Consider the following 55,384-nt stretch of genomic DNA (forward strand, 5'->3'; position numbering starts at 1 on the left):
CCGAACTGGTCCTCGCCCGGGACAGCGCCTGCTGATCACCCGCCAACCGACCCACCAGGCCAGCACGCCCGAACCCCAATTTTCCCCGAGACCGTAAGCAGGAATCTCCCGGCTTCCGCCGGGAGAGCACTTCAAACGGTCAGCCCCCGCACCAGCAGATCCAGCAGCGCGCACACGAACAGGGCGATGCCGATGAAGCCGTTGACGCTGAAGAACGCCCTGTTGAGGCGGGTCAGGTCGGTGGGCCGGACGATGGTGTGCTCGTAGACGAAGGCGCCGGCGACGATCAGCAGCCCGAGCCAGAAGACGGCGCCGGCGTCGGTGGCGAGGGCGTACCAGACGAAGAGGGCGGTGGTCACCGTGTGGCAGGCGCGGGCGCCCCAGACGGCCGCCGGGACGCCGAAGCGGGCCGGGACCGACTTCACGCCGACCTCGCGGTCCGTCTCGACGTCCTGGCAGGCGTAGATCAGGTCGAAGCCGCCGATCCAGATGCCGACCGCGAGGCCGAGGATCACGGCGTCCCAGGACCAGCTGCCGGTGATGGCGAGCCAGCCGCCGATCGGGCCCATCGCCTGGGCGAGGCCGAGGATGGCCTGCGGGAAGTTCGTGAACCGCTTGCCGTAGGGGTAGACCACCATCGGGATCACCGCGATGGGGGCGAGGGCCAGGCAGAGCGGGTTGAGCAGGGCCGCCGCGCCCAGGAAGACGACGAGGGCGATCAGCGCGCCGGTCCACGCGTGCCGGACCGACATGGCGCCGGTGACCAGTTCGCGGTGGGCGGTGCGCGGGTTACGGGCGTCGATCTCGCGGTCGATGATCCGGTTGACCGCCATCGCGAAGGTGCGCAGGCCGACCATGGCGACGGTGACCAGGAGCAGCCGGCCCCAGTGGATGTTCTCGTCCCACTCGTACATCGCGGTCAGGGCGGCGATGTAGGCGAAGGGCAGCGCGAAGACCGAGTGCTCGATCATCACCAGGCGCAGGAACGCCTTGGTGCGCCCCGGCTGCCGCGGCAGCGCGGCGGATGCCGACGTCACAGTCCGTACTCCTTCCAGCGGCGGTCGACCTTCGCCGCCGTCTCCGGGTCGGACAGCACCATGTCCGGCCAGCCCCCGTCGCGCGTGTACCCCTCCTCGGGCAGCTTCCGCGTCGCGTCGATGCCCGCCTTGCCGCCCCAGAACTGCTGGTAGGAGGCGTGGTCGAGGTGGTCGACCGGGCCTTCCACGACGGTCAGGTCGCGCCCGTAGTCGGTGTTGCCGAGCGCGCGCCAGGCGACCTCGTGCAGGTCGTGGACGTCGCAGTCGGCGTCGACGACCACGATCAGCTTGGTCAGGGACATCATGTGAGCGCCCCAGATGGCGTGCATGACCTTCTGGGCGTGCTTGGGGTACTTCTTGTCGATCGAGACGATCGCGCAGTTGTGGAAGCCGCCGGCCTCGGGGAGGTGGTAGTCCACGATGTCCGGGACGATGATCTTGAGGAGCGGGAGGAAGAAGCGCTCCGTCGCCCGTCCCAGAGGGCCGTCCTCCGTCGGCGGGCGGCCGACCACGATCGACTGGAGGAGCGGGCGCTTCCGCATCGTCACGCAGTCGATCTTGAGGGCGGGGAAGGGCTCCTGCGGGGTGTAGAAGCCGGTGTGGTCGCCGAACGGGCCCTCCGGCAGCATCTCGCCGGGCTCCAGCCAGCCCTCGATCACGACCTCCGCCTGCGCGGGGACCTGGAGCGGGACCGTCTTGCAGTCGACCATCTCGATCCGCTTGCCCTGCACGAACCCGGCGAACAGGTACTCGTCGATGTCGCCGGGCAGCGGCGCGGTGGAGGCGTACGTCACGGCGGGCGGGCAGCCGAAGGCGATGGCGACCGGCAGGCGCTCGCCGCGCCGGGCGGCCACCTGGTAGTGGTTCCGGCTGTCCTTGTGGATCTGCCAGTGCATGCCGATGGTGCGATTGTCGTGCCGCTGGAGCCGGTACAGGCCCAGGTTCCGGATGCCCGTCTCCGGGTCCTTGGTGTGGGTGAGGCCCAGGTTGAAGAAGGAGCCGCCGTCGTCCGGCCAGGTGAAGAGGGCGGGGAGCCGGTCCAGGTCCACGTCGTCGCCCCGCAGGACGACCTCCTGGACGGGCGCGCTGCCCGGCTTCACCTTCTTCGGCGGCACGTGCGTCATCGTGCCGAGCTTGCCGAACGCCTCGCGCATCCCGACGAAGCCCTGCGGCAGCTCGGGACGGAGCAGGCCGCCGATCTTGTCGGAGATGTCGCCGTACGACTTGAGGCCGAGGGCCTTGAGCAGGCGGCGGTCGGTGCCGAAGACGTTCATCGCGAGGGGCATGTCGGAGCCCTTCACGTTCTCGAAGAGGAGGGCGGGGCCGCCGGCCTTGTTCACCCGGTCGACGATCTCCCCGACTTCCAGGTACGGGTCCACCTCGGCCTTGATGCGCTTGAGGTCGCCCTCGCGCTCCAGCGCCCTGAGCAGGGAGCGAAGATCGTCGTAAGCCATGCGGTCCAGTATCCCCGAGCGGCTACCCTGACCCTGTACCTGGGGGCCATGACGCGTCCCCGCCCCCTCGCTCCCCTAGCTTCCGCTGGAGATGCCCATGCTCCGGGTGCTGATGTTCCTCGTACCACTGGCCCTGAGCGTCTACGCGTTCATCGACTGCATCAGCACGAAGGACGCCGACATCCGCCACATGCCCAAGCCGCTGTGGGCGATCCTCGTGCTGGTGTTCCCGCTGGTCGGGTCCATCTCCTGGATCATCGCCGGCAAGAAGCGGCAGCCTGCGGGTGCGTCGCCCCGGCAGGGCGGCGGCCGGCGGCAGTGGGTCGCGCCGGACGACAACCCCGACTTCCTGAAGTCCCTGGACAAGGACACGGACAACGACGGGGACTCGGACGGGGCCGGGGACGGGGACAGGAACGGCGGCAAGGACCGGGACGCCGGCAACGACGACCGGCCGGACGGGGAGCGCGGCGGGGCCTGACCCGTCACGCCCCGCGCCTCACCCCCGGGCCCAGCGCTGGAGCGCCGAGCCGTCGCACGTCTGCATCATGATCGTGCCGCTCACCGTCGACTCCTCCATGCGCTTGCCGGTGTTGGTGGCGACGACGGAGTCGCCCGAGCCGAGGCGCCACTCCTGACCGCTCTGTGAGCTGCAGGCACCGCTGTGGAGCGCGCCGTAGCTGCTCAGGCAGTTGCCGGACGCCCTGTGGACGATCCGGTAGGTGCCGGAGGACGTGCCGCGCAGGTCCCAGACGGCGGCCTCGGCGGTGCAGGAGCCGGGGCGGACGCCGCCCGCCGACGCGGTGACGCAGCGCCCGGTCGATCCGTTGCGCAGGACGGTGCCGCCCGTCGACGGAGCGTCGGTCTCGGTGTCGTCGCCCGAGGAGGAGCCGCCGCCACCGGCACCGCTGCCGGCACCGCTGCCGCTGCCGCCGCTGCCCCCGCCGTCGTCGTCGCCGCCGGAGCCGGTGCCCGAGCCGGTGCCCGAGTCGCCGTCGCCTTTCGCGCCGGCGTTGTCGGTGCCCGCGCCGGAGCCCGCCCCGGGTGCGGTCGCCGACTCCTTCGAGCCGGGCTCCGGCTTCTTCGAGGAGGACGCGCCGGTGGACGGCGACGGCTTCGCGGACCCGTCGGCGGCGGTCCCCGACGGGGACGTGGTGGCGGAGGCCGTGACCGACGAGGAGGGGCCCTTCGGCCCGGCGGCGTCGCTGGAGTCGGTGACGTAGGGCAGGAGTTGGAAGGCGAGGGTGCCGCCCGCCACGACGACCACGACGGGGACGAACACGGGCAGGATGCGGCGGCGGCGCTCCTTGCGGGGCGGCTCGGGCTTGCGTGCGACCTCCGGTGGCGCCTCGGACGGCGTCTCCGGTGGCGCCTTTGGTCCCGCCTCCGGTCCCGTCTCCGGTCCCACCTCCCGACCCGCCCCCGGTCCCGCCTTCTGTCCCGCCTCCGGACCCGCCTTCGGTCCGTGTTCCGGCTTCAGGTCCGGTTCCGTCGCGGGCAGCGCCAGGTCGGCCGGTTCCGGGGTGCGGGCCGCGAAGGCGGCCCGCTCGGACAGCCGCTCGGTGATGACCGCGGGCCACAGCGGTGCGGCCGACGGGGCGTGGGACGCGGCGCGTTCGACCAGCTCGGCGGCGGTCGGCCGGCCCTCGTGGTCCTTGTCGAGGCAGGCCGCGACGACATCGGCGAGTTCGGGGTCCACCTCGCGCAGCGGCTGGAGGTCGGGCTCCTCGTGCACGATGCGGTAGAGCACGGCATGCCCGGACTCGTCGCCGAAGGGCGGCCGGCCCGAGGCCGCGTACGCGATTACCGAGCCCAGCGCGAACACGTCCACGACGCCGCTCGACGCCCGTTTCCCGGAGGCCTGTTCGGGCGACATGTAGGCGGGCGTGCCCACCACCATGCCGGTCCTGGTCAACTGGCTCTGGTCGGCGGCCCTGGCCACACCGAAGTCGATGAGGGTGAGGCCGTCGAGGGTCAGCATCGCGTTGGACGGCTTGAGGTCGCGGTGGACCATGTCCAGGGCGTGCACCGCCGCCAGTCCGGTGGCGGCTTCCCGGAGTACGAGCCACAGCGCCGCCGGGGGCAGGGGCCCGTGCAGGTCGACGGCCTCGCGCAGGGTGATGCCGGGCACGTAGGCGGTGGCGAACCACGGCGGCCGGGCGTCCCGGTCACCCGCGAGCAACGGCGCGGTGGCCCCGGCGGGCAGCCGGGCGAGGTTGTCCAGTTCGTGCCCGAAGCGGCGCAGGAAGTCCTTGTCCTCGCCCGCGACCGAGGTCAGGACCTGCTTGACGGCCGCGTACCGGCCCTCGTGGACGCCGAGATAGACGCGGCCCATGCCGCCGGCCCCGAGCCGCCCAAGGAGCGGGACCGGTCCGATCCGGCGCGGGTCGTCGTCCTCCAACGGCTCGGCGCCACTGCCCGTGAGGCCGACTCCGGCTTCCCCGCTCAACTCTCCCCCGTTCACCGGCTGCCACGCGCTCCCGTGCGGGACCTCGCGGCCACTGATTGAGAGCTACATCTTTAGCACGGCCCGCCCAACTGGCGCCTCGCGGAACGGTGGTGAGAACGCATCAGTCCTGTCACACGAGTCGGCCGACCTCGGCCGGAGGCAGCGCCCGGTCGAAGGCGCGTACGTCCCGGACGGCGCCGGGGAAGAAGTCGGCGGCCGTTCCGTCGTAGGAGGCCCGGCCGATCATGAAGGCGCCGGTGGCGGGGGCCGCGCCGGTGTCGTCGATCTCGGCCTCCCGGACGCCGTTGACGTACAGGCGCAGTGTGCGGGTCCGGCCGTCGCAGACTCCGGTCAGGTGGGCCCAGACGCCGGTGGCCGGTGCGGTGCTGCCGACGGCCCGCAGGCCGGGACGGGAGAAGGCCCAGCCGCCGTCCTCGCTGGAGTACTGGAGGTAGAAGCCGCTGGCGGTGTCGCTGTCCTGGCTGACGGCGGTGGCGAAGGTGCCCGGTACGGCGGACAGGCGGACCCAGGCCGCGACGGTGAAGCTCCGGCCCCCGCCGGTCTTCAGGACCGGTCCGTCGGTGACGATCTGGCTGCCGGTCCCGTCGAAGGCGGCCCCGCCTCCGTCGGCCTGCCACGAGACGCCGGTCGCGGTGCCGTCGTGTCCGCCCGCCGTGTCCCGCGCGATCTCGCCGCCGGCCTCGTCGAGGGGCCAGAGCCCGACCGGGCCCGGAGGCAGCGGGGTGGCGGTGGAGGGCGAGGGGGTCGGGGTGGGCGCGGGGGCGTCCGAGGCGGCCGGGCGGTTGAGCCAGAACCCGGTGCCCACGCCGAGCGCGGCGACCGCACCCGCGCCGGAGAGCAGGAAGGCCCGTCGGCTGCGGCGGCCACCGCCACCGGCCGCGGTGGTGCGCGCGCCCGCCGGTGCGGGCGGCGGCGGGGGCGGGGTGTCGCCGCGGGTGTGCGGGTGGGCCGGCGGCGGGGGCGGGGTGTCGCCGCGGGTGTGCGGGTGGGCCGGGGGTGGTGGCGGGGTGTCGCCGCGGGTGTGCGGGTGGGCCGTGCCGTCCGGTTGGCCGTACGGGCCGGGAGGCGGGACGACCATGGTGGGTATCGCGTCCGCGCGGGTCGGACGGGCCGCCGGCGTCCACTGGTGGGCGTGCGGCAGGGCCGTCGCGCTCTCGCCGCCCAGCGGACCGATCCGGGCGAGGATCTCGCGCGGGGTGGGACGGCGGGCCGGGTCCTTGGCGAGGCAGTCGGCGATCAGGGCGCGCAGGGCCGGGTCGGTCACCGCGTCCACGTCGGGGGCGTTGTGCACGACGCGGTAGAGCAGCGCGGGGGTGGGGCCGCCGCCGAAGGGGTTGGCCCCGGTCGCCGCGAAGGCCAGCACCGCGCCCAGGCAGAACACGTCGCTGGCCCAGGTGACCTCGTCCCCGTTGACCTGCTCGGGGGACATGAACCCCGGGGAGCCCGCCATGTGCCCGGTGCCGGTGGTGGAGTCGGCGTCGACGCTGCGGACGATGCCGAAGTCGATGACGCGCGGCCCGTCCTCGGCGAGGAGGACGTTGGAGGGCTTGAGGTCGCGGTGGACGAGGTGTGCGGCGTGGATCGACACCAGGGCCTCGGCCAGCCCGGCCGCCAGGGCGAGCACCGCCCGCGGGTCGAAGGGCCCCTGCTCGGCGACCGCGCGTTCCAGCGACGGCCCGGCGATGTAGCTGGTGACCAGCCAGGGCAGGGGCGCGTCCGGGTCGGCGTCGACGACCGGCGCGGTGAAGGCGCCGCTGACCATGCGGGCCGCCTGGACCTCGCGGCGGAAGCGGTCGCGGAACTCGGGCCTGCGCAGCAGCTCGGCGTGCACCACCTTGACCGCGACCAGCCGTCCGCCCGGGGAACGCCCGAGGAAGACCCGGCCCATGCCGCCCACACCCAGCCGGCTCAGCAACCGGTAATCCCCGACGGAGCGCGGGTCGTCCGGCTCCAGCGCTGACACAGATGCCTCCCGGCGTGCGATCCTGACCCCCGTCGCGGGACCAGCATAGGGGCAGGCACACCCCCCTCCTCGAACGCCCGTACGCCGCCGGACCGTGCGGAGGGTCAGCGCGCGAACGCGGCGAACTTCTCGACCGCGGCCGGGCTGACCGGGGTGAAGAGGTTGACCAGATTGCCGTCCGGGTCGCGGAAGAGGAGCGCGCGGTTGCCCCAGGGCATCGTCGTGGGCTCCTTGACGAGGTCCCCGACGACACCGGTCAGCCTCCGGTGCGCCGCGTCCACGTCGTCCACGAGGAACTCGACGATGACGCTCCGGTTGTCCGCCGGGCGGACGGAGCCGGGGGCGAAGAGCGGGACGGTACGGGTGCTGCCGATCGCGAGGGTGCCGGAGGCGGTACGCAGCTCGGCGAAGTCCTCGGTGGACCAGTCCGCGCGCACGCCGGTGACGCGCTCGTAGGCCCAGCTCGCGGCACGCGGTACGCAACGCCCGCCCTCCGTAGACCTCGTCGCCGAGGAAGAACGAGGCGGATATGTCCTGCTCACCGGCGGCGCGGAGCATGTCCGCCGCGAGGCGCGGCTTGGTCGCGAAGCCCAGCTCGTCGGGGACACCGGCAAGCTCGCGACGTTCCTCGTCGCCGGCCCACTCCTGGGTGAAGTACAGGCGCCGGCCCCGCCCGGTGCTCAACCGCCGCAAGGGAGCCGACCGGCGACCCAGCGCGCTGGCGCTGGAACAGGCGATCCATCAGCGGTCGCCTCCTGCCGGATCGAGCCCGGGCGGCCGCGGAGGTCGAGCGGTGGCACGGCGGCTCCTCGGAGTCGTCGGATGGTGGACGGGTCAGGAAGCGGTCTCCGGCTCGGGTGCGAGGGCCGGGGCGGTGGCGCGGCTGCGCAGCACGGTAACCGCGAGGAGCGCGCCCAGCAGGGCGGCGCCGGCCATGAACCACAGGCCGTAGGTCACGACGGTGCCGCTGTAGACGAAGCCCCCTGTCGGAGATCGGCGCGCCGCAGAGGCGAGGATGGCGAACAGGATGACCGGTGCCGCGCTGGCGAAGCCGCTCTGGAAGACGTGAACCATGCTCGCGATCGACCCCTGATGGTCCACCGGCGTCGCGGCCACCACCAGGTTCGGCACGCAGCCGTTGGCCAGGCCGGCACCCAGGCCGACGATCACCGCGGCCGTGATGAGCTGACCCAGGGTGTCGTGCCGGAGGGACCCGAGCAGGGCCCCCGTCGCCATCAGCAGCAGGCCGACGACCATCACCCGGTGCGCACCGACGCGGCCGACCGCCAGGCCGACGACTAGCCCGCCCAGCACCAGCATCAGACCCTGCGGTGCGGTGACCGATGCGTACCCCAAGGCACTCAGGCCGAGACCGTAGTCGCCACCGGCGCTGCGCGGGGTCATCGCGATCAGCGGCGCAAGCGAGGCGAACACCGCGGTGGCCGAGAAGGCCGCCGCGGCCGTCACCGCGGCCAGCAAGACCGGACGGCGGCCGAACACCCGCAGGTCCACCAGCGGCTCCACGCTGCGCAACGCCTGTCGGACGTACACCGACAGCAGGATCACGCCCACGGCGAACAGGGCGGCCGTCGCCGCACCGGGCAGCGTCCGGGCCAGGCTGATTGCGCCGAGCACCGCGGCGATGCCGCCGCCGAGCAGGGCGGCGCCGGCGTAGTCGACCCGGGACCGGACCCGGACCGGGGTCTCGGCAGTGGTGACGAACAGGAGCGGGCCCAGCAGCAGGATCCACGCGAAGTCGAAGGCGAACAGGCTGCGCCAGCCCCAGGTGTCGAGCATGATCCCGACCAGGAACGGCATGCCGACGGTGAATACGCCGATCCCGGTGTAGGACACGCTGGCCGCCATCGGGAGCACCCGCGCCGGGAAGACGTCACGCATCAGCGAGTACGCCAGGAACATCGACGCGATCACGGTGCCCTGTAGCGCACGGCCCAGGATGAGTACCTCGAAAGTCGGGGCGACGGTCGACACGAGCGCGCCCACCGCACCCACGCCGAGCGCGCCGAGCATGATCTTCCGCTTGCCGTGGACGTCTGCCAGCTTGCCCAGCAGCGGGCTCATGACCGCGCCGGCCAGGATGTAGGCCGTCAGCAGCCACGCACCCTGGGTCGTACCGAACTCGCTGGTGATCGCCCGAAGTCCCGTGGTGACGATCGTGTAGCCCAGCGCACTCGCCTCGATGATCGCGACCATCACGATCGTGGAGACGACCAGAGTTGGCGTCCAGCCGGAGCCGGCCGCGGGGGATGCCGCACGGTTCATCCTCGAACTCCTCGGTCCGTGACCGGTACCGACCGGTCGACGCAGCGTGCCCCGGTGGCCGTCGCCGGAGTAGACGGTAGGTAATGCGGCGCGACGCGGACACCAAGTTCCCGGTCACCGAGAACGTGATCTCTGGCGCGGACTTCGCGGCCGCGACCGACGCCCGGCAGTAGGAGGCGATCGCCGTGCTGCTCACCGACGACGCCGTCGCGTACGGCCCCCGTGACCCCGCCGCCGTCGTCGAGGCGGGTGCGGGCCCACCTCGGTGGGGTCGGCGCCACCTAGTGATCTGGTTCGGAGATGCGTGAGCAGTAGCGGCAGATCCGGTCGAGGATCTGGTCGGCGGTCTTGGTCCACTTGAAGGGCCGGGCTTCGTCGTTCCAGACCTTGATCCAGTTGTCGAGTGCGGCCTTGAGGTCGTCGAGGGAGCAGAACACTCCGCGTTCGAGGCAGCGCCGTTCCAGTTCGGCGAACCACCGCTCGACCTGGTTGATCCACGACGAGTAGGTCGGGGTGAAGTGGAGCTGGAAGCGTGGGTGGGCGAGCAGCCACTTGTGCACCACCGGTGCCTTGTGGGCGGAGAGGAAGCCCCTATGTTTCGTCAAGCCGCGGAAGGGACCCGGTTGGTGGCTCGGGGCTGGATGTGCCGGTAGAGCTCGCGGGCAACGTACCGCTTCAGACACCGGATGATCTCGTGCTTGGACATGCCCTCGGCGGTGCGTCGCCGCAGGTACTCTTGGGTGCGTTCGTCCCAGCGTATGCGGGTCTGCACGATGCGGTAGAGGGCGGCGTTGGCCTGGCGGTGGCCTCCGCGGTTCAGGCGACGGCGTTGGGTCTTGCCGGAGGACTGTTCGACCGGGCTGACACCGCACAGAGCGGCGAAGGACGCTTCGTCGACGAGTCGGTCGGGGTTGTCACCTGCGGCGATGAGGAGGACAGCGGCGCTATCGGGCCCGACGCCGACCAGGTCCAGCATCTGGGGTCGACAGACACGAACGGCCCTGGTGGTGCGGCGGGTTAGCTCTTTGACCTCGTCGGACAGGTGCTGGACCCTGCGGGCGAGCAGGCGCATCGTGAAGACGGCCTCGCCCCGGTCATCGACGTCGAGGTCCGCACAGGTGGCGACCAGCGCAGGGTTGCTCAGCCCGGTGAGGAGTTCACGCAGATCCGGGTCGATGGACATGAGGACAGCCTTGAGCTGGTTCAGCGCCTGGGTGCGGGCCTTGACCGCCGATTCCTTGGCCAGCCGCAGGACCCGCATGTCCTCTACGGGCCCGTCCGCGCTCTTCGGCACGGTGGTGGCCCGTCCGGACAGCACTGCACGAGCGGCCGCGTCCGCGTCGATGGCGTCGGTCTTGCCGCGCTTGCGCCGGGTGGCACGGTCGGGTTGGTTGATCTCGATGACGTCGATGCCCTCCCGGCGCAGAACTCGGGTCAGCGCGGCTCCGAAGGAGCCGGTGCACTCGACACCGGCCCGACGCAGGAACCCGAACGAATTTGCCCAGGTGATCAGTTGGCGATAGCCGATGGCGGTTGTCGGGAACTCCTGCTGAGCGAGCGAGGCCCCCAGGGGCGTGATGACCGCAGCGACATGGACATCCTTGTGGGTGTCCACCCCCAGGATCACGTCCTCGGCCTCCTCGGCCGGGGCGGGGACCCGCTGCGCTGGCAGTGTCGGCTGGGGCATGCTGGTGACGGTCACGAGGCTCCTTGGACTGGGTCTGGTGGCTGACACCGGTCCGGTGGGCGGTCAGAACTGTGACGGTGCTTTGTGCAGCAAAGCCCCTATCGGGACACGTTCACCGGGCCGGCGGCAGTACGCACCGCAGGAGGCCGGGGCCGACAGTTCCACTCCAAAGCAGCTGTGGCCAGTTGTCGCGCGGGTCAGGCTCCGGCCCCCTGCGGCACATCACGATCCTCACAGTTGTCGCAGATCACGTGGACTGCCAGGCCGGGCTCGGTCTGGCGGTCGATCTCGTCGAGGAAGTCCCGGAAGTCCACGGCCCGGTGCTGCGCGGACAGCTTCGTGATCACCTTGCCCGTCGCGGTGTTCAACGCGGCGAACAGGTCGACGGTGCCGTGCCGGACATAGTCGAAGCTCCGCCGCTCGGGCACCCCGGGCACCATCGGCAGCACCGGCGCGGTCCGCTCCAGAGCCTGGATCTGCGGCTTCTCGTCCACCGCGAACACCACCGCGTTCGCCGGCGGAGCCAGGTAGAGACCGACCACGTCACGGATCTTCTCGATCAGGAACGGGTCCGGGGAGATCTTGAACGTCTCGGTCCGCCACGGCTGCAGGCCGAAGGCGTGCCAGATCCGCAGCACGCTCGCCGGGGAGACCCCCACGACCTTGGCCAGTTCCCGCTTCGACCAGTGCGTCCCACCGGGCGGCGTCTCCTCCAGGGTGCGGACCACCACCTCTTCCACCTGGGCGTCGGTGATGGTCCGCGGCACACCTGGCCTCGGCTCGTCCGCGAGCCCGTCCAGCCGGTCCCGCAGGAACCGGGTCCGCCACTTGGCGACGGTGCCCCGGTTCACCCCCAGCCGGGCCGCGACCGCCAGGTTCGGCCCGCCCTGCGCGCACGCCAGTACGATCCTCGCCCGCAGAGCGAGCCCCTGCGCGGTTGTCCGGCGCTTGGCCCAGTTGTTCAACGTCTGCCGCTCGGTCTCGCTCAGGACCAGCGGCTGCAGCCTGCTGTCACCCACAGTCCACAGCAGACCGAAGCCGACCGGCACCCGTCAGCCAAACCCACCAACTTGGTACGCGAGGCAACACATGTGGTGCCCGACCGACTCACAACCAGATCACTAGCACCTGCTGGGCAACCCATCGCGTCGGGTTCGACGGGACCGGGCCCGCATGCTCACCTACGGGCGCATCCACCACGTGGGCGCCGGCCCGATGACGGGCTCGTGCTACGAGTGTCCCGGCGAGTACGACGACCCTTGGGTGCGCACGGCGACCGGCTGGCGGATCAGCCGCCGGCACTTCGAGATCCGCGTGTCGCTCGGCGACGTGGCCGTGTTGAATCCGGCGTGAGGGGGCCGGCATGACGCCGCACCCGACGGCCGAGCCGACCTACGCGGCCCTCGTCGAGCGCGACTCGTGGATCGCCGCCGACCGGCAACCGGTGCCGTGCCATCAGCCGGGGGGCAGGGCCGGGAACACCGGCCCGCCGCCGAACATCTCGCGCGGGCTGACCGGCCGGCCGCCGCCGGGCTCGGCGACGCCGTACTCGCGGGCGAGCTCTGCTGTGATCACGGCCGTCCCGGTGCGCCGGTGCAGGCCGGGGTCGGCCGCCAGGGCCGCGAGGACGCGGCCCTGCAGCTCGGGGGTCTCGGCGTCGGCGACCGGTACCCCGGCGACCGAGTCGACGCAGCTCGCGACCAGCTGGGCGGTGCGGACCAGCCCCGGCCACAGCGACAGTACCGTCACCCCGTACGGACGCAGCTCCAGCGCCATGTCCAGTGTCATCTTGTCCAGCCCGGCCTTCGAGACGCCGTACAGCGTGGAGTGCAGGTAGGCGCGCGCGCCCACCGACGAGACGTTGACAACGGTCCCCCGCCCCCGGTCGACGAGGATCGGCGCGGCGGCGTGCGCGGCGACGTAGTGGGCGCGCAGGCCGAGACCGATCAGCGTGTCCCAGTCCGACAATGGCCGCTCCCAGAACCGCGCGGGCCGGTCGTGGTCCATCCGGGGCCCGGCCCACACGTTGTTGACGAGCAGGTCCAGGCCGTCGTGGGCGCGCGCGACGCCGGCCACGAGCTCCTCGACCTCGGCGTCGACGTCGTGCCGGCATGTGACAGCGGCGCCGCGACCGCCGGCGGCGTCGACCCGGGCGACCGTGGCGTCCAGACGCCCGCGGTCGCGACCGGAGACCACGACCGTCCACCCGGCCTCGCCCAGCCCGACGGCGATCCCCTGCCCGACACCCTTGCTGCCGCCGGTGACCAGCGCGACCCGGCTCACGCGAGCTCACCGGCAATCTGGCAACCCTCCGCGAGCGGCCGGCTCATCGTCCACAGTGTCTTCACCTGGCAACGGGCGATCCTCCACGCGCCGTCCGCGGCGGTGTAGCCGTCGTCGTACTCGATGGCGCTGACCCGCTCCGTCCCAGCGACGGTGTCGACCTGCCGGAACCGCAGGGTCCAGCGACCGCGCGCCATGCCGGTGCCGGAGCCGGTGCCGGTGATCTCGATGTCGCCGTGCATGGCGTGGTGCATGTCGAACACCGTGTAGCGGCCGTCGATCCGGTTCAGAGCGACCCGCTCGAAGACGGCGACCAGCGCGTCGATGCCCTCGAAGCGGCCGATCCGCTCGCCGTAGTCGAGCACCGCGCCCTCGGCCACGAAGCAGGCACGGAAGGCCTCGGGGTCCTTGGCGTCGCAGGCCCGCAGGTAGCGGTGCTTAAGCGTCTTGATCTCCTCGATCGCCTCCAGGCGGGCCACCCGCTCGGCGAGGTTCACGTCCATCTCCAACTCCCTTAGATCAGAACCGGTCCACCGGTCGGAGGCTCGCCTCCGCGCCCCCGAACGACGTAGAGCACCTGCCCGGTGACATGCGTGAACCCGGGCGAGAGGAGGAACCCGACGACCCGAGCGACGTCCTCCGGCGACGCATGTCCGTGCAGCGGCATCGGCACCGCGTCGTCCATGACCTTCCGCATCGCCGGATCGGCCAGCAGCCCGGCGGACATCGGTGTGCGCACCACCCCGGGCGCGACGACGTTGAGCGCGATGGGTAGACCTGCCCCGCCCGCCCATCGGCGATCGCGGCCTCGACGAGCGCCCCCCGCAGGGCCGGGGTCGCCCCAGGGCCGCCCGCAGGCCCAGGGCCGGCGCGGTCGGTCCGAAGCAATTCACCCACGCCAGCGCGGGCGACGGCGCCGACAGGCCGGCGCAGGTGACTAGCCCGTCGACGATGCCGGCCTGCTCGAAGTACCGCGTCGACGGCGGCGGCACGGCCGTCGAGGGTGGCCAGGTCGGCGCAGATTTCGGCATCCTTAGGTCCACGCCGACGATCCGGTCCGCGCGCTCACGCAGCAGGGAACAGACGGCGGCGCCGATCCCCCGAGGCGGATCCGGTGACGACGACGAGACGGGACATGCTTCCTCCTGATCGGACGGGTCAGATGTGGGAGCCGCCGTCGACCCGCAAGTCGACGCCGGTCAGGTAGGAGGCGTCGGCCGAGGCGGCGAACGCGATGACGCCCGCGCCTGCTCGGGTTCCGCCGCCCCGTCGGAGGCGCGCAACGGGCGGGCGGTCGCGTCGTCGAACGGCCCGAGCCGCTCGTCGGACTCGGCGAACCCGGCTCGTTCCTCGACGGCCACGGGCGCGGGCTGCGGCATGGTCCCTCCAGGGGTTGTCGCCCGCCACGCTGCCACCGCGCCGTCCCCCGCGCTGCCGCGCTCCCGGTGAGCGGGAGCCTCTGGAAAGGTGCTGCGGCGCCGGTCACCACCCCGGCCACGAAGTTGAGCGTGGCCAAGGCCGCCGCCCGGCTGCCCAAGCGGGCCTGGCAGCGGATGCGGACCGGCGCGGGGCAGAAGGGCGTACGCGACTACGACTGGGCGATGATCGAGGTCACCGCCGACGACACCCCCGACGGCAACGACGTCGAAGCCGACGTCACCGGTGCTCCGGCCCTGGACTACGCGCTGAACGTGCACTCCAAGGAGGACGTCACCCGCGCCGAGATGATCGCCTTCCCGGTGCTCTTCGTCGTGCTGCTGCTGGTCTTCCGGTCCGTGGCCGCGATGGTCGTCCCTCTGCTCATGGCGGGCGTCACCCTGATGGCCACTCAGGCCATCGGCTACGGAATGACGCAGTTCACCGACGTCAACAGCCTGTTCACCAACATCGTGTCCATGGTCGGCCTCGCCGTCGCCGTCGACTACTCGCTCTTCATCGTCAAGCGCTTCCGCGAAGAACTGGCCGCCGGCCGCGCCATGTCCTTCACCAGCATCGCCCTGGGCGGGGTGGCGGTCTCCCTGGTCGCCGTGGCCATCGCCGTGACACTGCTGCCCGCCGTGCTGAGCCTGCTGGGCCACCGCATCAACTGGGGCACCCTGCGTCGCCGCAAGAACACCACCGAGACCGCCCCATCCCTGCAGGGTGCGCCACAGGCCGTGGACGCCGAAGACGTCTTGGACGGTGGTGCAGGCGTCGGCCAGGACCAGGGGGGCCTCGAGGGCGCGTTGGGCGAGTTCGGCGGGGTCGCCGATCGTGCGGCAGGCGTTCCAGGGATCGGTCAGAGAGACGGGGATCCGCTCGGGCGTGTGGAAGAGGTCCTGCACCGCCCGTGCGGCCGAGCGGAGTTCACCGCGCGCGGCTGTGACCGCCTCGGCCTCCTGCCGGAGCGCAGCGATCTGGGCGAGGGCACCGGCAGCCCAGGTGACGTCCAGCTTTCCGGTGGTCCCTTCGACCGGACCGGCCTGACCACGTACGAGTTGCGCGCCGACCCGGTGGGGGCGCTGCTGCGCGCCGACGATCCGCTCGCCCACCGCGCCGGCCTGGCGCCGGCCGAACTGGCCGACCGCCGCTGGTTCCGCTTCCCGGAGGGCACCGACCCCCTGTGGCAGACGTACTGGAACGGCGGGGAGGTGCGGCCCGGTCCGGTGGTGCGCACCGTGCGGGAATGCCGGCAGGCCGTGCTCTGGAACGGCACGGTCGGAATGACCCTCGTCGGCCACGAGCCCGGTGAGGGGCTCACCGTGGTGCCGCTGACCGGGCTGGCGCCGAGCCGCGTCCTGGTGGCCTGGCGCGAGGCCGACCAGAACCCGCTGATCCGCTCCTTCGTCCGGACGACGGTCGCCGCGTACGACGCCGGCCGCGGACCGTCGGGCGCGTCTTAGCTCCGCGTCCAGCGCTGGGACGCCGTTCCGGACTCGCAGGGCTGCGTGGAGACACCACCGCCGTAGGCCAGGTCCAGGCAGCCGCCGTTGGAAACGCTCTTCAGGGTGCTTCCGGAGCCAGGACGCCACAGGTGGGAGGTACCGGCGGAATTGCAGTCACGGGTGAACACGGCCTGGCCGAGCATGTTCGCGCCGAGGCAGGAACCGGTGGACTCGTTGATGACCTTGACGGAGCCGTCCGACGCGCTGCGGTAGCTCCAGGACGCGGCCGAGCTCCCGCAGGAGCCGTCGTCGGCGGCGCCGTAGACCTGGGTCAGGCACTTCCCGTTCTCACCGTTCTTGAGGGCGAAGGGGCCGGACTCGGGAGTGCCGGTGTCTCCCGAGCCGCCGCCGGAGCCGCCCCCGGACGACGATCCACCGGACCCGGACGACCCGCCCGAGCTGCCTGAGCCGCCCGAGCCGCCTGAGCCGCCCGAGCCGCCTGAGCCGCCCGAGGCGGAAGACGTACCGGAGCCGGCGGAGCCACTGTCCGAGCCTCCGCCGCCGGAGCCACCACCGCCAGTGCTGCCCGTACCGGCCCCGTCTGTTCCCCCGCCGCCGTCCCCGCCCCCCTTGGCTCCGTCGGTACCGTCTTCACCGCCCTTGCCGTCCTTGCCGTCCTTGCCGTCCGACGGTGACGGCGATCCGGCCGTTGTCGGTCGGCCCGTCGCCGGCTCCGACGGCTGCCCCGCCGGGCCCGCGGACGCCGAGACGGACGGGGAGGGCGCGGCGTCCGCCCTGTCCTGGGAGACGTACGGCATGAGCTGGACCGCGAGGGTCGCCCCCGTCGCGAGCACTACCGGCACCGCACCGAGAAGGACTCGGGTACGGCGACGGCGCCCATGCCGTTCCGGATCCCGGCCCCGGGTGACCGTGAGCTCGGGCCGGGGCTCCGGCTCAGGCGCGGGGAGGTCCGCCGCGTCCGGCAACTTCGTGACGAACGAGGCCCGTTCGGCGAGCCGCACGGTGACGGCCTCCGGCCACAGCGGCGGCTCGAAGGGTCCGTGCCGCTCGGCGATTCCGACCAGCTCGGTGGCGGTCGGCCGACCCTCGAAGTCCTTGTCGAGGCAGGCCGTGACCACCTCGGCGAGATCCGGGTCCAGCGCGCGTACCGCGTCGAGGTCGGGCTGCTCGTGCACGATCCGGTAGAGCACCGCGTGCCCGGACTCGTCACCGAAAGGCGGGCGGCCACTCGCCGCGTACGCGAGGACCGAACCGAGCGCGAACACGTCGACGGCGCCGGTCGAGCCCCGCGTCCCCGAGGCCTGTTCGGGGGACATGTAGGCGGGGGTACCCACCACCATGCCGGACCGGGTGAGCTGGCTCTGCTCGGCGGCACGGGCCACGCCGAAGTCGATGAGGGTGAGGCCGTCGAGGGTGAGCATGACGTTGGACGGCTTCAGATCCCGGTGGACCATGTCCAGCTCGTGCACCGCCGCCAGCCCGGATGCGGCCTCGCGCAGCAGCAGCCACAGCGCGTCGGCGGGCAGCGGGCCCTCGTGGGCCTCGATCGCCTCGGTCAGGGTGATTCCCGGGACGTAGGCGGTGGCGAACCACGGGGGCCGGGCGGTGCGGTCACCCGCGAGGAGCGGGGCGGTCACCTCGTCCGGCAGCCGCGCGAGGTTGTCCAGCTCGTGCCCGAAGCGGCGCAGGAAGTCCTTGTCCTCGGCGACGATCGAGGGCAGTAGCTGTTTGACGGCGGCATACCGTCCCTCGTGGACGCCGAGATAGACCCGGCCCATGCCGCCCGCGCCGAGGCGTCCGATCAGCGGGATCTCACCGATTCGCCGCGGGTCCTCGTCCTCCAGTGGCTCGGCACCACTGCCATCCAGCTCCAACACGCCTGCCCCGTCTCCCCGTTGTCCTGACGATCGCGGACCCGCGGCCCGCCCGATCCCCCTGAATCCGGGCGGACGCGCGCGTCCGACGGGGACATTCTCAGCCAGGAGGACGTAGAATTGGAAGTGCTTTCTAGAAAGAGACTCTAGAACGAGATCGGGAACGAGCCCCAGCACGCACGACGAGAACGGCCTGTCGATGAGCCCCAAGCAGCACCGCGGTGAGGTCACCTCCGACAAGCTCCTGGACGCCGCACTGCGCCTCTACACGGAGTCGGGCGAACAGGGCGTCACCGTCACCGCCGTCACCCGGACCAGCGGCGTCAGCCTCGGCAGCCTCTACCACCACTTCGGCAGCCTGGACGGCCTCCTCACGGCCCTCACGGAACGCTGGACGGGCAGGCTGATGGGGCAGATGGTCACGGCGCTGATCGCCACGGAGGGCGCACGGGCCGGAATCCGGGCGGTGGTGGAGGCGTACTTCGCCTTCGTCCGCGACCACCCGGGCGCGGCGCTGCTCCTCCACTCCCCCTACGCCGACGAGCGCATGATGCCCCGGGCCCAGGAGACGCGGGAGGCGCAGGCGCCGGCCGTGTCGGCGTTCGCCGCGTGGGCCCAGCCGCACATCGCCTCCGGCGAACTGGCCCCGCTGCCCCAGCCCGTGCTGGAGTCCCTGGTCCTGGGCCCGGTCGTGGCCGTCGCCCGCCGCCACGTCGCGGGAATCAGGGACCTGGACCTGGAGGAGGCGGCGCGGGTACTGCCGGACCGGATCTGGCGGTCGATCAGCGCGGGCGGGGTGTAGGACCGGCTCGGCTGCTGCGCGGCTGTCCCCCGTGCGAGCTACGCGCAGGTGTCCACCGCGGGGTGACGACCCAACACGGCCGCGACCATAGAGTTTTCACCAGTCGCCGAGCACGACAGGCCGACCGAGAAAGACCCCACGAACACGTCGCCCTACCCCCACCATGCCCCGCTGGAGGCCCCCATGTTCCGCACCCTCGCCAAGGCCACCGCCGCCATCGCCGTGGTCTGCACCGTCGCCGGTGCGGGACTCGTCCTCAACGAGGAATACGCCAAGGCCACCACCGACACCAACTCCGAGGCGGCCTCGACGGGAGCCACCTTCACCGGCACGAAGAAGCTCCGCATCGACGGCCACACGGTCAACGTCTCCTGCTCCGGCAACACCACCGACACCGGCACCGACAAGCCCCTCGTCCTTCTGATGGCCGGCGGCGGCGAGGGCCTGGACAACATGGCACCCCTCCAGAAGACGGTGAGCAAGACGACCCGCGTCTGCTCCTACGACCGCCTCGGGGAGGGCGCCAGCGACAAGCCCGCCCCGGGCACCCTCCAGACCATGGACGACACCGGCAGGCTCCTCACCAATGTCCTCGACCGCCTCGCCGGCGACCGCCCCGTGGTCCTGGCCGGCCACTCCCTCGGCGGCTACATCGCCGCCCGCTACACCCCCCACCACACCGACCGCGTCAAGGGCCTCGTCCTCCTCGACGCCACCATCCCCCACCTCACCCGCGACATGAACCGCACCATCCCCGCCGACGCCACCGGCATCCCCGCCCAGATCCGCGCCGGCGCCCTCGCCGTCAACGAAGGCCAGAACCCGGAGCAGTTCGTCATCGCCGACGGCAGGGTCCACTCCGCGGGCCGCATCCCCGTCGAGATCCTCAAGCACGAGTCCCAGTACGCCGAGGTCCCCCAGTACGGCCCCGCCCTGGAGCGCATGTGGGCCAAGGGCCAGCACGAATGGCGCAAGATCTCCCGCAACAGCCACGTCACCACCGCCAAGGGCGCCGGCCACTACATCCACACCGACCGCCCCGACCTCGCCCTCAAGGCCATCAACAAGGTCACCCACCGCGCAGCGAACGCCCGCTAGGGGGGGACGGCCCGCGCGCTCAAGTCGCCTACTTGGCGTCGCGGTTGAACTGTGCCGTCGACCAGCGGTAGCCGAGGAGCGTGAGGCCGAGGCACCAGGCAATGGCGATCCACCAGTTGTCGCCGATCTCGGTGCCGAGAAGGAGTCCGCGCAGCGTCTCGATGGCAGGCGTGAACGGCTGGTACTCGGCGATCGGTCGGAACCAGCCGGGCATGGTGTCGGCCGGGATGAAGGCGCTGGAGATGAGCGGCAGGAGGATCAGCGGCATGGCCATGTTGCCGGCCGCCTCGGGGTTCGGACTGGCCGCGCCCATCCCGACCGCGATCCAGGTGAGTGCCAGGGCGAACAGCGTGATCAGCCCGAACGCCGCGATCCACTCCAGTGCCGTGGCGTCCGTGGACCGGAAGCCCATCGCCACGCCGACGGCGCCGACGAGGACCACGCTCATCACGCACTGCAGTACGCCGCCGACGACATGCCCGACGAGCAGAGAGCCCCGGTAGATCGCCATGGTGCGGAAGCGGGCGGTGAGGCCCTGGGTCATGTCCACGCAGACGGACACCGCGGCCCCGATCACGGTGCTGCCGACGGTCATCAGCAGCAGGCCGGGGACGATATAGGCGATGTAGTCGGAGCGGTCCGCGCCGCCACCACCGATGCCGGCGCTCATCACGTCGCCGAAGATGTAGACGAAGAGCAGCAGCATCATGATCGGCGTGAGCAGCAGGTTCAGGGTCCCGGACGGGTAGCGCCACGCGTGCAGCAGGTTGCGGCGCAGCATTGTGTTCGAGTCGCGTACAACGTCAGAGAGGGAGCTCATCGGGCGGTCTCCTTGGGCTGGTTGGGGACGTTGGCGGGGCCGGTGAGGGCGAAGAACACGTCGTCGAGGTCGGGGGTGTGCACGGTCAGCTCGTCGGCCTCGATACCGGCCGAGTCCAGCCGGTCGAGGATGGAGCGCAGCGCGCGCTGGCTGCCGTCGCTGGGGATCTGCAGCGCGAGCGCCTCGTCGTCCCGGGTGACGTCGCGCAGTGCGACGGCGGCGCTCTGGTACGCGGACGGGTCGGTGAAGCGGAGTTGGACGTGGCCGCCGGGGATGAGCCGCTTGAGCTCCTCGGCGGTGCCCTCGGCGGCGATCTTGCCGTCGTTCAACACAGCGATACGGTCGGCGAGTTCGTCGGCCTCCTCCAGGTACTGGGTGGTCAGGAAGACGGTGACGCCGCCCGTGACCAGCTCGCGGATGATCTGCCACATGTTGTGGCGGCTGCGCGGGTCGAGGCCGGTGGTCGGCTCGTCGAGGAAGATGATCCGGGGGTCGCCGACCAGCGTCATGGCGATGTCCAGGCGCCGCTTCATGCCGCCGGAGTAGCTCTGGGCGGGCTTCTTGGCGGCCTTCACCAGGTCGAACCGCTCCAGCAGTTCGGCGGCGACCCGCCGTCCGTCGGGCTTGGACAGGTGGTGCAGGTCCGCCATGAGGAGCATGTTCTCCTCGCCGGTGATCAGCCCGTCCACGGCCGAGAACTGGCCGGTGACCCCGATCGCCGCCCGCACCCCGGCGGGTGCCTCGGCGAGGTCGTGGCCCGCGACCTGGGCCTGCCCGCCGTCGGCGGCGATGAGCGTGGACAGGATCTTCACGACGGTGGTCTTGCCGGCACCGTTCGGGCCGAGCAGCGCGAATACGGACCCGGCCGGGATTCGCAGATCGATCCCGTCGAGCACGGCCTTGTCGCCGTACGACTTGCGCAGGCCGACGGTGGAGACAGCGGCGGGCGCGTGTGATTCGCCGCCCGGAATGGATGTGGACATGACAGAAGAAAGCATGGGTCCTCCCGTTCGAAGGATGACTCGAGGAATGACTCGAAGGATGAAAAGGAAAGGGAATCGGGTTGAGTGGAGCGAGAGCCCGTCAGGCGCCGACGGGCGGCACCCACTCCACGATCTGGATCACTACACCGTTGGGGTCGAGGAGTTGCAGCACCCATTCACCCCACGGCTCCTGGCGCAACGGCATCGTGATCCGCGCGCCCTCCCGCCGCAGCCGCTCGTGTTCGGCGGCCAGGTCGGTGACCGTGAAGGACACCATCACTTCGGCGTGCGCGGCGGGCTGCTGCCCCGGATGCGGCTGCGTGTCGCATCGATCGCATCGCAGTACGACGAGGTCGGTGGCCGCGTCGTCGCGTGAAAGGTGGATGACACCGTCGGCCACCAGCACCTCCCGGAACCCCAGATGGCTGGTGAAGAACCGGCTCGACGCCGCCGGGTGGCCGACGGTCAGCAGCACCGCCGACGCAATGATGTTCATCCGCTGAGTTCCTTCCGCGTTGCCCGCTGCCGTCACGGTCAAGCATCGACGCTGCCGACGGGCGCATCAACGACGTATCGTGCAACGGCGGTTAACACAGCGATTCACGAATCGGGGGCGGCGGGCGTGGAGCTGCGGGAGATACAGATCTTCCTGGCCTTGGCGGAGGAGCTGCATTTCGGCCGGACGGCGGACCGGTTGCACGTCACTCCCGCCCGCGTCAGCCAGGTCATCAAGAAGCAGGAACGTGCCATCGGCGCCGAACTGTTCAAGCGGACCAGCCGCAACGTCCAGCTGACACCCGTCGGGGAACAGCTGAGAGACGGCCTGGCCGCCGGCTATCGGCAGATCCAGGAAGCGCTGGCCACCGCTGCCACCGCCGGCCGGGGGATCACCGGGGAACTCCGCGTCGGCTACTCCGCCGCATGGTGCGGCAACCTCGTCGTGGCGGCGGCCGACATCTTCCGGGCCCGTCACCCCGACTGCGTGGTCCACATTCAGGACTCCCAGCTGAACGACCCGCTCGGACCGTTGCGCGACGGCAGCCGCGACCTCCAGCTGATCGAGCTGCCCATCGACGAGCCGGACATCGTCAACGGCCCGGTGCTCTTCTCCGAGCCCCGCGGCCTCGCCGTCCCCGCCGGCCACCCGTTCGCCGAGCGGGAGACCGTCTCCCTGGAGGACCTCGCCGAGGCCCCGATGATCACCGTCACCGGACAGCCCCCGTACGTCCTCGACTTCCACTACCCCCACCGCACACCGAAGGGCCGGCCCATCCCGCGCGGTCCGTCGACCACCGCCTGGCAGGAAGTGCTCGCCCTGGTCGGCGCGGGCAAGGGAGTCTCCCCCACCTCCGCACGGGCGGCGCACTACTACTCCCGCCCGGACATCGCCTACGTCCCCTTCCGCGACGCCCCGCCGGTGGAGTACGGCCTCCTGTGGCCGGCCACCGGGAACACCCCGAAGGTGCGCGCGTTCGTCCGCACCGTCGTCGAAACGGCCGCCCTGCAGCGGGTGCGGCCTGATCCGGACGACATGCCCTAGCTAGCTGGCGCCCGCCCCCACATACCGGCCCTGGGCCGTGGCCTCCCCTGCCACGGTCCAGGGCCTCGGCGTGGGGTCACTCGCCTTCGAAGATCGCCTCAGCCTCGGACGCGGTCACGGCACGGGCCAGCCAGTGGCGGAGGACCTCGGGATCACCGCACTCCGTGATACGGGCGCGGACGTCGTCGGAGACGTCGAGGCCACGCTGTTCCAGAACCAGCAGGACGTCTTCGGCGCCACGCTGCGCACGGCCTTCGTCGCGGATTTCTTCGGAGATGTAGGACTTGTAGAAGGAGAGGTCCACGGCCACCAGGTTCCTCCAGAGGTGCTTGGCCGGGCGGTTGCCCAGTCCATGTGCGGTGAATTCGACGATGGGGTCCGCGACGTCTTGGGGCGCGTCCCGCAGAGCGGTGGACAGGGCCTTCAGTATCGCATTGACGACCGGTTCCGCAGCGTGCGTGATCGCCGCCAGGCTGGCCAGGACCAGGTCGGCGCGGGCCTCGTCCGGATCGGTGATCACCGGCATGTTGTGCGGGCCTGCGACCACGGGCTGCAGGGTGAGGGTGGGCAACTGAGGCAGTCCGCTGCTCACCGCTCGCTGGGCCCATTTGGCGGTGACGTGGTCCTGGCAGACGACGAGGAGCGCTGTGGGCAGCCGGTACTTCGTCCAGAGGTACGAGACGTAGTACGCCCAGCTCGCGGGCTTGTCCGGGTCCTTCTTGCCCTGGGCTTCGACGGCCAGGAGGAACGCGCCGTGCTCTGCCGTCTCGAAGCGCAGGAGCGTGTCCACGCGGCGTTCGACGGGACTGGCCTCGGTGAGGTCGGTCGGTAGAGCGGTCGCTCCGATGGGCTTGGGGAGGTCGATCCCGAGGAACCGCGAGACGCGGCTGAAGAGCCCGGGGTCGTGCTGGAAGATGCGGTGCATCGCCTCGTGGGGCGGGCTGACCATGGGATTCCTTGCTGGTTCAGGGGTGGGGGGCGGCTACTGTCCGGCAGCCGCGGCAGTGGGTTTCGGTCTCGGGGCCCCGGAAGCCTCGATCGCAGCCGTCGCAGTTCCGGATCGGGTGTCGGGGTGGCGGCGGGGCGGCTGCCACGGGGCGGAACGGGGCCGGGGGTGGCAGCTGAGCCGCGAGGCGGTGGGCCAGCAGGGCGGCCGGGCGGTGCAGGGGCTCGTCCGGCAGGTTGGCGGTCAGGGCGTGACGTACGGCTGTGGAGCGGACGTCCCGCTCCAGCCAGGCCGCGACGCCGGGCGCCAGGTGCGCCGTGTCGGTCGCGGAGAGCAGCAGGCGGGAGTCGTGTCGTCGCAGGTCGGTGAGCAGGTCGGTGGCGGCCCGGAGCAGCGCGGGGGCGGTGCAGCTCGGCTCCGGTACGGCGGGGAGCGCCTTGCGCACGACGGCTCTGCGTTCGGGCCGTACCGGGGCCTTCGGCCGGGCAGGGCAGTCGGTGGCCGCCGCCCTGTGCCGGGCCCGGGGGTCGTTGCAGGAGACGGTGCGGGTGACGATACGGCCGTCAGCCGCGCGCTCTCGCTCGCGCCGCAGGTAGCCGTGGGCCTCCAACTCGCGCAGCGCGGCGGCGATGCGGACCGTGCCCTCCTTGAAGCGGGCGGCCAGGCTCTTGATGTCCACGGAGGTGCCGCCGCGTACGGACTGGATGTGCAGGCCCAGCCCGATCGCCAGCAGGGAGAGGTCCGGGTGCTGGGCGAGGTGGTTGCCGACCACGGTGAAGTTGGCGGTGTGGCGGACGTTGTCGTGGATGACGCCCGAACGTGGGTGGTTGTCGCCAGTGGCGGACTGGGCGCGCGGGGGCGCGCTAAGGTCTTGGGTATCCATCAGGAAGGGGTCTTCTTCCTCGGTGGTCAGGCCCTCGCGGGGATCGCTAGTCCCCGGCGGGGGCCGACATATGTCAGCGGTTGTTGCGCTGAGCGTAAGGGAGTTGGGGGCTCCGAAATCCAGCCCAACCGGTGATGTTCACCCAAGCGAGTGAGTCGACGCCGTGGGCGGGAGGGGTGGGGCTTGGTGAGGTTCTTTCTTCCCCATCGTCCTTTGGGAATTACCGCCCGTGAGACCGGAACTCGAAGACGCGGGTTCCGGTGAACGCGGCCCAGGCGGACCGGCTGACGACCAGGACGGGGCCGTCAGGGTTCTTGCTGTCGCGGACGGGGACGACGTCCATACAACCGGGGGCCACCTCGACGCAGTTGCCGCCGTTCTCGCCGCTGTAGCTGCTCTTGATCCAGTCCATCCTGTTGATACCTCTCCATCGCGTCGCCGACGAGGGCGACCGTCTGGCGAGTCGAAAGTGAGTCCGCCCTGAGCACATCATAGGTGTGGCTGTGCTCCACATAGGCGGCTGGATCGCTGTTGAAATGGCCTCGGTCCAGGGACTCCGAATAGAGCCAACGCTCACCGTCGGGCAGTTCGATGAGAGACATCGAGACGTTCGGGCGCAGGAGTTCCGGGTAGGCCGCCGGGGCCACTTGGATGCGGATGTTGGAGCGGCGGCCGAGGTCCAGCAGCACCGCGCACTGGTCGCGCATCACCTCGGGGCCGCCCACCGCATTACGGATGCAGCTCTCGTCCAGGACGACGACGTAGGACGGACCACCATCGGTCAGAAAGCGTTGCTGTCGGCTCAGCCGAGCCCGAACCCGTTCCTCCAACTCGTCGCCGCTCGCGACGCGGGAGAACAGCGCCCGCGCGTACCTCTCCGTCTGCAACAGGCCAGGGACGAGGCGCTCCTGATACTCCCGCAGAGCCACCGCCACCGCATCCATCTCGGCCCTCCGCCGGAACCAGTCCGGATGCTCCACCTCCGGATACCAGTCGATCCGCCCCCACAACCGCGCCAACACCCCACCCGTGCCCAGCAACTCGTCGCACGTCTTCGCGAACGTGTCCTGCGGCACCCGCGTCCCCGCCTCCACCCGGGCGATGTGCGACCGGTCGCAGGGGATGCGGGCCGCGAGGCCCTCCTGGGTGAGCGCCGCGGCCTCCCGGAAATGCCGCAGCACCTCGCCGAACACGGCGGCCGTACTCGCGCCCGAGCCAACGGCGTTGCGTCGCCCCACGATCCCTCCCCCGCCTCCCTCCGTGACAATGGACGTGTGTCACGCGTCAGGCGTTGATACCGACGATTCCCCTGCGCGACTCTCGATACACCCAGAGTCACGGAGGTTGCACGATGGATCGCGAGGAGCGGCTGAGCGCCGCGGTGCGGGCGGTCAACGACCGTTCGGTCACCGACACTTTGATGGCGCGGACGCTGGTCGCGCTGCCGCCACCGCCCGTGCCGGTGGCCGGCTGTGCGGCCTGCGCGGAGCTGGCCGTACTGCGCGCACACGCCCGGGCGGTCGGCGACGGGAGCGCGGAGACCGACGCCGATGTGCTGCTGGCCCGGCACCAGCGGCGGGAGCATGACGACGGATGCCGGGTGTTCCGCTACGTACCGTTCTCGATCGTCCAGGACCCGTCCGCGCTGCCCGAGTACCAGGCGTACTGCGTGTCCGGCGAAGACGCGGACTGCGGCGCCACGTCCGGGCCCTGCCCCGCCCCGACGGACGTCGAGGAGTGGCAGCGCGGGCACACCCGGGAGACCCGGCACACCCGCTACCGCCGCTGCTTCGCCGACTACGCGGTGCTGGAGTGCCGCGTCTGACGACCCGGAATCCGGGTGCCGACGATCACCGCGAGGTCCGGGGCGAGGCGGAGTTCGGTGGAGCGCAGGGCGGGGTGGTCGAGCCAGTGCAGCCGGGGGTGGTCGGGTGCGCCGTCGAAGAGGGGTGGAGCAGGCGCCCCTGTTCCGGTCGGCACGAGAAGGCGAAGCCGTGGGCGCGTGCCGCCGTCACGGCCCGGACGACCAACGCCGGCAGGGTGCCGTCGTCCCGGTAGGCGTCCGTCCCCTGAAGCGACATGCCCCGCATTATGACCTCACCCGGGCGGCCGTACTGTCGTTCGAAGGGCCATCCGTTCCGTTGAACCGTGGCGACACGGCGGGTGCGCGGTCGTGGAGACGGCATTCCCTTGGTCGGGTCTGTTACATCTGCGAACGGAGACCCCTCGTGCGAATGACCGACATCCACCGCTGCGAGATCCGGCCCGGGCGCCTCGTCGAGTGGACGTTCAGTCCCAGGACGCTGGACATCGCGGCGGCGCTGCCCGAGGACGCGCGACCACCCGCCTATATCCAGGAGTCGCACATCCGCACGGCCCGATCGGTGCGCGAGGACGGGCTGTTCGTGCCGACCTGGCTCGGCGCGGCCTTCGACATCCCCGGCCCGGTCGACCTCGACGTGCTCCAGGAGGCGCTGCGCGCCTGGACCCTGCGGCACGAGACGCTGCGCAGCGGCTTCCGGTGGGGAGGCGAGAGCGGTGACGACATGCGGCGGTTCACCCTCGACGCCGACTCCGTGTCCCTGCACCGCGAGGACATCGGCGACTTCCCGGACGCGACGGGCCTCGCCCGCCACCTCCAGGACCGCTTCGACCGGGTCGCGGACGCGCTGCGCTGGCCCAACCTCATCTACACGGCGGTCGTCCGCGACGACGGCGTCAGTGTCTACATGGCCTTCGACCACAGCAACGTCGACGCCTACTCCATCTACCGCATCCCCGCCGAGGTCCACGAGCTGTACGCGGCCGGCGTCGCGGGCCGGACCGTGCCGCGGCCCCGCGTCGGCTCCTACGTCGACTTCTGCGAGGCCGAGCGGGCCGACGCGGACCGGATCGACGGCACTCACGACATCGTCGCCCGCTGGCGGGAGTTCATCCGCCGGTGCGACGGACGGCTGCCGTCCTTCCCCGTCGACCTCGGCGTCCAGCCCGGCGGCACCCTGCCCGAACAGCGGATGCTGCGCGAGCCGTTGGTGGACGCGGCCGACGCCGCCGCCTTCGAGGCGTACTGCCGCCCGTACGGCGGCAGCCTGGTCGGTGTCCTCGCCGCCACCGCGCTGATCGTCCACGAGATCGGCGGCGAGCCCGTCTACCGCACCGTCGTCCCCTTCCACACCCGCTCCCGGTCCCAGTGGTCGGAGTCCGTGGGCTGGTACGTGGGCGGGGCCCCGATCGAGGTCCCGGTGGCGCGGGCCCAAGACTTCCCGAGCGCCCTGCGCACCGTACGGGCCGAACTCCAGGCCAACCGGCGGCTGTCCCGCATGCCGATCGACCGGGTGCTGCGCCTGCTCGGCACGGACTTCCGGCCGACCTCGCCCGACCTGTACTCGATCGTCTCGTACGTCGACGCCCGCGACGTCCCCGGCGCCGGTCACTGGCCGGACCAGTCGGCGTACGCCCTGCTCCGGGTCTCGTACGGCGACCAGGTGTGCGCGTGGGTCACCCGGCTCCCCGAGGGCCTCTGGTTCGCCGGCCGGTACCCGGACACCGACGTCGCGCACAAGAACCTGGGGCTGTACGTGGAGCGGCTGCGGGACATCGTCAAGAGCGTCGCCCGCCGCGTCCCCGCAGCACGCCGAGAGAGCTGAAAGAGCTACGCGCCGGGGCAGACCGGTACGGGGCGTTCCAGCGGCGGGGGAAGGCGGCACCACCGGGGACGATCAGGTTGGTGCGCTCGTCGCACGCCAGGATGGCCCTGAGCCAGGTGCGTACCGCGTGGTGGAAGTCGTACGTGAGCGGCGCCGGCGCGAGCAGCCAGTCGCGGCACTGACTGCCCACGTGCGGGCGGTAGTCACCGCGGTTTCTGGCGGGCCACGGGCTCTCCGGCTGGAGGAGATGCAGTCCGTACCCCAGCTCGCTGAGCACGTCCAACGCCCGGCCCAAGGCGTCATGGTCGGAGCTGGGCAGGATCTCCAGCACGATCCAGGGCCGGTGCCGGCGCACCGTCTCCAGCGCGCCCGCCAGCACCTGGCCCTCCAGCGTCTCCACATCGATCTTGATGAGGTGGGGCCGGACCGACCGTTTCTCGGTGAACGCGTCCAGCGTGGTGACCGGCACGCTCACGGTCTCGGTGTGCTTGCGATGCGCGGCGTTGAGGGAGTTGGAGGATTCGGCCTTCAGTGACAGGCAGAGCTCGGCGGTGCCCGATGTGTCGGAGACCGCCGAGGTGATCAGCTCGAAGCCCAGGCCGTTGTGCCGACGGATGTCCCCGCAGATTCTTGCCGTGTCCGGTGTCGGTTCGAAGGCGTGCACCGACAGCCGGTGGCCGTACACCGCGTCGATCAGTGCCGCGTAGAGCCCGATGTGCGCGCCGACGTCGTACACGGCGCTGCCCGGCGGCGCCTGCTGCGCCAGGGCCAGCAGCGTCGCCTGGGTCACGGGCTCGTACCCCGCCAGGCCCGATCGGCGCAGCTGCCGCTGTACGGCGGTCTGCTTGCGGCTCAGGACGTTGAGCGCGCGTGGATAGGAGCCGTCGGTCTCGAGGACGCCGGAATGGTGAGGGAGCCTGATGGCGAGGGGCATGGCAGGGAGAGCGCTTCCTTGTGGTCGGGCTGGTGCTCGAAGGGGCTGGGGGTGGGGAAGTAGTCGTCCAGAAAGCGCTGTACGAGTGCCATATCGGTGTGGCCCTCGGCGTCGCAGGTCACCGTGTCGTTGAGGCAGAAGGCGACATTCGATCTGGCGGCCAGCAGACGGCGCAGCCGCGGGGCGATGCCGGGCTGGGCGATGTCGATGTAGTCGTAGCGGATGCCGCCGGGCACGGCCCGGCCCGTGTGGAACGCGTAGTAGTGGTGCAGCGAGTTGGTGATCGAGATGTCGTCCGGGCCGCGGAAGGCGTGGGCGGCGGTGCGCCGGTGGTCCTCCGCGAAGACCTGCTCGATCTCGGCCAGCACACTGCGCCGCAGCGCGCACGGTGTGTGCTTCATCTTCTGGGTGATGCTGCTGCCGAAGCGCGCCTGAAGGAGCCGGCGGTTGGTGAGGGCCGCGGCGGAGACCGGTACGTCGTCCGCGCCCGCGCTTCCGACGGGCGGCAGCAACGCCTTCGAGAGGAAGAACCTACTGATGCCGTTGGCCAGGAAGAACTGCTGCGGCACGGTGGGGCGCCCGAGGAAGACGTCGTCGTTGAAGTAGAGGAACTGCTCGGCGAGCCCCTCGATGTGATGCAGCTGGCTCTCGATGGCGTGCGAGTTGAACGTCGGGAGCATGCCGGGGTCCGTGAAGATCTCCCGGTGGTCGACGACCGTGAGCCGGGGATGTCCGGTGTCCAGCCACGCGGGCACCTGCTGGTCGGTGACGAGGTAGACATGCCGGATCCAGGGGGCGTGCATGTGCAGCGAGCGCAGCGAATAGCGCAGCTCGTCACGGCTGAGATAGCGGGCCGCGTTGGCGGCCTGCGGGTGGTACGGCTCCCCCACGACCGTCGCGCGGCGCCGCTGCCACTCCGGGTCGGAGCCGTCGACCCAGGTGTATACGGCGTCGACGGGGAAGTCGATGTCGTCGGGCACCGGCTCGGCGAACTCGCGCCGGGTGCGTACGGTGGCGGGCTGCGGCCGGGTGTGCTCGGACGCGAGCCGGGTGAAGCGGCGACCGGGGACCTCGACCACGGGCGCCACCCGGCAGACCCGCTCGCAGGTACGGTTGCGGCGCGGCGCCACGAGTTCGGCACCCTCCTCGGACGGTCGCCAGACCTCGATGTCGCAGCCGTAGCCCGAGCCGAGCACCATGCCGGGTGCGGCGGCGTCGGCCAGATAGCAGAAGATGCGGATGACCTTCCGGTCGGCGGCCCGGTGCCAGGAACGCCGGGAGCCGGCCGGTTCCGCACGCCGGTCCCGGACCCGCTCGGATCCACCCGTCCGAGTGAGGTACGCCGGCACGTCCACGCCCATGGCGATCAGTGCGGTTTCGGCTGCCGCCCGGTCTTCGGAGCTGATCCCCACGGCGGAGGAGGCGCTCGCGGCATTGCGTACGACGAAGTGCTCCACGCCCGCTTCTTCCAGCGCGCTCAGCACCAGTCGCAGATTGTGCTCCCGGGCCAGAAGGGGCGTCACGCCCTCTCGCAGCAGGGCGATACGGGTCCCACCGGCGGTCTGTACGGGCACCCGTTCGCCGTCCCTCAGCAGGCCCCGGCGGTTCAGTCGCGCGCACAGCCAACGGTGCCGCGCCTCGTGCACCAGGGCTGCCGGTCTCTCCAGCCGCTGCCGCAGCCTCTCCCACTGCTCCACACCGAACCGGGCCCGCACGGCCCTGCGCATCCGCAGGGGCAGCAGCCTTCGGTAGGTCCTGAGCATCAGGGACGGCGGTGGAGCCTGAAGCTGGGCGGCGCGGCGCGCATCGGCCTGCGCGGGAATGTTGATGGTCATCGCATACCCCTGGTCTGTGTAGTCCAGGTGTCTATGCACTTGCCCGCCGGGCGAATATCGCATATAAGCCGAAACAGCCCGATTGTCCTAACGCGACGGTGCGTCAGCCTGTGGCCCGGCGAGTTTCAGTCAGAAACCGACGGACTGAAGGGCGCCCAGGCCCACGTCCGCGTAGGAGTGCTTGCCGGAGACGAAGATGTTGACGCCGTAGTAGTTGAACAGCCAGCAGCCGAAGGCGATCAGGGCCAGGTAGGCGGCCTTGCGGCCCTTCCAGCCGGCGGTGGCGCGGGCGTGCAGGTAGCAGGCGTAGGCGACCCAGGTGATGAAGGACCAGGTCTCCTTGGGGTCCCAGCCCCAGTAGCGGCCCCAGGCGTCGCCCGCCCAGATCGCGCCCGCGATGATCGTGAACGTCCACAGCGGGAAGACGGCGGCGTTGACGCGGTAGGCGAACTTGTCGAGGGAGGCGGCGGCGGGCAGCCGGTCCAGGACCGAGTTGGCGAAGCGGCCGGGCTTGCCGCCGGAGGCGAGCTTGTTCTCGAACGAGTCCTTGAAGAGGTAAAGGATCGTGGAGACCGCGCCGACGTAGAAGACCGCGCCGCAGAAGATCGCCGTGGAGACGTGGATGTACAGCCAGTACGAGTGCAGGGCCGGGACGAGCTGGTCGCTGGCGGTGTAGAGGACGGTGACGGCGAGGCCGAGGTCGAGCAGGACCGTGATGATCAGGGGCAGGCCCAGCCAGCGGACGTTCTTCTTCAGGGCGAGCAGCGCGAGGTACACGCCGACGGCGACCGTCGTGAACGTGATGTTGAACTCGTACATGTTGCCCCACGGCGCCCGCTGCACCGACAGGGCGCGGGTGAGGACACCGCCCGCCTCGACGGCGAACGCCAGGAGGGTGAGCGAGATGGCGATCCGCCCGTACAGGTCGCCCTGCTCGGTGCCGCCGTGCGCGCCGGGACCGTCGGGCACGTCACGGGAGCCGGAGGCGGCGCGTACGACGACCTCGGGGCGCTCCAGTACGGCGGTGCCGCCGGCCTTGTTCACGGTGACGGTAGGTCCGGCCTTCGCCTTGACCGCCTTCGCCTCGTTGGTGGCGGTGAGCGCGGCGGCGGTACGGCCGACCTTGCTGCGACTGCCGAAGAGCCACTCGGCGATGTACGCGAAGAAGGCCAGGGTGTAGACGGCCATCGACGAGTAGATCAGCGTGTTGCTGACGTTCGCGAGATTCTCGTTGGTCGCGGCGGCCAGCTCGGTTGCGGCGGCGAGAGTCATTTCTCAGCCCCTTCGGCAGGTACGACGTGGGTGTCGGGGGAATCGGGGGTTTCGTCGTCGTTCTTCGGTGCGTCGGGCTTCGGTGCGTCGGGCTTCGGGGCGTCGGGCTTCGGGGTGTCCGGCGCCTGGTCGTACAGGACCCCGGCCAGGTCGCCCAGTTCCTCGGGGAGCTTCGCGGACTCGCTGCGGCCGAGGCCGGCCATCTCGACGACCGTGACGCCGTCGGCGCCCCGCACCGCCCGCACCCAGACGCGGCGGCGCTGGATGAACAGGGAGCCGGCCAGGCCGAGGATGGCGACGACGGAGCCGCCGAGCGCCCAGCCGCTGCCGGGCTGCTGCGTGACCTGGAAGCCGGCCCACTCGTGGATGCCGTTGAAGGTGACCGAGCCGGCGCCGTTCGGGAGGGTCATGGTCTCGCCGACCTTCAGCTGCTTCTTGAACAGCTTGCCGTCGGAGTCCTTGAACTCCTTCAGGTTGGTCTTGTCGAGCTGGTAGATGCTCTGCGGGAAGCCCGCGTCGACACCGAGGTCGCCGTGGTAGGCGGAGAGCGCGAGCATCGGGTTGATCAGCGCCGGGAAGGTGGAGAGCATCGTGCTGCCCTTGCCGCCGTAGGTCGGCAGGAAGAACGCGTTGAAGCCGAGCTGTTCCTTGACGCCCCTGGCGTTGCGGTAGCCGTCCATGACCTTGATGGCGCCGGAGGACGTGACGTTGGAGTCCAGCGGCAGCAGGGCCACGGCCTGCTTGTCCATCACGACGTCGCCCTTGGCGTCCTTGACGGTGACGACGGGCGCGTAGCCGTGGCTGACGAGGTAGACCTTGGAGCCGTCGATCTCCATCGGCTTGTTGACCTTGATGGTCTTGGTCTTCTCGGCGCCGTCGGCGCCCTCGCTGTACGTGACGTGGGCCTCGTAGATCCGCGGGGTGCCGCGGTTGGGGCCGGTCGGCTCGTAGGTGCCGCGGAAGTTCTTCAGGGAGAAGCTGAACGGGTCGAGCTGGTCCTGGTCGAAGAGGTTCCCGGACTTGAAGTCGTCGTACTGGGTGAGGGTGTTGGCGAAGCCGTCGCCCTCCAGGATCAGCTTGTTGCCCTCGTACTTGAACAGCTGGCCCCAGGCGAAGGCGATCAGCATCACGATCAGCGCGATGTGGAAGGCGAGGTTGCCGACCTCCCGCAGGTAGCCCTTCTCGGCCGCGACGGCGTCGCCGACGGCGTGCGCGCGGAAGCGGCGCTTCTTCAGCAGTGTCAGCGCGGCCTCGCGGACCTCCTCGGGCTCGGACCCGCTGTGCCAGGTGGTGTAGGCGGGCAGCCGGTCCAGCCGCCGGGGGGCGCCGGGCGGGCGGCCGCGGAGCTGGCCGACGAACTGCCAGGTGCGCGGGACGATGCAGCCGATGAGGGAGACGAACAGCAGGATGTAGATCGCGGAGAACCACACCGAGCTGTACACGTGGAAGAGGCCGAGCTTGTCGTAGACCGGCGCCAGGATGTCGTGGTTCTGCCGGAACTCCTCGACCCTCATCGCGTCGACGCCGTCCTGCGGGATCAGCGACCCGGGGATCGCGCCCAGGGACAGCAGCAGGAGCAGCAGCAGCGCGACGCGCATCGAGGTGAGCTGGCGCCAGAACCAGCGGGCCCAGCCGATCACGCCGAGCGAGGGGAGGTTAGGGGCCTCCTCCTTGGGGGCGGTGGACAGCTGGGAGCCGGCGGCGCCGAGCTCCCCTTCCTCGGTGGCTGTCGGGGTCTTGCCCGTTGTCGTCTTGCTCATCGGTCAGATCCCCACAGTGAAGCCGTTGGACCAGGTCTGCATGGACTGCACGATGGCGTCCCACGCGCCGGTGACCAGCAGCAGGCCGGTCGCGATCATCATGATGCCGCCGACGCGCATCACCCAGACATAGTGCCGCTTGATCCAGCCGAAGGCGCCGAGCGCCTTGCGGAAGGCGACCGCGGCGAGGACGAAGGGGACGCCGAGGCCGAGGCAGTAGGCGACGGTCAGTATGGCGCCGCGGCCGGCGGTGCCCTGGTCGGCGGAGAGCGCGAGTACGGAGGCGAGGGTCGGGCCGATGCAGGGGGTCCAGCCGATGCCGAACAGCGCGCCGAGTATCGGAGCGCCGACCAGGCCGCCGACGGGCTTCTTGTGGAAGCGGAACTCGCGCTGGGTGAGCCAGGGCATGAGCCCCATGAAGAACACGCCCATGAGGATCATGAAGACGCCCAGGATCGTGCTCAGCACGCCCCGGTTCTCCTGGAGCGTGTCGCCGAAGTAGCCGAACAGCGCCCCGCTGGAGACGAAGACGGCGGTGAAGCCGAGGACGAAGAGGGAGGCGCCGGCCACCATCCGGCCGCGCCGGGCCTCGCCGAGGTCGGTGCCGGTGACCCCGGTCACGTAGGAGAGGTAGCCGGGGACCAGGGGCAGGACGCAGGGCGAGAAGAAGGAGACGAGACCGCCGAGCAGGGCGATGGGGAGGGCGACGAGGAGGGCGCCGTTGAGCACCGTGCCGTTGTAGCCCTCGGCGGCCAGCGTGGTCACTGCGGACACGTCACTTCTCCGACTTGCCGGAGCCGGCGGATCCGTCGGCGAGGAACGGGGCGAGCATCTTGCGCAGCTTCTCCTCGCTGAGCGCCTGGAGCGTGCGCGCGGCGACCTTGCCTTCCCGGTCGATGATGAGCGTCGAGGGGATGGCCTGCGGGTTGAGGGTGCCCTTCTCGAAGCGGAGCATCAGCTTGCCGGTCGGGTCGTACAGGCTCGGGTAGGTGATCCCGTAGTCCTTCTCGAAGGCGCGGGCCGGACCGGTGGAGGTGTCGCGGGTGTTGATGCCGACGAACTGGACGCCCTGGTCCTTGGTGTCCTTGTAGACCGTCTCCAGGTTCTTGGCCTCGGCGCGGCAGGGCCCGCACCAGGAGCCCCAGACATTGAGGACGACGATCTTGCCCTTGAAGTCGGCGACGTCGACCTGTCCGCCGTCCACGGTCTTGCCGGACAGCTCGGGGGCGTCGGCGCGCTCACCCTTCTTGGCGGTGGCGATGCCGTCCGAGCCGGTGATGAAGCCCGTCTGGCCGCCGCCGCCCGAGGTGCCGCCGGAGCTGCACGCGGACACGAGCAGCGCCGCGGCGGCTGTGCCGACGGCGAGGACGGCGCGACCACGGACGCGGGCGGCGGTGCGGTTCGTGCGGGTCGAGCGGTTCGAGCGCAGGGGGGCGCGGCTGGCGGCACTCATGTGAAAAGTTTCGCATGCCCGTTCCGAGGATCTTGCGCACCCCCCTCACGGGCGGAAACCCGCATTTCAGGCGGCGTTCGAGGGCGCTCCCGAGGTGGCCGGCGCGTCCTTGAGGAAAGCGTTCCAGCCACCGGCCGGCCGCTGCCCCACCTCGACGGTGCGCAGCTTGGCCAGCACCTCCGGCTTCTGCACGTCCATCCAGTCGGTGAACTGGCGGAAGGAGACGAGCCGGACGTCCTCGCCCTTCACCTTCTCCCGCGCGACGTGCTTGAGGACGTTCTCGACGGCGTCCATGTAGATGCCGCCGTTCCACACCTCGAAGTGGTTGCCGATGAAGTAGGGCGCCCGGTTCGACTCGTACGCCCGCTTGAAGCCGGATATGTACGAGTTCGTGGCCTGTTCGCGCCAGCCCGGGTAGTTGTGGGCGGGGGCCTTGGTCGAGTTGACCGACTGGTTGGCGAGGATGTTGTAGTCCATCGACAGGACCTCGAAGGAGTGTCCGGGGAACGGTATCTGCTGCAACGGGAAGTCCCAGATGCCGTCCTTCTTCGCCGGCCACACCTGACGGCCGCCGGGCGAGGAGGCGTCGTAGCGCCAGCCCAGCTCGCGGGCGGTGGGCAGCAGCTTGTCCTGACCGAGCAGACAGGGCGTGCGGCCGCCGACGAGTTCCTTGTCGTAGTCGAAGGGCAGGGACGGCAGGTCGGTCCAGCCGCTGTTGGTCCGCCACTCCTTGACGAAGGACTTGGCCTGGTCGATCTCGCTGCGCCACTGCGCGGACGTCCAGTTGCCGACCGAGCCGCCGCCACCGCAGAAGTGGCCGTTGAAGTGGGTGCCTATCTCGTGGCCGTCCAGCCAGGCCCGGCGGACGTTCTTCAGCGTGTCCTTGATGTGGGCGTCGGTGAGGTAGCCGATGTCGGAGGCGCCGCGCGGGTTGTTCGGCGGGTCGTAGAGGCGCTTCTTCGACTCGGGCAGCAGGTACAGGCCCGAGAGGAAGAACGTCATGTGCGCGCCGTGCTCCTGCGCGAGGTCGAGGAAGCGCGGGAAGAGCCCGTTGCCGACCTCGCCGGCACCGTCCCAGGAGAACACGACGAACTGCGGCGGCGTCTGGCCGGGCTCCAACGGCACCGGTCCGTCCGGCTGGTGCGGCTGCTTGCCGGTGTACGACGTGGAGCCGTCGCCGATGGGCTTCGCCGGGGCCTTGCCGCTGCCGGAGTGCGTGGGCTTCCCGGAGTCACCGGCCTGGTGCGAGCCGTCCGACGACTTGTGGGAACCGGAGCCGCAGCCCGCGAGCCCGACGGCCGCCGCGGCGCCGGCGCCGAGTCCGAGCATCCCCCTGCGGGTGAGAGTGCGGTTGGAAGTGCGCATCGCAACCTCGTTCGTCGCGTCCTTGGGTGGTCACCAGGACAGAGGACGCGACGAACGAGCGGGTTCCGGAAATTTGCGCGGATTGAGTAACAGCGACTTGTGACGCGAGCCACAACCCGCCCCCGCCGCCGGTCGGTACGACCCGTCAGGCGCCGTACGCCTTGCCCTGCCCCTTCACGGGCTTGGCGCCCGCGAGGAGGTGGGCCGGGACGAGGTCGCGGGCGGGCTCGGTGTAGCCGACGGAGACGACCCGGTCGCCCCGGTACGTGAACGTCGTCAGGGACGCCAGCGTGCACTGCCGCCTGCGCGGGTCGTGCCACAGCCGCCGCCGCTCGACGTACGAGCGCAGGATCCAGATCGGCAGCTGGTGGCCGACGATCACGGCCTCGTGCCCGCGGGCCTTGTCCCGGGCCGCGTCCAGCGCGCCCTTCATCCGGACGACCTGGTCGACGTACGGCTCGCCCCAGGACGGCCGGAACGGGTTGACCACGTGCTTCCAGTTGCCGGGCCGGCGCAGCGCGCCGTCCCCGATGCCGAAGGTCTTGCCCTGGAAGACGTTGCCGGCCTCGATGAGCCGCGCGTCGGTGTCGAGGTCGACGCCGTGCGACTTGGCGATCGGCGTCGCCGTCTCCTGCGCCCGCTCCAGCGGGGAGGCCACGACGTACGTCACGTCGCGGGGGGCGAGGTGCTCGGCGACCCGGTCGGCCATGCGCCGGCCCAGATCGGAGAGGTGGTAGCCGGGCAGCCGGCCGTAGAGCACGCCGGTGGGGTTCTCGACCTCGCCGTGCCGCATCACATGGACGACGGTGAGGTCGTCGTCGCGCGTCCCGCTCATGCCGTCGCCTCCGCGGCCGCGCGGGCCGCCGCCGGGAGGGCGTCGGCGATGCGCTGGACGGCCCGCTCGTCGTGGGCGGTGGAGACGAACCAGGACTCGAAGGAGGAGGGCGGCAGGTAGACGCCGTTCGCGAGGAGCGAGTGGAAGAAGGCGGTGAACCGGAAGGACTCCTGCGCCCGGGCCTGGTCGTAGTTGGTGACCGGCCGGTCGGTGAAGAACACGGAGAACATGTTGGAGGCGTTCTGGAGCGTGTGCGCGACGCCTTCCTTGCTCAGCGCCTCGGTGACGAGCCCCTGGATCTGCTTCGACACGGCGTTGACCGTCTCGTAGGCCGCGTCGTCGAGGAGCCGCAGCTGGGCGAGGCCGGCGGCGGTGGCGACGGGGTTACCGGAGAGGGTGCCGGCCTGGTAGACGGGGCCCGCCGGGGCGAGGTGCGCCATGACATCGGCCCGCCCGCCGAAGGCCGCGGCGGGGAACCCACCGCCCATGACCTTGCCGAAGGTCATGAGGTCGGGGACGACCCCTTCCACGCCGTACCACCCGGCCCGGCTGGTCCGGAACCCGGTCATCACTTCATCGGAGACGAACAGCGCGCCATGGGCGGCACAGGCGTCCTTCAGCCCCTGGTTGAACCCGGGCAGCGGCGGCACGACGCCCATGTTGCCGGGGGACGCCTCGGTGATCACGCAGGCGATTTCGCCGGGGTGCGCGGCGAAGGCGGCGTGCACGGCCTCCAGGTCGTTGTACGGCAGCACGATCGTGTCGCTCGCCTGCGCGCCGGTGACGCCGGGGGTGTCGGGGAGCGCGAAGGTGGCGACGCCGGAGCCGGCGGCGGCCAGCAGCGAGTCGACGTGACCGTGGTAACACCCGGCGAACTTGATCACCTTGGTGCGCCGCGTGAACCCGCGGGCGAGCCGGATGGCCGACATGGTGGCCTCGGTCCCGCTGGAGACGAGCCGCACCTCCTCCAGCGGCGCGACCCGCTCGACCATCGCCTCGGCGAGGGCGACCTCGCCCTCGGCGGGCGTACCGAAGGACGTACCGCGCGCCACGGCCTCCTGCACGGCGGCGATCACCTCGGGGTGGGCATGCCCGAGGATCATCGGCCCCCAGGAGCAGACGAGGTCGACGTACTCGCGCCCGTCCGCGTCGGTCAGGTACGGCCCGGTGCCGGACACCATGAACCGCGGTGTGCCGCCGACCGCACGGAAGGCGCGCACCGGGGAGTTCACGCCGCCGGGTGTGACGGCCGCCGCGCGGTCGAACAGAGCCTGCGAGGCCGGTGCTTCGTATGGATATGCCAGTTCGCTCATGACCTGCGACTTCTCCGACCTTCTCGACCTTCTCCGACGTATCGGACTCCGCGTGGGCCCTGCCCGGGCCATGCTCGGGCCCTTCTCGGCCCCGGCCCGGCCTCTGGTTGCCCAGGGTGACCTTGACAAGGGTAGACAACCGCCCCGATCGCCGTCCCGTCTGCCAGACTGGAGCCCGTCCACGCAGCTCAACCGGGCGGCGGGGGCGCGGCTGCCGACCGTCCTGCGGACTCGTGACGGACAGATGTTTCACCGCACGTTTCGGCGAGCGGCCGTGGGGGAGGTCACTGACACGATGATCGGGTTGCGCGGCGGGGGCCACGCGTCCTAGAAAAGCAGTCGGGTGGAGATATGCATCGCGGTGGCGGACTGGGCGAGGGGACCGACGACCTGGGTCCTCGACGTGCCCGGCGGGGAAGGCACCGACGCGAGGCGGAGGAAGCGTCCGAAGCACATCAGACACACGGCACACCGAGCGAGCCCGACCGGGACGCACGGCACGCCGACCGGCCGGGGGCGGAGAGCGGGAATGGTGGTCGGGTGGGGGTGACCTACAAGTACTTCGGCGCGCCCGACGGCGCGACCGCGGCCCGCGTCCCGATCTCGATGCGCCCCGAGGAACTCGGCGGCGACGAGCTCGGGATGAACGGCATGTTCACCAAGATCAAGCCGGAGACCATGGCGGCCATGGTCCTCACCGGCATCGAGGGCGTGCCCCTGAACAAGGTCCCCCCGCTGGAACTGGTCGTCCTCCACCCCGACTACGCGGTCGTGAAACTCCCGATGACCGTCGTCGACCCCCTGCGCGGCATCGGCGAGGAGGCGGTCGGCGCGGCGGCTTTCATCTGGTCGACGGTCCCGGACCGGGGCGGGCCGCGGGACGCGTTCAACGTGTACCAGTTGCTGCACGAGTGGCAGGACTTCAGCCATCGGTTGCATGAGGCGGGGCATCAGCCGTATTGCTTGGTTTGGCCCTGACCTGGTCTTTCGGTGGTGTCGGGCGGGGTCCTTCGGACCTCGCCCCTTTCCGTGCCGGGGAGGGCCCCAGCCCCGCGGTACGCCGGCCCACGACGCGGCCAGGGTCTCGCCCCGCGCCCACCTGGAGCACGAAGGCGCTGATCACGACCGCGCGGACAGCCCGGGGGTGAGCAGCTCCAGCACTTCCTCCCAGCGGTAGCGATCCGCCCCGGCGCCCGCCTTCGGCCGGTGCGGTTCGTAGGAGCCGATGAGGACACCCATCGCGCGCAGCCGGTCCAGGCTCTGGCGGTACGCCGGGTGCGCGGCCTGGGCCGAGTTCAGATACGGCTGGACGGCGACCGGAACGCCCATGGCGGGCGCTTCGCACAGGATGCCCAGCGCGAGGTTGTCCGAGATCCCGGCGGCCCACTTGTTGACCGTGTTGAACGTGGCCGGGGCGACCGCGATCGCATCCGCGGGTCGACTCGGGCGCGGTTCCCCCGGTGATCGCCAGGCCGAGCGGACGGGGCGGCCGGTCTGGGCCTCGACCGCCTCCGCGTCAAGAAAGCCGAGCCCTTGCGGGGTGGCGACGACACCGACATCCCAGTGCCGCTCCTGAGCCGCGGTGATCAGCCGGCCGACGTCGGCGGCGACCCCTGCCGCGCAGACCACGATCTGGAGGAACGGCTTGTCGGGCTGGTCACTCACGCGGGCACTCCCAGTTGGCGGCTGAAGTGGTGCAGCTCGGGCAGTGCCCGGCGACGGTCACGGGCTGCCATGCCGGCGACCAGTTCACGTACGGCCGGGCGGCGGATACCCCGCTGACTGTAGGCGCGGGCGGCCTCCACCCAGCACGCGGTCGCTCGGGGAACGGGGAATGTGCCGCCGCGTGCGGGGGCGCGCGGTAGCGTCTTTGTGAGGCCAAGGGAGAGGGAGCACTCAGCATGCCGCAGCCCATGGGCACCACGGACCGTCAAGCCAAGCATGGGCTCATCCTCGACTTCGCCGGGGTGTTGACCGCTGATCCGCGTTCGGTGCACCGCGCTTGGTGCGAGTCTGAAGGGCTTCTCCCGGAAGCGTGGCGTGCCACTCTCAACGACGACCCTGAGGGCCGGCGGTTGTACGCGGCGCTGGAAGTCGGTGAGATCGACCAGGCCGAGTGGAACAAACGCACAGCGGTACTTCTCGGTGCGCAGATCGCACCGGACAACCTGATGGGGCGGGCCTGGGCGGCGGTGCCGCCGGCCCGACGCATGGCCGCACTCGCGCGGGCCGCCAAGGGCGCGGGATACCGTCTTGCGCTCTTGTCGAACAGTTTCGGCATCGATCCGTTCAACCCGTACGAGCACGCGGCAATTTGGGACCTGTTCGATGTGCACGTCATCTCCGAGCAGGTCCGCATGGCGAAGCCCGACCCTGCCATCTATGAGCTGACGTTGGAACGTCTCGGGCTTCCTGCCGAGGCGTGTGTGTTCGTCGACGACCACCCGAGGAACCTGCCACCCGCCGAGGCCCTGGGCATCACCACCGTGCTTGCAAGAGAGGAAGCCGCCACGGTGGCCGAGCTTGAGGCATTGCTCAGAGTAAGCACTGCACTTTCCGTCTAGCGCCGACTTCAAGCCAACTCACCGCCTCGGCGGTACCCGTGGGTGTTGCCGGTCGTAAAGCAGTGGGTACGGTCCGTGCTTGGCCGAACGGGGAGGAGCTGCTGGCATGCAGTGGTCCGAGTACAGCACCGCTGAACGGATCAAGACACTGCGCGGCCCCATGACGCAGGAGCAGTTGGCCGAGGCCGCCAACGTTTCCGTGGGTGTCGTGCGGAAGCTGGAACGAGGCGGCACCGCCTCCCTTCCTTCGCTCTTGTCCATCGCCTCCGCCCTCGGGACGGACATCGCCGTACTGCTCGGCCAGCAAGCGCCCCGTCGCTCCATGGACCGCGACGAGCGGGCAGCGCTGCGCGCGCTGTCCGCTGCCACTGACGATGCCGCGATCGGCATTCCCTCCGGCAGCGAGCCGGGCACCGTGGAGGAGCTTCGCGCTTCCATCCAGCATGCCGATGCGGCCTACTGGGCAGGCCGCTACACCGAACTCGGTGCGCTGCTTGGCGCCTTGCTGCCTGAAGCCCGCGCCCGGTACGACGCTGCGGACGCCGCCGAGAGGGAGGCAGCGTCTGGCGTCCTGGCCGATGTCTTCCAGACTGCAGGGATGGCCGCGAACGTCTGGGGGTCGCGGGATCTAGCCTATGCGGCGCTCACTTACGGCCGGCAGATCGCCGTGCAAGCGGGCGACGATCTACGGGATGCCCACCTTGCCGCCACAACAGCTTGGGTGAATCTCCGCGACGGGCGGACCGCGCAGGGATTCGCGCTCGCTGCGGCCCAGGCCGACCGGATCGAGCCGAAGATGTCCGAGCACGATCCGGAGCGGCTGTCGGTGTACGGGCAGCTCGTCACGAACGCTGCTGTGGCCGCGTCTCGGGGTGGCGCATCTCCGGACAGCGCGCGGGAGTACCTGTCCCAAGCGCATGCGGTCGGTGCCCGCCTCGGGACGGAACATGCTCGTGGCTACCATGCCCAGCCCTTCGGGCCGCTCTACGCCGCTACGCAGGCTATGAGCGTCGCTGTCGCTCACGGTGACACCGGCGGTGCGCTTCGGCTCATGGACACCATTCGCCTGGACCGCACGGTGCCGCTCGCCACTCGGGCCCGCTACGGCCTCGACGTGGCCTTGACGCACGTGGAGTGCCGCCGGTGGGACCGAGCTGCCGACACCTTGGAAGGGGTGTGTGCCATGGCACCGGGATGGGTGCGGCACCAGATGCTCCCTGGAGTGATCATCTCGCGCCTCACGGGTGTGTCCGTAGCGCGGCTCCGCGGTCTCGCCCACACAGCCGGTGTGCCCCTCGCCGTCCGCTGAGCACCCACCGCCACGCCCCGTAGCAGCCCCCGAGGCCGCCATCAGCTCCACTGCCACGCTCCATGGCAGTCCCCCGCTGCAGGGCGACACAGAGCAGCACGGAACGTGGCAGCCCATCGCCGCACGACTTCCCGTCGCCGCCACGAGCCGTGCCTGTCCCGCGCCAAGGAACGACAGCACGCTGAGCACATGCCGAAGCTCCCCGGCGGCATCGGACACGTTCCGATCGCCGTCTACTCTTGCGCGACCGAGTCGGCCGCTGTCCACGAGGCCGAACGGCGGGCACGCCTTTACGCCGACGCCCGGCACTGGCATGTGGCGGGCACCTGGTCCGATGACGGCCCACGCGTGCCCTTGGACGCCCGCCCGGCTTGGGCGGCCGTCACGAGCGCACTGTCATCCGGTCTGATCCGCGGCATCGTCGTCGCCGAGATCTCCCACCTCGTTGAAGACGCCGACCAGTTCGCCGCACTGGGTGTCCTGATCCGTGACCGAGGCGGCTTTCTCACCGAGGCGCCGCCCCCTGCGAACCGCCAGCCCCCTGGACAGCACGAACGCCGCCGCATCCTGCTCGAAGCTTCCTCGGGCTGGTCGCTGTGGGACGACCTCGCGCCCGGAACCGCCTCGTGACCCGGCCGCGTGCGGGGGTAGGTGACCTTGTCGAAGACGCTGACGGACGTCACGCCATCGTCACCGACATCAAGCAGAGCGCCACCTGGGTCCTGCGTCCGATGACGGGCGGCACCACGACTCAGTGGGAAACGGACGACCCCGACGCGCTCCACGTACTCGAAACGCGCGCAGACCGCCTGAACCGCGAGAAGAGCACTTGATGCGCAACCACCGCACGATCCGTAGTGGGGCTGTCGACTCGGTAGAGCGGTTCTGCGTCGGCGTGTGGTTCACCGGCCACCTCGCTGCCGTGTTCACACGGCACGTTGATCACTCACGACCAACAGGCTCTCGCCGTCGGCCACCGGCCGAGCGTCAGCCAGCCGGATGCCAGCCCGGACGAGGCCGACCGTGAGTTCTAGCCCCCTGCCCCCCGCTGTCAGCTCTCCTCAGTCCGCACCGTGCGCGGCCATTGACGGCTGCAGCTCAGCGCCAGATCACATTCCTCCACCACGCCCGGAAGGCGGACCCGCCGTGTACGCATTCGGCATCTGCATCGACCGGCACTACCTCACCCCCGGCCTCACCACCATCGCCTCCCTGGCGGACAGCCTCAGCCCCCGCACCCGCAAGGCCGCGGCGCTACGCTTCCTCAGCTTCGACCTGGGAGCGCCCCAGGCGCGGCTCCTGGCCGACCTCGCCAAGCGGGTCGGCTTCGGCTCGTTCGCCCTGGCCCGTCGCTCGCCGCTGCGCTCCGCGCGGATGGCGGACGCCTCGTACATCACCCTCACCACCTACCTGCGATTCGAGTTCACGCCCGAATTCGTCCGTCGCCCGTACCTGATTTACGTGGACGCCGACGTCCTGGTCCGCGGCGACCTGACCACCCCGCTCGGCGGTCTCAGCCCCGGCGAGGTCGGAGCCGTACGTGACGAGTTCAATCCGTCCGTCGGCGGATGCCCAGCTCTGCCAGGCACTGCCGAACGCTGGCCGCTTCTGAGAGGCCGCCATTACTACAACGCCGGTCTCCTGTGGGCTCACACCACCGATCTGCCGCGTATCCGCCACGGGGTCGAGCGAGCCCTGGTCAGACACCGTCGGCACATCCTCCACAATGACCAGGACGCCCTGAACCTGTGGCTCCTCAACACCGGGCGTGTGCGGCCGGCCGACGCCGCATACAACCGGTTCGAGGTGGGCCGGTACCTCGAACGCGGCGACTGGGTACGCCGCGTCGTCACCCGACCCCTGCGGCCGGACCCGGCCGCGCACCTGGTCCACTTCGTGGGCCCGGAGAAGCCCTGGCAAGGGGCGTGCCCCGTTACAGACGACGTACGGGAGTACCGCACCCTCCTGCAGCAGACCCTGCGGCACGTCCGCGCGCTGGGCGCCGCCCATCCCGAGCCGGCGGGCCTCCGATGACCACGCCACCCGCGATGGTCTCCCGCGCTTCCAGCACCCTGCTCGGATCACCCGCCCTGACCGGGGAGCGCCTGTCTGCGGGCTCCCGGACGGCCGTGTTCCGGGCCGGCCTCCGAGACGGCCGCAGCGTGATCGTGAAACTGTACGACCACACCGCTCGCCGGAACGCGCTGACCGAGGCCGCCGCCATTCGCGCGGCCGGCGTCGCTGTGCCTGTCCCGCAGGTGCTCGGCAGCGGCACCATCTCCAGCGAGGGAGCCACGGCGCTCATCACGAGCGACCTCGGCGTTCACACACTGGGGGCCTCCGTGCGCTCCGGGCGCATTCCGCATGCTCAAGCCCTCAAGGACCTCGGCAGCCTCCTCGCGCACCTGCACCGAGCACCGATCGAGCAGGCGGTGCCTCGCCGCCCGTTCTTCGACTCGGTCTCTTCTCTGACCCGCCACTGCCCACCAGAATTGCTGAACCAGATCGGCCCCGCTCTCGCCGTCATCGCCGACACACCGGAAAGAGCACCCAGCGTGTGGTGCCACGGCGACATCCACTTCGACAACGTCGTCCTCTCCGGCCCGCACGGCACGAGGTACCTGGTCGACTTCACCGATGCCGCGCCCGGCCGGAGGGAAGCAGACGTCGCTCACGCCCTCGTCATGACCGCGGCGCACACACCATGGGACCGGCGCACGCTGATCGACGCCTACCAGCACCCTCTGGATCACACACGGTTGTCGGCCTGGGTTGTCATTCACACCGTCCGCTGCTGGGTCCATGCCTCGCCCGCTACGAGTCGCTCCGCGTGGTCGGACCGCCTGGCCGACCTGGCCCGTCAGACACCGCACCTCTTCCGCACGGCCCGCAGCGAAAGGTCAGCCCGATGACAAGCCCTGGAATGACCGTGGTCATCCCAGCCCACAACGAAGCGGCATACCTGCCCCGTTACCTCCCCACCGTCCTCGCTTCCCTCGAACGGTGGCAGGAAGCAAGTGGTGAGCGGGGAGAGGTGATCCTGGTCGACAACGCCTCCACCGACGCCACCGCCGATATGGCGGCCTCCTTCGGCGTCCGAGTGATCAGCGAGACCGTCCGCAACATCGGCCGTGTCCGCAACACCGGAGCGGCTGCTGCCCACGGCCGCAATCTGTTCTTCACGGACGCCGACGTCGCCCTTCCCATGGAGGCGATCACCGCAGCGGCAACCGCCATGGACAGCGGCGCTGTCGGCGGCGCCATCCCGCCCCTGTACACCCCCAAGCGGCTCGGCGCGCGGCTGCTCTGCGCGTACTGGGACCACTACCGAGAAGCGCACGGCGGCGCGCAAGGCGTCGCCCAGTTCGCCACGGCCGCCGTTTTCCAGGAGACCGGTGGATACCGCGACGACCTGTTCATGAGCGAGGACGTGGAGTTCTTCCACCGCCTGACAGCTCACGGACGCAGCAAGAACGCCCCGGTCGCGATCCTCGACGAGCTCCGTGTACGCCCCTCCACCCGCCGTTACGACCAGTGGTCCAGCCTCCGGATGCTGTGGTGGCAGAACCCCGTCACCGCCCGGCTGCGGCTCAACTCCCCACGCATGTGGCGCCACTGGTACCAGACCACCGTCCGATGACCCCGGAGCCCACCATGACCGTGACGCTGCCCGTACCGGACGCGGAAGGGATCTACACCTTCCCCGACGACCTCATGCACTCCCACCAGCAGTGGACCGAGCACCTGTCCGATCGGCACCGCGCCCACGACCACCGGATCATAAGGCTGAAGGCACCGCACAGCGGACAGCTCTACTTCATCGAAATGCGCCGCTCGGTCGGCCGCCCGGTGCTCGCCATCGAACCGCACCACGACGACTTCGCTCTGTCCGCCTCCGGCACCTTCCTCGCCTACCCCCGGCCGCTCACCGTCGCCACTGTGTTCACCCGCTCCACCAGCGTCCACCCAACCCTGGAGGACACCTATGGCACCGAGGCCGTCGTGTCCGACCTGCGCAGCCGGGAAGGCGCCGCCGCCCTGGCACCCTTCGCCGCCAACCGCATCCTCCTCGGCCACCAGGACGCCGAACCCCCGTACCGCCCCTTCGATCCGCACCGCCTCGACCAGGTCACGGACGAACTGCGTGAGATCGTCGAAGCCCATCCCGACGCCGAACTCCTCGCCCCGGCCGCCGTCACCCGCCACCCCGACCACCTGCTCGTGCATGCGGCAGCGGTACGCCTCGGATGCCGCTGGTTCTGGGAAGACCTCGCGTTCTGGTCCACCTACGCCTTGGCCGGCTGCGACCAGCACCTCTTTCGGGCACGCACCGGCCCCTCCCTGCTCCCCGAACTCTTCGACATCACCGCCGTCATCCTCGACAAGGTCACGGTGCTGCACATGCACGGCTCGCAGATGCACCCAGCCCGGAAGATGTACCGGCCGATCCGGCACGCCTGGAGCACCGCAGCCGACCTCCTGAGCGGCACGGGGTCCTTCGCCGAACGCTTCTACCGGACGGAGTCGCTGTGAAGGTCATCGCGCTCGAAGGCCCCTCGTACGCGGGCAAGTCCACCGCAGTTCGCTACCTGCGCACACGCGGCATCGAGGAACGAGCCTTCGTCTCGGACTGCTACGTCCAGCACATCGCCCGCCGCACCGACATCCCGCCAGCCCGCACCGCATCCGCCGCCGAACAGCTCGCCGCGTTCGAGAAATTCATGGATATCGAAGGTGCGCGCGTGCGCCGGGCACTCGTCAACGCCAAGCCCGTCGTCCTCCTGGACCGTTCGGTGGACACTCTCCTGGCCCACGCCCACGCCCTCGACGCCCTGTTCGGCTACGACGTCCACCACCGCCTACGCGACCGCCTCCAGGAGCTGCCGTTCCTGCGTCCCCACCACACCCTTTACCTCGACGTGCCGGCCGAAGAGCTGGCCCTGCGACGCAAGGCGGCCGGGCATACTGCGGCCGAGTCCGAGTACTTCCTTCACGAGCCGGCGTTCCTCGCTCACGCTCGGGACTACTTCGTCTCCGCAGCGCAGCCACCGGTGTCAGGAGAAGTGGCCGTAATCCCCGCCGACACCAGCCGGGACGCGGTCTCGCACGCGGTGGAGGCCCTCATCACGTACTGGACCAGGTGACTGCCCCATGCCCACAGCCCTCTTCGCGTGGCGACGCACCTCACCACCGTTCCTCATCGGTGGGGCCGAGGTCACCCAGCAACTCCTCGCCGAAGAACTCGCTGCAGCTGGGTGGCGCACCGTCTATCTCGGCTCCCACCAAGCGCCCTGGGATCGGGCCCCACAGATCACCCAAATGCGCACCTACCTCGACACAAACAACACCGCGTACGAGGAGACCCAGGAGGACATGCGCTACAAGTGGAACGGAGTGGACTGCATCGCCGTACCGCAGCAGAGGATCACGATGGCCCTGCGGAGCTTGCTGTCCCGCGTGCGGCCGGACGTGGTGTTCACCTCACAGGAAGGTGCGGCCGACATTGCTGTCCGCGCCCGGCCCACCGCCCTTGTCGCCGGCATCTTGCACTCGGTGTCCAGGACGGGACTGGGGGTCCTCGACGGCCGTCCGCACCATGGACTGGCCGTCTCCGAGTTCGTTCTCCGACGTGCGCCCCAGGCGGACGGCACCCGGCTGTCCGTCCTGTACCCGCCCTTCACACCGCCGAGGCCGGAGCAGCACCGCAGTGAGCGAACCAGCGCCGTGCTCATGGTCAACCCGATCCCGGCGAAAGGCGCCGACCTCCTGCACCAGCTCATCCGCCGCATGCCCGAACAGCGCTTCACTCTGGTGGAAGGCTGGTGGAACACCGCCGAGAAGTTCGCCGGCTACCCCAACGTGACCTACGTGCCGCGGGTCTACGACATGAGTGCCCTCTACCGCAGCCACCGCCTCCTGCTCGTGCCGTCCGCAGTGGAGGACGCCTTCCCTCGCGTGATCATTGAAGCGGCGCTACATGGGACCCCGAGCATCGGCATCGACCGTGGCGGCATCCCCGAAGCCATTGGCAACGCGGGAATCGTGCTCTCCGCCGAGGCCGGCGCGGAAGAGTGGGCGAAGGCCATCCGCGGCTCCGACCACCACACCCTGCGGGAACGGGCTCGGCAACGAGCGGCCGCCTTCACCCGCCCCCGCCTACCGAACCTCGAACGCCTCGGGATTTACCCTGCGACGAACGCGTCCTCGACCTGATCCAGCCGATCCGTCCACCAGTGCAGCAGTGCCTCGTCCGCGGTGAACAGGTCATCGAAGGAGAAGTCACCGCGGTCGTAGTGGAACTCCAACTGCCAGAAGTCCGTCACCCGCTTCCACCACAGCCGCCGAGCACCATCCACCAGCGCAGATGGCTCCAGCGGCACCACAGAGCGATACCCCTCGACGAACGCGGACACCCGTGCGACGTCGAACACCCCGCCCACTCCGAACTGCACCTGAGCTGTCCGCACGACCTCTTCCGCATACGGGCGCACCGCGATCCGGTCCCAGTCCAGGATGGCGGCAAGTTTCCCGCCTTCCCAGAGCAGATTCCGGTACTGAACGTCGCCATGCGTCCACCCGTGGTCACCTTCAGGCGTCGCGGATCGCGGACGATGATCGGCGTATGTGCAGACGAGGGCCCGCCGGTGGTCCAAGGCCGCAGCGACTTCCTTGTCGAAGTCGCTGCCTGTGCCCTTGTCGCGTACGGCCGCGGACAGCCACTCGGCCTTCTCGACCGCCCGCTCCGGCGGTGTGACGTCCGCGATGATCGTCTCTGCCACCTCGGGCAACAGCCCTCGGCCGCAAGCCCCACCCAGACTCGCGTGCAGGCGTCCCAGGTGCGCCCCCAGTGCACTCACCTGGGACAGGGTGAGATCCACACCCCGTACATGGGAGCCGGTCACCCACGGGAACAGACACCAGGCGCCACCGTCGACCTGCGCCACCAGCGGCCCCAAGATCGAGGGGACGGGGGCACTCACCGGGACACCGTCGGCGCCGAGGTCCGCCAGCACGCCGAGATTGCGCTGCAACCGTTCCAGCGAGACATCCGTGACCCGCTTCAGAGCGAATCTCCCAGCGGAAGTGTCGAGCCTCCAGTTCGCGTTCATCAACCCGTCAGCGAGATACCGACGCTCCCGCACTTCTCCGAGAGCGAAGGCATCGATCAACTCTTCGAGCACGCTCTCTGCGACATCGCTTCGGGCCGCCACGGTGGCATCAATCACCCCACGGACGATACGCGAGCACGCCCCGTCAGAGCACAACGATCACTCGGACGCCTGCAGCTCTTCTTGGCACGCCCGCCCCGCTCGTCAACAGAATGGATCACTGTTTCTCCTTTCGGCGATCGCAGCGCTGATCAGCTCCGTCGAGGCCAACCGCATCACGAGACTCGCCGGGTGGCGGACAGGCGGCCCAAGTGCCTCCCCGGACAAAGGCGCAGACCCAGCAGATGGGGCCTCGGCCGGCACTGGCCGCGTGCGGTTCTCACTCACGGCTGGGCGCTCTCACACGACAGAGCCCACATCATCGACTGGGCCTGGCCCACCCGCGGCGCGGCCTGGATCGACCCCGCCATCCTCATCCTGCGGCTCCTCGAAGCCGGACACACGCTCGTTGAGGCGGACGCCTTTGCCTGCCGCTTCCCTTCCTGGCGCACTGCACCAGCGGAGGCGAAGGAGGCGTTCGCCTCCGCCAACGCTGCGGCGTGGAAGGAGATCGCCCACGCCGACAGCGCACCATGGAAGGCTGCGATGGCCGGCCACGCGATCGCCTTCACCACCCACCTGCACACCTTGCCCGGCAACAGGTAGAGCAGAACGTGGTACGGAGCCTTCGACCCCGGCCTGAAGGAGGCCAGCGACGCCATCGCCCGCCCGGTGCGCTCACAACGACTCTGAGTCGGGGCGGGTTCTCTACTCGGACTCGGGCCGGTTGCCGGCGTCGGGAGTGGTCCAGGCCGCGGGCATTGCGGCGGCCATGGAGATGATGGCCAGGAGCACGAAAAGGTGGCTGTACCCGCCGAGTGGCCCGGCGAGCGCTGCTCCGGCGAAGGGAGCCATAGCGGCCGCGGTGGTTGCCGGGGCCGCGAGCAGTCCGGAGAGCCGACCGTAGTGGGTGGTGCCCCAGCGGTCGGTGACGGCGGTGGCCTGGAGCAGGGTGAGATTGCCCCGGACCATTCCGGCGGCGATGGACGCGGCGACCAGCAAGGCATAGGGGCCCGACACGGCGGCGAACGCGGCGGTGGTGAGGCCGCCGAGGACGATCAGGATCGTCGTGCGGGCCGTCACCGCGGTGCGTCGGGCCAGTGCGGCGTACAAGGTGCGGCCGAGGGTTTGGCCGGCCCCTCCGAGTCCGAGAGCCCACGCTGCCTGGTTGGTCGTGTAGCCGCGTTCCAGGAGAAGCGGGACGAGGGCCACAACGACGGCGTACATCGCGAACGCCGACAGTGTGAAGGCGGCTGCGAGCAGGAGGAAGGGCCTGCTGCGCTCGGCTCTGGACTCGCCGGTGTCCGCGTGCACGGTTGGGGGTGGGGCGTCGGGCCACGGGGCACGCAGCGCCAGAGCATGGGCGGGGATGGTGACTGTGGCGAGGATGGCGGCCAGTACGAGGTAGGTGTGGCGCCAGGAGAGGTGTTCGGCGAGCAGGGCGGTCAAGGGCGCGAAGACGGTGGAGGCCAGGCCGCCGGCGAGGGTGACGATGGTCAGGGCCCGGATGTGGTCGTGGGCCCACCAGCGGGTGAGGGCGGCGAAGGCGGGCTGGTAGAAGGTCGCCGCCATCGCGAGTCCGGCGAGCGCCCAGCCGAAGAAGAAGACGGGCAGGTTGGGGGCCGTGGCGACCACCAGCAGACTGGCGGCGCCGAGGGCCGAGCCGATCGTCATGACAGCGCGGACCACGCCGGTCGAGGATGCGCCCGACACGGATTCCGGCGAGCGCGGAGACGACGAGGCCGAGCGAAAACGCCGCCGTGGTCGCTCCGGCCGACCAGCCGGTCGCGGTGGTGATCCGTGGGTTGAGGACGGGGAAGGCGTAGTAGACGATGCCCCAGCTCACGATCTGCGTCAGGCAGAGGGCAGGTAGAGCGGCGCGGGGCCGCGACCGGTCCCCTGTTCCGGTCGCGGCCCCGCTGTCGCGGGTGTTGAGGCCGGTCACGAGCCGCAGCAGCCGCCCGCCGGAGCTTCCTCGACAGCCGCGCCTACCGCCGCGGGCGCGGCGAGCTGTACGAGCTGGCGTTCCGGTGCGGCGCAGCAGCCGCCGCCGTCGGCCTGCTGGGGGTCGGGGGTGTCGAACAGGCCCGCGCCGCCGCAGACTCCGGTCTCGGGGAGGGTGAGTTCGACGCGGTCGGCGGTGTCGAGGTCGCCGGCGATCGCCGCGGCGACGGAGCGGGCCTGCTCGTAGCCGGTCATGGCGAGGAAGGTGGGGGCGCGGCCGTAGGACTTCATGCCGACCAGGTAGATGCCCTGCTCGGGGTGGGAGAGCTCGCGGTGGCCGTGCGGGTAGACGGTGCCGCAGGAGTGCTGGTTGGGGTCGATCAGCGGGGCGAGTTCCACCGGGGCCTGGAGGCGCTCGTCCAAGCCGAGGCGCAGTTCGTTCAGGAAGGACAGGTCGGGGCGGAACCCGGTCAGCACGATCACCTCGTCCACCGCATCCAGACGGCGTCCGTCCTCGCCGAGGAGGACGAGGCGTCCGTCGCCGTCGCGTTCGAACGCCTCGGTGCGGAAGCCGGTGACCGCGTCCGCGTGTCCCTTGTCGACGGCGGCCTTCGCTGCGAGGCCGAGGGCGCCGCGGGCGGGCAGCTGGTCGGCTTCGCCGCCGCCGAAGGTGGCGCCGGAGATGCCCCGACGCAGAATCCACACCGCGTGCGTGCCCGTACCGTCCTCGGACTCGGCCAGGTCGGCGAGGTACGCGAGCGCGGTGAAGGCGGAGGCACCCGAGCCGATCACGGCCGTTCGCCTACCTGCGTACCGAGCACGGACGGCCGGGTTCTTCAGGTCCGGCACGCGGTAGGTGATCCGGTCGGCCGCCGCCTTCTCGCCGAGCGCGGGCAGGCCGCTGCCGCCGGACGGGCCGGCCGTGGCCCAGGTGCCGGAGGCGTCGATCACCGCGCGGGCGAAGACGCGCTCCTCGCGGCCGTCGGCGTACTCGACGTGCACGACGAACGGCTGCTGCTCCCGGTCGGCGTCGACGATCCGGTCGCGTCCGGCCCGGGAGACGCCGGTGACGGTGGCGCCGGTGCGGACCTGGTCGCCGAGGGCCTCGGCGAGCGGCTGCAGGTACTGCTCGGCCCAGTCTCCGCCGGACGGGTACCTCGCCGGGTCGGGCCTGGTCCAGCCGGTGGGGGCCAGGAGCTTTTCGGCAGCCGGGTCGACGACCTCGCCCCACGTGGAGAACAGGCGCACGTGGCTCCACTCACGCACGGCCGCGCCGGCACGGCCGCCCGCTTCCAGAACGAGGGGCTCGATGCCGCGCTCGACGAGGTGGGCGGCGGCGGCGAGTCCGGCGGGGCCGGCTCCGATGACGACGACAGGAAGCTGCAGGGTGCTCATGAGGGGTTTCTCCTTGACGGGGGAAGCGCGCAGGGCGGCGACCACGACCAGGCCTATTTTGATGTGCGTCGATGTCTTGCGCTGCCAGCATGACACCTGATTCGATGAGTGTCAACATAGACATCTGTCGAAATAAGGAGTCCATTCATGGAGCACGCGGATGTAGCGGTCATCGGCGCCGGGCAGTCCGGGCTGGCTGCCGCCCACGCCCTGTCGCAGCAACGGCTGCGCCCGGTCGTACTGGAGGCGTCCGGACGGGCGGCAGGGTCGTGGCCGAAGTACTACGACAGCCTCACGCTCTTCTCCCCGGCCCGGTACAGCTCGCTTCCTGGCATGGCGTTCCCGGGCGCCGACCCGGACCGCTACCCGCACCGCGACGAGGTCGTCGCCTACCTCTCCGCCTACGCGGACCGCCTGGACGCCGACATCCGCACCGGCCGGCGGGTTACCGCCGTGCGCCAGGCCGGAGCCGGGTTCGAGGTGGAGATCGAGGGCGGCGGCCGGCTCGCGGCGCGTGCCGTGGTCGCGGCGTCGGGCTCCTTCACCCGGCCACATCGCCCGGCCTTGCCGGGCCTGGAGGGCTTCACCGGCACGGTGCTGCACGCGGCGCAGTACCGCCACCCGGAGCCCTTCGCCGGGCAGCGCATCGTGGTCGTGGGCGCGGGCAACTCCGCTGTCCAGATCGCAACCGAACTCGCCCGCTTCGCCACAGTCACGCTCGCCGGCCGGAACCCGGTGAAGTTCGCGAGGCAGCGCATCCTCGGCCGCGACCTGCACTTCTGGCTGCGGCGCACCGGCCTGGACATCGCACCCCTCGGCCGCCTCGTGCGCACGCCTCCGACGCAGCTGGTCATCGACGACGGCCACTACAGCGCCGCGCTCGCCGCCGGCCGACCGGACCGGCGGCCCGTGTTCACCGGTGCGGATGGCGCCAGACTGCTCTGGCCGGACGGGTCCCGGGAGAAGGTGGACAGCGTCCTGCTGGCCACCGGCTACCGCGCCCATCTGCCCTACCTCACCGGCCTCGAAGGAGCCCTCGATGACTCGGGGCTCCCGCGACACGCCGAGGGCATCGCCACACGCGTGCCGGGTCTGACGTTCGTGGGGCTGGAGTGGCAGCGCAGCCTGTCGTCGAACTCCCTGCGTGGGGTGGGCCGGGACGCTGCCCGTATCGCCCGTCGCCTCGCTGCCCGCCTCGCGGGCTGGTGACAGCCCTCCCCGACTGGTTCGACGTGTGTCAACATAGACGTATGTCGAATGCGAAGGTGTTGCCGTTGCTCGAGCCCGTCGACGGCCAGGGCGTGGTGCCGTGCTGCCCGCCGCTGACCGAGCGGCCGATGACCGCAGAGGAAGCAGAGACGGCCGCGCGGATGTTCAAGGCGCTCGGCGATCCGGTGCGGCTGCGGCTGTTCTCCGCCGTCGCCTCCCATGAGGGCGGCGAGGCGTGCGTCTGCGACATCTCCGACGTCGGCGTCTCCCAGCCGACCGTCTCCCACCACCTGAAGAAGCTCAAGGAGGCCGGCCTGCTCACCTCCGAGCGGC

The 55,384-nt window shown here is 70.7% G+C and carries 53 protein-coding genes and 6 pseudogenes (1 of these 59 cut by a window edge); 22 read left to right on the forward strand and 37 right to left on the reverse strand.

Annotated elements, in window-relative coordinates; genetic code table 11:
* Positions 1-131: 131 nt before the first annotated feature.
* Both mqnP and ACFWR9_RS27840 read right to left on the reverse strand, forming a co-directional pair.
* Positions 132-1,037, reverse strand: a complete 906-nt coding sequence (mqnP, locus tag ACFWR9_RS27835) for a menaquinone biosynthesis prenyltransferase MqnP (protein WP_383846631.1) — start codon at positions 1,035-1,037, stop codon at positions 132-134.
* Entirely contained in the window at positions 1,034-2,491 is a 1,458-nt protein-coding gene (locus ACFWR9_RS27840; RefSeq protein ID WP_383846632.1) for a menaquinone biosynthesis decarboxylase, read from the reverse strand. The genes mqnP and ACFWR9_RS27840 overlap by 4 nt, the downstream gene beginning before the upstream one ends.
* Before the next feature lie 97 nt (positions 2,492-2,588).
* Between ACFWR9_RS27840 and ACFWR9_RS27845 the strand changes: the two genes are divergently transcribed.
* A complete protein-coding gene (locus ACFWR9_RS27845; protein WP_383846633.1) occupies positions 2,589-2,972 on the forward strand; it encodes a PLD nuclease N-terminal domain-containing protein in 384 nt (127 codons plus the stop codon).
* 18 nt (positions 2,973-2,990) lie between these two features.
* On the opposite strand, the gene ACFWR9_RS27850 is transcribed toward ACFWR9_RS27845, so the two are convergent.
* The 8 genes and pseudogenes from ACFWR9_RS27850 to ACFWR9_RS27885 all read right to left on the reverse strand — a co-directional run bounded on the left by ACFWR9_RS27850 (position 2,991) and on the right by ACFWR9_RS27885 (position 11,913).
* Complete coding sequence (locus tag ACFWR9_RS27850) at positions 2,991-4,940, reverse strand: protein kinase (RefSeq protein WP_383846634.1); 1,950 nt, start codon at positions 4,938-4,940, stop codon at positions 2,991-2,993.
* Positions 4,941-5,070: 130 nt separating this feature from the next.
* Positions 5,071-6,924: a LamG-like jellyroll fold domain-containing protein gene (locus ACFWR9_RS27855; protein WP_383846693.1), complete on the reverse strand. Its 1,854-nt coding sequence runs from the start codon at positions 6,922-6,924 to the stop codon at positions 5,071-5,073.
* Positions 6,925-7,028: 104 nt separating this feature from the next.
* Positions 7,029-7,379, reverse strand: a pseudogene (locus tag ACFWR9_RS27860) (VOC family protein); the annotation flags it as partial.
* Positions 7,285-7,617: pseudogene (locus tag ACFWR9_RS27865) on the reverse strand (transposase); the annotation flags it as partial. The pseudogenes ACFWR9_RS27865 and ACFWR9_RS27860, both read right to left, overlap by 95 nt.
* Before the next feature lie 141 nt (positions 7,618-7,758).
* A complete protein-coding gene (locus ACFWR9_RS27870; RefSeq protein ID WP_383846635.1) occupies positions 7,759-9,207 on the reverse strand; it encodes an MFS transporter in 1,449 nt (482 codons plus the stop codon).
* Positions 9,208-9,488: 281 nt separating this feature from the next.
* Positions 9,489-9,812: a transposase gene (locus ACFWR9_RS27875; protein ID WP_383846636.1), complete on the reverse strand. Its 324-nt coding sequence runs from the start codon at positions 9,810-9,812 to the stop codon at positions 9,489-9,491.
* Positions 9,809-10,909, reverse strand: coding sequence for an IS110 family transposase (locus ACFWR9_RS27880; protein ID WP_383846637.1), 1,101 nt, complete (start codon positions 10,907-10,909; stop codon positions 9,809-9,811). The genes ACFWR9_RS27875 and ACFWR9_RS27880 overlap by 4 nt, the downstream gene beginning before the upstream one ends.
* Positions 10,910-11,091: 182 nt before the next feature.
* On the reverse strand, positions 11,092-11,913 hold the full coding sequence (locus ACFWR9_RS27885; RefSeq protein ID WP_383846638.1) for an IS630 family transposase: 822 nt from the start codon (positions 11,911-11,913) through the stop codon (positions 11,092-11,094).
* Positions 11,914-12,025: 112 nt separating this feature from the next.
* Between ACFWR9_RS27885 and ACFWR9_RS27890 the strand changes: the two genes are divergently transcribed.
* On the forward strand, positions 12,026-12,247 hold the full coding sequence (locus tag ACFWR9_RS27890; protein WP_383846695.1) for a nuclear transport factor 2 family protein: 222 nt from the start codon (positions 12,026-12,028) through the stop codon (positions 12,245-12,247).
* Between the two features lie 102 nt (positions 12,248-12,349).
* Here the strand turns inward: ACFWR9_RS27890 and ACFWR9_RS27895 are convergent, their stop codons facing one another.
* From ACFWR9_RS27895 to ACFWR9_RS27910, 4 genes are all read right to left on the reverse strand, one after another.
* Positions 12,350-13,177: an SDR family NAD(P)-dependent oxidoreductase gene (locus tag ACFWR9_RS27895; RefSeq protein WP_383846639.1), complete on the reverse strand. Its 828-nt coding sequence runs from the start codon at positions 13,175-13,177 to the stop codon at positions 12,350-12,352.
* The gene (locus ACFWR9_RS27900) at positions 13,174-13,680 is read right to left on the reverse strand and encodes a nuclear transport factor 2 family protein (protein ID WP_383846640.1); all 507 of its coding nucleotides are present in this window, start codon (positions 13,678-13,680) and stop codon (positions 13,174-13,176) included. The genes ACFWR9_RS27895 and ACFWR9_RS27900 overlap by 4 nt, the downstream gene beginning before the upstream one ends.
* Positions 13,681-13,691: 11 nt before the next feature.
* Complete coding sequence (locus tag ACFWR9_RS27905; protein ID WP_383846641.1) at positions 13,692-13,904, reverse strand: SDR family oxidoreductase; 213 nt, start codon at positions 13,902-13,904, stop codon at positions 13,692-13,694.
* Between the two features lie 472 nt (positions 13,905-14,376).
* Positions 14,377-14,556, reverse strand: coding sequence for a hypothetical protein (locus tag ACFWR9_RS27910; RefSeq protein ID WP_383846642.1), 180 nt, complete (start codon positions 14,554-14,556; stop codon positions 14,377-14,379).
* 222 nt (positions 14,557-14,778) lie between these two features.
* Here ACFWR9_RS27910 and ACFWR9_RS27915 point away from each other — a divergent pair.
* Positions 14,779-15,144: pseudogene (locus ACFWR9_RS27915) on the forward strand (MMPL family transporter); the annotation flags it as partial.
* Positions 15,145-15,600: 456 nt separating this feature from the next.
* Positions 15,601-16,059: pseudogene (locus ACFWR9_RS27920) on the forward strand (LysR substrate-binding domain-containing protein); the annotation flags it as partial.
* On the opposite strand, the gene ACFWR9_RS27925 reads toward ACFWR9_RS27920, so the two are convergent.
* On the reverse strand, positions 16,056-17,939 hold the full coding sequence (locus ACFWR9_RS27925; RefSeq protein WP_383846643.1) for a protein kinase: 1,884 nt from the start codon (positions 17,937-17,939) through the stop codon (positions 16,056-16,058). The pseudogene ACFWR9_RS27920 and the gene ACFWR9_RS27925 overlap by 4 nt on opposite strands.
* A gap of 196 nt (positions 17,940-18,135) precedes the next feature.
* Between ACFWR9_RS27925 and ACFWR9_RS27930 the strand changes: the two genes are divergently transcribed.
* Entirely contained in the window at positions 18,136-18,738 is a 603-nt protein-coding gene (locus tag ACFWR9_RS27930) for a TetR/AcrR family transcriptional regulator (protein WP_383846644.1), read from the forward strand.
* Between the two features lie 183 nt (positions 18,739-18,921).
* A complete protein-coding gene (locus ACFWR9_RS27935; RefSeq protein WP_383846645.1) occupies positions 18,922-19,836 on the forward strand; it encodes an alpha/beta fold hydrolase in 915 nt (304 codons plus the stop codon).
* A gap of 28 nt (positions 19,837-19,864) precedes the next feature.
* On the opposite strand, the gene ACFWR9_RS27940 is transcribed toward ACFWR9_RS27935, so the two are convergent.
* From ACFWR9_RS27940 to ACFWR9_RS27950, 3 genes are all read right to left on the reverse strand, one after another.
* Positions 19,865-20,656 carry an ABC transporter permease gene (locus ACFWR9_RS27940; protein WP_383846646.1) on the reverse strand — a complete coding sequence of 264 codons (792 nt, stop codon included), beginning with the start codon at positions 20,654-20,656 and terminating at the stop codon, positions 19,865-19,867.
* Complete coding sequence (locus tag ACFWR9_RS27945) at positions 20,653-21,654, reverse strand: ATP-binding cassette domain-containing protein (RefSeq protein WP_383846647.1); 1,002 nt, start codon at positions 21,652-21,654, stop codon at positions 20,653-20,655. The genes ACFWR9_RS27940 and ACFWR9_RS27945 overlap by 4 nt, the downstream gene beginning before the upstream one ends.
* 85 nt (positions 21,655-21,739) lie before the next feature.
* Positions 21,740-22,135 (reverse strand): VOC family protein, encoded by a 396-nt coding sequence (locus tag ACFWR9_RS27950; RefSeq protein ID WP_383846648.1) that lies wholly within the window; start codon positions 22,133-22,135, stop codon positions 21,740-21,742.
* A 126-nt stretch (positions 22,136-22,261) separates the two neighbouring features.
* Here ACFWR9_RS27950 and ACFWR9_RS27955 point away from each other — a divergent pair, with 126 nt between their 5' ends.
* Positions 22,262-23,179 carry a LysR substrate-binding domain-containing protein gene (locus ACFWR9_RS27955; protein ID WP_383846649.1) on the forward strand — a complete coding sequence of 306 codons (918 nt, stop codon included), beginning with the start codon at positions 22,262-22,264 and terminating at the stop codon, positions 23,177-23,179.
* Positions 23,180-23,255: 76 nt separating this feature from the next.
* On the opposite strand, the gene ACFWR9_RS27960 is transcribed toward ACFWR9_RS27955, so the two are convergent.
* From ACFWR9_RS27960 to ACFWR9_RS27975, 4 genes are all read right to left on the reverse strand, one after another.
* Positions 23,256-24,128, reverse strand: coding sequence for a hypothetical protein (locus ACFWR9_RS27960; protein ID WP_383846650.1), 873 nt, complete (start codon positions 24,126-24,128; stop codon positions 23,256-23,258).
* A 16-nt stretch (positions 24,129-24,144) separates the two neighbouring features.
* Positions 24,145-25,008 carry a helix-turn-helix domain-containing protein gene (locus ACFWR9_RS27965; RefSeq protein WP_383846651.1) on the reverse strand — a complete coding sequence of 288 codons (864 nt, stop codon included), beginning with the start codon at positions 25,006-25,008 and terminating at the stop codon, positions 24,145-24,147.
* Between the two features lie 220 nt (positions 25,009-25,228).
* Positions 25,229-25,366 (reverse strand): DUF397 domain-containing protein, encoded by a 138-nt coding sequence (locus ACFWR9_RS27970; RefSeq protein ID WP_383846652.1) that lies wholly within the window; start codon positions 25,364-25,366, stop codon positions 25,229-25,231.
* On the reverse strand, positions 25,314-26,246 hold the full coding sequence (locus ACFWR9_RS27975; protein ID WP_383846653.1) for a Scr1 family TA system antitoxin-like transcriptional regulator: 933 nt from the start codon (positions 26,244-26,246) through the stop codon (positions 25,314-25,316). Before ACFWR9_RS27975 ends, ACFWR9_RS27970 begins: the two co-directional genes overlap by 53 nt.
* A gap of 113 nt (positions 26,247-26,359) precedes the next feature.
* Here ACFWR9_RS27975 and ACFWR9_RS27980 point away from each other — a divergent pair, with 113 nt between their 5' ends.
* Complete coding sequence (locus tag ACFWR9_RS27980) at positions 26,360-26,833, forward strand: hypothetical protein (RefSeq protein ID WP_383846654.1); 474 nt, start codon at positions 26,360-26,362, stop codon at positions 26,831-26,833.
* Here ACFWR9_RS27980 and ACFWR9_RS27985 read toward each other — a convergent pair.
* A complete protein-coding gene (locus tag ACFWR9_RS27985) occupies positions 26,806-26,988 on the reverse strand; it encodes a hypothetical protein (RefSeq protein WP_383846655.1) in 183 nt (60 codons plus the stop codon). The two genes, ACFWR9_RS27980 and ACFWR9_RS27985, sit on opposite strands and share 28 nt — an antisense overlap.
* A 248-nt stretch (positions 26,989-27,236) precedes the next feature.
* On the opposite strand from ACFWR9_RS27985, the gene ACFWR9_RS27990 reads away from it, so the two are divergent.
* On the forward strand, positions 27,237-28,655 hold the full coding sequence (locus ACFWR9_RS27990; RefSeq protein WP_383846656.1) for a condensation domain-containing protein: 1,419 nt from the start codon (positions 27,237-27,239) through the stop codon (positions 28,653-28,655).
* Here the strand turns inward: ACFWR9_RS27990 and ACFWR9_RS27995 are convergent.
* The 9 genes from ACFWR9_RS27995 to hemL form a co-directional block, all read right to left on the reverse strand.
* Positions 28,609-29,589 (reverse strand): FkbM family methyltransferase, encoded by a 981-nt coding sequence (locus ACFWR9_RS27995; protein ID WP_383846657.1) that lies wholly within the window; start codon positions 29,587-29,589, stop codon positions 28,609-28,611. The two genes, ACFWR9_RS27990 and ACFWR9_RS27995, sit on opposite strands and share 47 nt — an antisense overlap.
* Positions 29,508-31,424, reverse strand: coding sequence for a stealth family protein (locus ACFWR9_RS28000; RefSeq protein ID WP_383846658.1), 1,917 nt, complete (start codon positions 31,422-31,424; stop codon positions 29,508-29,510). Before ACFWR9_RS28000 ends, ACFWR9_RS27995 begins: the two co-directional genes overlap by 82 nt.
* 129 nt (positions 31,425-31,553) lie before the next feature.
* Positions 31,554-32,696 (reverse strand): c-type cytochrome biogenesis protein CcsB, encoded by a 1,143-nt coding sequence (ccsB, locus tag ACFWR9_RS28005; protein ID WP_383846659.1) that lies wholly within the window; start codon positions 32,694-32,696, stop codon positions 31,554-31,556.
* Complete coding sequence (locus ACFWR9_RS28010) at positions 32,693-34,456, reverse strand: cytochrome c biogenesis protein ResB (RefSeq protein ID WP_383846660.1); 1,764 nt, start codon at positions 34,454-34,456, stop codon at positions 32,693-32,695. The genes ccsB and ACFWR9_RS28010 overlap by 4 nt, the downstream gene beginning before the upstream one ends.
* Positions 34,457-34,459: 3 nt before the next feature.
* Positions 34,460-35,230: a cytochrome c biogenesis CcdA family protein gene (locus tag ACFWR9_RS28015; RefSeq protein WP_383846661.1), complete on the reverse strand. Its 771-nt coding sequence runs from the start codon at positions 35,228-35,230 to the stop codon at positions 34,460-34,462.
* Between the two features lies 1 nt (position 35,231).
* On the reverse strand, positions 35,232-35,909 hold the full coding sequence (locus ACFWR9_RS28020; protein ID WP_383846662.1) for a TlpA family protein disulfide reductase: 678 nt from the start codon (positions 35,907-35,909) through the stop codon (positions 35,232-35,234).
* A 66-nt stretch (positions 35,910-35,975) separates the two neighbouring features.
* Positions 35,976-37,274, reverse strand: a complete 1,299-nt coding sequence (locus ACFWR9_RS28025; RefSeq protein WP_383846663.1) for a hypothetical protein — start codon at positions 37,272-37,274, stop codon at positions 35,976-35,978.
* A 145-nt stretch (positions 37,275-37,419) separates the two neighbouring features.
* Positions 37,420-38,109 (reverse strand): histidine phosphatase family protein, encoded by a 690-nt coding sequence (locus ACFWR9_RS28030; protein WP_383846664.1) that lies wholly within the window; start codon positions 38,107-38,109, stop codon positions 37,420-37,422.
* Positions 38,106-39,422: a glutamate-1-semialdehyde 2,1-aminomutase gene (hemL, locus tag ACFWR9_RS28035; protein WP_383846665.1), complete on the reverse strand. Its 1,317-nt coding sequence runs from the start codon at positions 39,420-39,422 to the stop codon at positions 38,106-38,108. The genes ACFWR9_RS28030 and hemL overlap by 4 nt, the downstream gene beginning before the upstream one ends.
* A gap of 540 nt (positions 39,423-39,962) precedes the next feature.
* Between hemL and ACFWR9_RS28040 the strand changes: the two genes are divergently transcribed.
* On the forward strand, positions 39,963-40,400 hold the full coding sequence (locus ACFWR9_RS28040; protein WP_019061278.1) for a hypothetical protein: 438 nt from the start codon (positions 39,963-39,965) through the stop codon (positions 40,398-40,400).
* 141 nt (positions 40,401-40,541) lie between these two features.
* Here the strand turns inward: ACFWR9_RS28040 and ACFWR9_RS28045 are convergent, their stop codons facing one another.
* Both ACFWR9_RS28045 and ACFWR9_RS28050 read right to left on the reverse strand, forming a co-directional pair.
* Entirely contained in the window at positions 40,542-41,087 is a 546-nt protein-coding gene (locus ACFWR9_RS28045; RefSeq protein ID WP_383846666.1) for a flavoprotein, read from the reverse strand.
* A pseudogene (locus ACFWR9_RS28050) lies at positions 41,084-41,285 on the reverse strand (transcriptional regulator); the annotation flags it as partial. The gene ACFWR9_RS28045 and the pseudogene ACFWR9_RS28050, both read right to left, overlap by 4 nt.
* Positions 41,286-41,323: 38 nt before the next feature.
* On the opposite strand from ACFWR9_RS28050, the gene ACFWR9_RS28055 reads away from it, so the two are divergent.
* The 9 genes from ACFWR9_RS28055 to ACFWR9_RS28095 all read left to right on the forward strand — a co-directional run bounded on the left by ACFWR9_RS28055 (position 41,324) and on the right by ACFWR9_RS28095 (position 49,508).
* Positions 41,324-41,986, forward strand: a complete 663-nt coding sequence (locus ACFWR9_RS28055; protein WP_383846667.1) for an HAD-IA family hydrolase — start codon at positions 41,324-41,326, stop codon at positions 41,984-41,986.
* Positions 41,987-42,092: 106 nt separating this feature from the next.
* On the forward strand, positions 42,093-43,295 hold the full coding sequence (locus ACFWR9_RS28060; protein WP_383846668.1) for a helix-turn-helix domain-containing protein: 1,203 nt from the start codon (positions 42,093-42,095) through the stop codon (positions 43,293-43,295).
* Positions 43,296-43,484: 189 nt separating this feature from the next.
* Positions 43,485-43,925 carry a hypothetical protein gene (locus ACFWR9_RS28065; RefSeq protein ID WP_383846669.1) on the forward strand — a complete coding sequence of 147 codons (441 nt, stop codon included), beginning with the start codon at positions 43,485-43,487 and terminating at the stop codon, positions 43,923-43,925.
* Between the two features lie 516 nt (positions 43,926-44,441).
* A complete protein-coding gene (locus ACFWR9_RS28070; RefSeq protein ID WP_383846670.1) occupies positions 44,442-45,329 on the forward strand; it encodes a glycosyltransferase family 8 protein in 888 nt (295 codons plus the stop codon).
* The gene (locus ACFWR9_RS28075) at positions 45,326-46,207 is read left to right on the forward strand and encodes an aminoglycoside phosphotransferase family protein (protein ID WP_383846671.1); all 882 of its coding nucleotides are present in this window, start codon (positions 45,326-45,328) and stop codon (positions 46,205-46,207) included. The genes ACFWR9_RS28070 and ACFWR9_RS28075 overlap by 4 nt, the downstream gene beginning before the upstream one ends.
* A complete protein-coding gene (locus ACFWR9_RS28080) occupies positions 46,204-46,935 on the forward strand; it encodes a glycosyltransferase (protein ID WP_383846672.1) in 732 nt (243 codons plus the stop codon). The genes ACFWR9_RS28075 and ACFWR9_RS28080 overlap by 4 nt, the downstream gene beginning before the upstream one ends.
* On the forward strand, positions 46,932-47,828 hold the full coding sequence (locus ACFWR9_RS28085) for a PIG-L deacetylase family protein (RefSeq protein ID WP_383846673.1): 897 nt from the start codon (positions 46,932-46,934) through the stop codon (positions 47,826-47,828). The genes ACFWR9_RS28080 and ACFWR9_RS28085 overlap by 4 nt, the downstream gene beginning before the upstream one ends.
* Positions 47,825-48,439, forward strand: coding sequence for a hypothetical protein (locus ACFWR9_RS28090; protein WP_383846674.1), 615 nt, complete (start codon positions 47,825-47,827; stop codon positions 48,437-48,439). The genes ACFWR9_RS28085 and ACFWR9_RS28090 overlap by 4 nt, the downstream gene beginning before the upstream one ends.
* Before the next feature lie 7 nt (positions 48,440-48,446).
* Positions 48,447-49,508 carry a glycosyltransferase gene (locus tag ACFWR9_RS28095; protein ID WP_383846675.1) on the forward strand — a complete coding sequence of 354 codons (1,062 nt, stop codon included), beginning with the start codon at positions 48,447-48,449 and terminating at the stop codon, positions 49,506-49,508.
* Here the strand turns inward: ACFWR9_RS28095 and ACFWR9_RS28100 are convergent.
* Positions 49,478-50,521 (reverse strand): phosphotransferase, encoded by a 1,044-nt coding sequence (locus ACFWR9_RS28100; RefSeq protein ID WP_383846676.1) that lies wholly within the window; start codon positions 50,519-50,521, stop codon positions 49,478-49,480. The genes ACFWR9_RS28095 and ACFWR9_RS28100 overlap by 31 nt on opposite strands.
* A 174-nt stretch (positions 50,522-50,695) precedes the next feature.
* Between ACFWR9_RS28100 and ACFWR9_RS28105 the strand changes: the two genes are divergently transcribed.
* On the forward strand, positions 50,696-51,109 hold the full coding sequence (locus ACFWR9_RS28105) for a hypothetical protein (protein ID WP_383846677.1): 414 nt from the start codon (positions 50,696-50,698) through the stop codon (positions 51,107-51,109).
* A gap of 102 nt (positions 51,110-51,211) precedes the next feature.
* Here ACFWR9_RS28105 and ACFWR9_RS28110 read toward each other — a convergent pair.
* Both ACFWR9_RS28110 and ACFWR9_RS28115 read right to left on the reverse strand, forming a co-directional pair.
* Positions 51,212-52,448: pseudogene (locus ACFWR9_RS28110) on the reverse strand (MFS transporter).
* The gene (locus tag ACFWR9_RS28115) at positions 52,445-53,842 is read right to left on the reverse strand and encodes an NAD(P)-binding domain-containing protein (RefSeq protein ID WP_383846678.1); all 1,398 of its coding nucleotides are present in this window, start codon (positions 53,840-53,842) and stop codon (positions 52,445-52,447) included. Before ACFWR9_RS28115 ends, ACFWR9_RS28110 begins: the two are co-directional and overlap by 4 nt.
* 147 nt (positions 53,843-53,989) lie before the next feature.
* Here ACFWR9_RS28115 and ACFWR9_RS28120 point away from each other — a divergent pair, with 147 nt between their 5' ends.
* Together ACFWR9_RS28120 and ACFWR9_RS28125 are read left to right on the forward strand one after the other, a co-directional pair.
* Positions 53,990-55,051, forward strand: a complete 1,062-nt coding sequence (locus ACFWR9_RS28120; protein ID WP_383846679.1) for a flavin-containing monooxygenase — start codon at positions 53,990-53,992, stop codon at positions 55,049-55,051.
* Positions 55,052-55,092: 41 nt separating this feature from the next.
* On the forward strand, positions 55,093-55,384 hold the 5' portion of the coding sequence (locus ACFWR9_RS28125; RefSeq protein WP_383846680.1) for an ArsR/SmtB family transcription factor. 86 nt of this gene lie beyond the right edge of the window; 292 of the gene's 378 nt are visible here — the first part of the coding sequence; the start codon lies at positions 55,093-55,095; the stop codon falls past the right edge of the window.

The sequence above is a fragment of the Streptomyces sp. NPDC058534 genome, assembly GCF_042717365.1.
In the GTDB taxonomy this organism is placed as follows: domain Bacteria; phylum Actinomycetota; class Actinomycetes; order Streptomycetales; family Streptomycetaceae; genus Streptomyces.

Bases quoted from the DNA above. Each gene is read 5' to 3' on its own strand.
- ACFWR9_RS27840 (WP_383846632.1), bottom strand. From the start codon at position 2,491: ATGGCTTACGACGATCTTCGCTCCCTGCTCAGGGCGCTGGAGCGCGAG.
- ACFWR9_RS27845 (WP_383846633.1), top strand. From the start codon at position 2,589: ATGCTCCGGGTGCTGATGTTCCTCGTACCACTGGCCCTGAGCGTCTAC.
- ACFWR9_RS27870 (WP_383846635.1), bottom strand. From the start codon at position 9,207: ATGAACCGTGCGGCATCCCCCGCGGCCGGCTCCGGCTGGACGCCAACT.
- ACFWR9_RS27900 (WP_383846640.1), bottom strand. From the start codon at position 13,680: ATGGACGTGAACCTCGCCGAGCGGGTGGCCCGCCTGGAGGCGATCGAG.
- ACFWR9_RS27905 (WP_383846641.1), bottom strand. From the start codon at position 13,904: ATGTCCGCCGGGCTGCTGGCCGATCCGGCGATGCGGAAGGTCATGGAC.
- ACFWR9_RS27910 (WP_383846642.1), bottom strand. From the start codon at position 14,556: ATGCCGCAGCCCGCGCCCGTGGCCGTCGAGGAACGAGCCGGGTTCGCC.
- ACFWR9_RS27930 (WP_383846644.1), top strand. From the start codon at position 18,136: ATGAGCCCCAAGCAGCACCGCGGTGAGGTCACCTCCGACAAGCTCCTG.
- ACFWR9_RS27935 (WP_383846645.1), top strand. From the start codon at position 18,922: ATGTTCCGCACCCTCGCCAAGGCCACCGCCGCCATCGCCGTGGTCTGC.
- ACFWR9_RS27940 (WP_383846646.1), bottom strand. From the start codon at position 20,656: ATGAGCTCCCTCTCTGACGTTGTACGCGACTCGAACACAATGCTGCGC.
- ACFWR9_RS27945 (WP_383846647.1), bottom strand. From the start codon at position 21,654: ATGCTTTCTTCTGTCATGTCCACATCCATTCCGGGCGGCGAATCACAC.
- ACFWR9_RS27950 (WP_383846648.1), bottom strand. From the start codon at position 22,135: ATGAACATCATTGCGTCGGCGGTGCTGCTGACCGTCGGCCACCCGGCG.
- ACFWR9_RS27960 (WP_383846650.1), bottom strand. From the start codon at position 24,128: ATGGTCAGCCCGCCCCACGAGGCGATGCACCGCATCTTCCAGCACGAC.
- ACFWR9_RS27965 (WP_383846651.1), bottom strand. From the start codon at position 25,008: ATGGATACCCAAGACCTTAGCGCGCCCCCGCGCGCCCAGTCCGCCACT.
- ACFWR9_RS27980 (WP_383846654.1), top strand. From the start codon at position 26,360: ATGGATCGCGAGGAGCGGCTGAGCGCCGCGGTGCGGGCGGTCAACGAC.
- ACFWR9_RS27995 (WP_383846657.1), bottom strand. From the start codon at position 29,589: ATGCCCCTCGCCATCAGGCTCCCTCACCATTCCGGCGTCCTCGAGACC.
- ACFWR9_RS28000 (WP_383846658.1), bottom strand. From the start codon at position 31,424: ATGACCATCAACATTCCCGCGCAGGCCGATGCGCGCCGCGCCGCCCAG.
- ccsB (WP_383846659.1), bottom strand. From the start codon at position 32,696: ATGACTCTCGCCGCCGCAACCGAGCTGGCCGCCGCGACCAACGAGAAT.
- ACFWR9_RS28010 (WP_383846660.1), bottom strand. From the start codon at position 34,456: ATGAGCAAGACGACAACGGGCAAGACCCCGACAGCCACCGAGGAAGGG.
- ACFWR9_RS28020 (WP_383846662.1), bottom strand. From the start codon at position 35,909: ATGAGTGCCGCCAGCCGCGCCCCCCTGCGCTCGAACCGCTCGACCCGC.
- ACFWR9_RS28025 (WP_383846663.1), bottom strand. From the start codon at position 37,274: ATGCGCACTTCCAACCGCACTCTCACCCGCAGGGGGATGCTCGGACTC.
- ACFWR9_RS28030 (WP_383846664.1), bottom strand. From the start codon at position 38,109: ATGAGCGGGACGCGCGACGACGACCTCACCGTCGTCCATGTGATGCGG.
- hemL (WP_383846665.1), bottom strand. From the start codon at position 39,422: ATGAGCGAACTGGCATATCCATACGAAGCACCGGCCTCGCAGGCTCTG.
- ACFWR9_RS28055 (WP_383846667.1), top strand. From the start codon at position 41,324: ATGCCGCAGCCCATGGGCACCACGGACCGTCAAGCCAAGCATGGGCTC.
- ACFWR9_RS28060 (WP_383846668.1), top strand. From the start codon at position 42,093: ATGCAGTGGTCCGAGTACAGCACCGCTGAACGGATCAAGACACTGCGC.
- ACFWR9_RS28065 (WP_383846669.1), top strand. From the start codon at position 43,485: ATGCCGAAGCTCCCCGGCGGCATCGGACACGTTCCGATCGCCGTCTAC.
- ACFWR9_RS28075 (WP_383846671.1), top strand. From the start codon at position 45,326: ATGACCACGCCACCCGCGATGGTCTCCCGCGCTTCCAGCACCCTGCTC.
- ACFWR9_RS28080 (WP_383846672.1), top strand. From the start codon at position 46,204: ATGACAAGCCCTGGAATGACCGTGGTCATCCCAGCCCACAACGAAGCG.
- ACFWR9_RS28085 (WP_383846673.1), top strand. From the start codon at position 46,932: ATGACCCCGGAGCCCACCATGACCGTGACGCTGCCCGTACCGGACGCG.
- ACFWR9_RS28095 (WP_383846675.1), top strand. From the start codon at position 48,447: ATGCCCACAGCCCTCTTCGCGTGGCGACGCACCTCACCACCGTTCCTC.
- ACFWR9_RS28115 (WP_383846678.1), bottom strand. From the start codon at position 53,842: ATGAGCACCCTGCAGCTTCCTGTCGTCGTCATCGGAGCCGGCCCCGCC.
- ACFWR9_RS28120 (WP_383846679.1), top strand. From the start codon at position 53,990: ATGGAGCACGCGGATGTAGCGGTCATCGGCGCCGGGCAGTCCGGGCTG.